The 57,671-nt window shown below is 61.2% G+C and carries 42 protein-coding genes and 2 pseudogenes (1 of these 44 running past the window's edge); 20 read left to right on the forward strand and 24 right to left on the reverse strand.

All coding sequences use genetic code 11. The annotated features are described in order from the left end of the window. Nucleotides 1-120: 120 nt before the first annotated feature. Together PSUB009319_RS22965 and PSUB009319_RS19745 are read right to left on the reverse strand one after the other, a co-directional pair. Entirely contained in the window at nucleotides 121-273 is a 153-nt protein-coding gene (locus tag PSUB009319_RS22965) for a hypothetical protein (protein WP_185453510.1), read from the reverse strand. A gap of 39 nt (nucleotides 274-312) precedes the next feature. Next, nucleotides 313-1,488 carry a DUF4382 domain-containing protein gene (locus PSUB009319_RS19745; protein WP_124383896.1) on the reverse strand — a complete coding sequence of 392 codons (1,176 nt, stop codon included), beginning with the start codon at nucleotides 1,486-1,488 and terminating at the stop codon, nucleotides 313-315. Between the two features lie 270 nt (nucleotides 1,489-1,758). Here PSUB009319_RS19745 and PSUB009319_RS19750 point away from each other — a divergent pair, with 270 nt between their 5' ends. The 3 genes from PSUB009319_RS19750 (at nucleotide 1,759) to PSUB009319_RS19760 (ending at nucleotide 3,519) form a co-directional block, all read left to right on the forward strand. Then, on the forward strand, nucleotides 1,759-2,922 hold the full coding sequence (locus tag PSUB009319_RS19750; protein WP_124383897.1) for a metallophosphoesterase: 1,164 nt from the start codon (nucleotides 1,759-1,761) through the stop codon (nucleotides 2,920-2,922). Between the two features lie 62 nt (nucleotides 2,923-2,984). Beyond that, nucleotides 2,985-3,155 carry a diguanylate cyclase domain-containing protein gene (locus PSUB009319_RS19755; protein ID WP_260393058.1) on the forward strand — a complete coding sequence of 57 codons (171 nt, stop codon included), beginning with the start codon at nucleotides 2,985-2,987 and terminating at the stop codon, nucleotides 3,153-3,155. A gap of 148 nt (nucleotides 3,156-3,303) precedes the next feature. After that, the gene (locus PSUB009319_RS19760) at nucleotides 3,304-3,519 is read left to right on the forward strand and encodes a GDCCVxC domain-containing (seleno)protein (RefSeq protein WP_124383898.1); all 216 of its coding nucleotides are present in this window, start codon (nucleotides 3,304-3,306) and stop codon (nucleotides 3,517-3,519) included. A gap of 4 nt (nucleotides 3,520-3,523) precedes the next feature. Here the strand turns inward: PSUB009319_RS19760 and recG are convergent, their stop codons facing one another. Further along, complete coding sequence (gene recG, locus PSUB009319_RS19765; RefSeq protein WP_124383899.1) at nucleotides 3,524-5,668, reverse strand: ATP-dependent DNA helicase RecG; 2,145 nt, start codon at nucleotides 5,666-5,668, stop codon at nucleotides 3,524-3,526. 131 nt (nucleotides 5,669-5,799) lie between these two features. Here recG and queA point away from each other — a divergent pair, with 131 nt between their 5' ends. The 5 genes from queA (at nucleotide 5,800) to secF (ending at nucleotide 11,531) form a co-directional block, all read left to right on the forward strand. After that, nucleotides 5,800-6,873 carry a tRNA preQ1(34) S-adenosylmethionine ribosyltransferase-isomerase QueA gene (gene queA / locus PSUB009319_RS19770; protein ID WP_124383900.1) on the forward strand — a complete coding sequence of 358 codons (1,074 nt, stop codon included), beginning with the start codon at nucleotides 5,800-5,802 and terminating at the stop codon, nucleotides 6,871-6,873. Nucleotides 6,874-6,875: 2 nt separating this feature from the next. Continuing rightward, nucleotides 6,876-8,027, forward strand: coding sequence for a tRNA guanosine(34) transglycosylase Tgt (tgt, locus tag PSUB009319_RS19775; protein WP_124383901.1), 1,152 nt, complete (start codon nucleotides 6,876-6,878; stop codon nucleotides 8,025-8,027). A 105-nt stretch (nucleotides 8,028-8,132) separates the two neighbouring features. Continuing rightward, on the forward strand, nucleotides 8,133-8,465 hold the full coding sequence (yajC, locus tag PSUB009319_RS19780; RefSeq protein ID WP_124383902.1) for a preprotein translocase subunit YajC: 333 nt from the start codon (nucleotides 8,133-8,135) through the stop codon (nucleotides 8,463-8,465). A gap of 125 nt (nucleotides 8,466-8,590) precedes the next feature. Beyond that, on the forward strand, nucleotides 8,591-10,480 hold the full coding sequence (gene secD / locus PSUB009319_RS19785) for a protein translocase subunit SecD (protein ID WP_124383903.1): 1,890 nt from the start codon (nucleotides 8,591-8,593) through the stop codon (nucleotides 10,478-10,480). Between the two features lie 79 nt (nucleotides 10,481-10,559). After that, nucleotides 10,560-11,531 (forward strand): protein translocase subunit SecF, encoded by a 972-nt coding sequence (gene secF / locus PSUB009319_RS19790; protein ID WP_124383904.1) that lies wholly within the window; start codon nucleotides 10,560-10,562, stop codon nucleotides 11,529-11,531. Nucleotides 11,532-11,628: 97 nt separating this feature from the next. Here secF and PSUB009319_RS19795 read toward each other — a convergent pair whose 3' ends face one another. From PSUB009319_RS19795 to purB, 4 genes are all read right to left on the reverse strand, one after another. Then, nucleotides 11,629-12,225 (reverse strand): YceI family protein, encoded by a 597-nt coding sequence (locus PSUB009319_RS19795; RefSeq protein WP_124383905.1) that lies wholly within the window; start codon nucleotides 12,223-12,225, stop codon nucleotides 11,629-11,631. A 66-nt stretch (nucleotides 12,226-12,291) separates the two neighbouring features. Next, nucleotides 12,292-12,864, reverse strand: a complete 573-nt coding sequence (locus PSUB009319_RS19800; protein WP_124383959.1) for a YceI family protein — start codon at nucleotides 12,862-12,864, stop codon at nucleotides 12,292-12,294. 109 nt (nucleotides 12,865-12,973) lie between these two features. After that, the gene (locus tag PSUB009319_RS19805; RefSeq protein ID WP_124383906.1) at nucleotides 12,974-13,555 is read right to left on the reverse strand and encodes a cytochrome b; all 582 of its coding nucleotides are present in this window, start codon (nucleotides 13,553-13,555) and stop codon (nucleotides 12,974-12,976) included. Between the two features lie 264 nt (nucleotides 13,556-13,819). Beyond that, a complete protein-coding gene (gene purB / locus PSUB009319_RS19810; RefSeq protein WP_124383907.1) occupies nucleotides 13,820-15,193 on the reverse strand; it encodes an adenylosuccinate lyase in 1,374 nt (457 codons plus the stop codon). A gap of 240 nt (nucleotides 15,194-15,433) precedes the next feature. On the opposite strand from purB, the gene PSUB009319_RS19815 reads away from it, so the two are divergent. Both PSUB009319_RS19815 and PSUB009319_RS19820 read left to right on the forward strand, forming a co-directional pair. Further along, nucleotides 15,434-16,042, forward strand: a complete 609-nt coding sequence (locus PSUB009319_RS19815; RefSeq protein WP_124383908.1) for a glutathione S-transferase N-terminal domain-containing protein — start codon at nucleotides 15,434-15,436, stop codon at nucleotides 16,040-16,042. 275 nt (nucleotides 16,043-16,317) lie between these two features. After that, nucleotides 16,318-19,857 carry an inverse autotransporter beta domain-containing protein gene (locus tag PSUB009319_RS19820; protein ID WP_124383909.1) on the forward strand — a complete coding sequence of 1,180 codons (3,540 nt, stop codon included), beginning with the start codon at nucleotides 16,318-16,320 and terminating at the stop codon, nucleotides 19,855-19,857. A gap of 550 nt (nucleotides 19,858-20,407) precedes the next feature. On the opposite strand, the pseudogene PSUB009319_RS19825 reads toward PSUB009319_RS19820, so the two are convergent. Beyond that, nucleotides 20,408-20,773: pseudogene (locus tag PSUB009319_RS19825) on the reverse strand (glutamate synthase-related protein); the annotation flags it as partial. A gap of 69 nt (nucleotides 20,774-20,842) precedes the next feature. Continuing rightward, the gene (locus PSUB009319_RS19830; RefSeq protein WP_124383910.1) at nucleotides 20,843-21,085 is read right to left on the reverse strand and encodes a helix-turn-helix domain-containing protein; all 243 of its coding nucleotides are present in this window, start codon (nucleotides 21,083-21,085) and stop codon (nucleotides 20,843-20,845) included. A 124-nt stretch (nucleotides 21,086-21,209) separates the two neighbouring features. On the opposite strand from PSUB009319_RS19830, the gene PSUB009319_RS19835 reads away from it, so the two are divergent. Continuing rightward, nucleotides 21,210-22,175 (forward strand): HAD domain-containing protein, encoded by a 966-nt coding sequence (locus tag PSUB009319_RS19835; protein ID WP_124383911.1) that lies wholly within the window; start codon nucleotides 21,210-21,212, stop codon nucleotides 22,173-22,175. A 391-nt stretch (nucleotides 22,176-22,566) separates the two neighbouring features. On the opposite strand, the gene PSUB009319_RS19840 is transcribed toward PSUB009319_RS19835, so the two are convergent. The 14 genes and pseudogenes from PSUB009319_RS19840 to PSUB009319_RS19905 form a co-directional block, all read right to left on the reverse strand. After that, a complete protein-coding gene (locus PSUB009319_RS19840) occupies nucleotides 22,567-28,539 on the reverse strand; it encodes a DUF3320 domain-containing protein (RefSeq protein WP_124383912.1) in 5,973 nt (1,990 codons plus the stop codon). Between the two features lie 202 nt (nucleotides 28,540-28,741). Next, on the reverse strand, nucleotides 28,742-31,876 hold the full coding sequence (locus tag PSUB009319_RS19845) for a DEAD/DEAH box helicase (RefSeq protein ID WP_124383913.1): 3,135 nt from the start codon (nucleotides 31,874-31,876) through the stop codon (nucleotides 28,742-28,744). Further along, nucleotides 31,866-32,714: a hypothetical protein gene (locus PSUB009319_RS19850; RefSeq protein WP_124383914.1), complete on the reverse strand. Its 849-nt coding sequence runs from the start codon at nucleotides 32,712-32,714 to the stop codon at nucleotides 31,866-31,868. Before PSUB009319_RS19850 ends, PSUB009319_RS19845 begins: the two co-directional genes overlap by 11 nt. A 7-nt stretch (nucleotides 32,715-32,721) precedes the next feature. After that, the gene (locus PSUB009319_RS19855) at nucleotides 32,722-33,033 is read right to left on the reverse strand and encodes a hypothetical protein (RefSeq protein WP_124383915.1); all 312 of its coding nucleotides are present in this window, start codon (nucleotides 33,031-33,033) and stop codon (nucleotides 32,722-32,724) included. A gap of 126 nt (nucleotides 33,034-33,159) precedes the next feature. After that, complete coding sequence (locus tag PSUB009319_RS19860; RefSeq protein ID WP_124383916.1) at nucleotides 33,160-33,831, reverse strand: hypothetical protein; 672 nt, start codon at nucleotides 33,829-33,831, stop codon at nucleotides 33,160-33,162. Next, nucleotides 33,828-37,166 carry a VPA1269 family protein gene (locus PSUB009319_RS19865; RefSeq protein WP_124383917.1) on the reverse strand — a complete coding sequence of 1,113 codons (3,339 nt, stop codon included), beginning with the start codon at nucleotides 37,164-37,166 and terminating at the stop codon, nucleotides 33,828-33,830. The genes PSUB009319_RS19860 and PSUB009319_RS19865 overlap by 4 nt, the downstream gene beginning before the upstream one ends. Before the next feature lie 7 nt (nucleotides 37,167-37,173). Beyond that, nucleotides 37,174-38,541, reverse strand: coding sequence for a site-specific integrase (locus PSUB009319_RS19870; protein ID WP_124383918.1), 1,368 nt, complete (start codon nucleotides 38,539-38,541; stop codon nucleotides 37,174-37,176). Nucleotides 38,542-38,750: 209 nt separating this feature from the next. Beyond that, nucleotides 38,751-39,989, reverse strand: a pseudogene (locus tag PSUB009319_RS19875) (FMN-binding glutamate synthase family protein); the annotation flags it as partial. 236 nt (nucleotides 39,990-40,225) lie between these two features. Further along, nucleotides 40,226-40,948 (reverse strand): alanyl-tRNA editing protein, encoded by a 723-nt coding sequence (locus PSUB009319_RS19880; protein WP_124383919.1) that lies wholly within the window; start codon nucleotides 40,946-40,948, stop codon nucleotides 40,226-40,228. 33 nt (nucleotides 40,949-40,981) lie between these two features. Then, entirely contained in the window at nucleotides 40,982-41,938 is a 957-nt protein-coding gene (locus tag PSUB009319_RS19885; RefSeq protein ID WP_124383920.1) for a DMT family transporter, read from the reverse strand. Next, on the reverse strand, nucleotides 41,935-42,609 hold the full coding sequence (locus PSUB009319_RS19890) for a 2OG-Fe dioxygenase family protein (RefSeq protein WP_185453511.1): 675 nt from the start codon (nucleotides 42,607-42,609) through the stop codon (nucleotides 41,935-41,937). The genes PSUB009319_RS19885 and PSUB009319_RS19890 overlap by 4 nt, the downstream gene beginning before the upstream one ends. A 79-nt stretch (nucleotides 42,610-42,688) precedes the next feature. Further along, nucleotides 42,689-43,840: a fatty acid desaturase gene (locus PSUB009319_RS19895; RefSeq protein ID WP_124383922.1), complete on the reverse strand. Its 1,152-nt coding sequence runs from the start codon at nucleotides 43,838-43,840 to the stop codon at nucleotides 42,689-42,691. A gap of 279 nt (nucleotides 43,841-44,119) precedes the next feature. Continuing rightward, nucleotides 44,120-45,232: a tRNA 2-thiouridine(34) synthase MnmA gene (mnmA, locus tag PSUB009319_RS19900; RefSeq protein ID WP_124383923.1), complete on the reverse strand. Its 1,113-nt coding sequence runs from the start codon at nucleotides 45,230-45,232 to the stop codon at nucleotides 44,120-44,122. Continuing rightward, a complete protein-coding gene (locus PSUB009319_RS19905; RefSeq protein WP_124383924.1) occupies nucleotides 45,229-45,723 on the reverse strand; it encodes an NUDIX hydrolase in 495 nt (164 codons plus the stop codon). Before PSUB009319_RS19905 ends, mnmA begins: the two co-directional genes overlap by 4 nt. Nucleotides 45,724-46,010: 287 nt before the next feature. Here PSUB009319_RS19905 and PSUB009319_RS19910 point away from each other — a divergent pair, with 287 nt between their 5' ends. The 9 genes from PSUB009319_RS19910 (at nucleotide 46,011) to PSUB009319_RS19950 (ending at nucleotide 56,284) form a co-directional block, all read left to right on the forward strand. Next, entirely contained in the window at nucleotides 46,011-47,150 is a 1,140-nt protein-coding gene (locus tag PSUB009319_RS19910; protein WP_124383925.1) for a Re/Si-specific NAD(P)(+) transhydrogenase subunit alpha, read from the forward strand. A gap of 93 nt (nucleotides 47,151-47,243) precedes the next feature. Then, complete coding sequence (gene panD / locus PSUB009319_RS19915) at nucleotides 47,244-47,606, forward strand: aspartate 1-decarboxylase (RefSeq protein ID WP_124383926.1); 363 nt, start codon at nucleotides 47,244-47,246, stop codon at nucleotides 47,604-47,606. A 78-nt stretch (nucleotides 47,607-47,684) separates the two neighbouring features. Next, the gene (locus tag PSUB009319_RS19920) at nucleotides 47,685-48,005 is read left to right on the forward strand and encodes an NAD(P) transhydrogenase subunit alpha (RefSeq protein ID WP_124383927.1); all 321 of its coding nucleotides are present in this window, start codon (nucleotides 47,685-47,687) and stop codon (nucleotides 48,003-48,005) included. Continuing rightward, the gene (locus PSUB009319_RS19925; RefSeq protein WP_124383928.1) at nucleotides 48,002-49,462 is read left to right on the forward strand and encodes an NAD(P)(+) transhydrogenase (Re/Si-specific) subunit beta; all 1,461 of its coding nucleotides are present in this window, start codon (nucleotides 48,002-48,004) and stop codon (nucleotides 49,460-49,462) included. The genes PSUB009319_RS19920 and PSUB009319_RS19925 overlap by 4 nt, the downstream gene beginning before the upstream one ends. 164 nt (nucleotides 49,463-49,626) lie before the next feature. Next, on the forward strand, nucleotides 49,627-50,664 hold the full coding sequence (locus PSUB009319_RS19930; protein WP_124383929.1) for a response regulator: 1,038 nt from the start codon (nucleotides 49,627-49,629) through the stop codon (nucleotides 50,662-50,664). Nucleotides 50,665-51,318: 654 nt separating this feature from the next. Beyond that, a complete protein-coding gene (gene phcB / locus PSUB009319_RS19935) occupies nucleotides 51,319-52,731 on the forward strand; it encodes a class I SAM-dependent methyltransferase PhcB (protein ID WP_124383930.1) in 1,413 nt (470 codons plus the stop codon). Nucleotides 52,732-52,751: 20 nt separating this feature from the next. Next, a complete protein-coding gene (locus PSUB009319_RS19940; RefSeq protein WP_124383931.1) occupies nucleotides 52,752-54,080 on the forward strand; it encodes a sensor histidine kinase in 1,329 nt (442 codons plus the stop codon). Between the two features lie 7 nt (nucleotides 54,081-54,087). Beyond that, a complete protein-coding gene (gene phcR / locus PSUB009319_RS19945; RefSeq protein ID WP_124383932.1) occupies nucleotides 54,088-55,194 on the forward strand; it encodes a two-component system hybrid sensor histidine kinase/response regulator PhcR in 1,107 nt (368 codons plus the stop codon). 82 nt (nucleotides 55,195-55,276) lie between these two features. Further along, a complete protein-coding gene (locus PSUB009319_RS19950; RefSeq protein ID WP_124383933.1) occupies nucleotides 55,277-56,284 on the forward strand; it encodes a response regulator in 1,008 nt (335 codons plus the stop codon). Between the two features lie 34 nt (nucleotides 56,285-56,318). Here the strand turns inward: PSUB009319_RS19950 and PSUB009319_RS19955 are convergent, their stop codons facing one another. Beyond that, on the reverse strand, nucleotides 56,319-57,671 hold the 3' portion of the coding sequence (locus PSUB009319_RS19955) for a class I SAM-dependent RNA methyltransferase (protein ID WP_124383934.1). 57 nt of this gene lie beyond the right edge of the window; 1,353 of the gene's 1,410 nt are visible here — the last part of the coding sequence; its start codon lies off the right edge, out of view — the gene reads right to left on this strand; its stop codon occupies nucleotides 56,319-56,321.

Below are 57,671 nucleotides of genomic sequence, written 5' to 3' on the forward strand. Positions count from 1 at the left end.
GTCCTAGTCGGCGTCAGCATACGGAATGTGGCAATTCAGGCCCACGGAATTGTTCGAAGAACCCAAAAAAAGCCGGTCACGCAGACCGGCTTTTTCATGGGGCGTCGGTTGAGCCGCCCCTCAGCAATTGCCCTTCTTCGCCTGCCCCGGCGGGCAGAAGCCGTTGCCCGGGCCGCCTTGCGGCCGTGCAACGGGGCCATCATCGGGCAGATACACGGCGCAACCGCCCAGCAGCGATGCGCCCAAAAACAGGATGAGGATGATGTTCTTCATTGTGTTGTGAGGGGCGGGCTTCGCCCCTTTTTTCCATCGTTAGAAACTGAAGTTGACGCCGGTCTGGCTTCCGGCCGAGACGTTGACCAAGCTATTCATTGTAGTGCCCGAGGCACTGGTGGCCTGCACCGAATATTGGCCTGCCGATGCCGGCACCGCTGACAGCGCGATCGGCAGCATCGTGCTGTAGGTGCCCACCAGGGGCGCCGCTGCGGGCAACGCCAGTGAGTATGCACCGGTGTCGAGGTTGGCATTGGTCGAGGTGATCTCGTACGACACCGAGTTGACTGTTTGCAGCGCGCGCAACGTGGCTTGCGCCGATGCGGTGGCCGTGCCCGAGGCGGTATTGGTGGTAGAGGCCGGCAGCGTGATCGGCGTGCCCGTGGTGGAGACCGTGGTCGCGCTGCTGGCGGTGACGGGCACCGTACGGATGATGCCTGTGGCGTGGCCGCTCGGTAGGGTGTTGTCCACGATCACCACGTCATAAGCGCCATTGGTGCTGCTCTGCACCAGCGGCGACAGTACGAACTTGCCCGAGGCGTCCGCCACCGTGCCGCGGATGACCTGGCCATTCTGCTCGGCATAGACCGTGGCACCGGCCTGGGAGGCGGGCACGTAGCCGGTAATCGAACCGCTTACCACCGTGGGCGTTGCCGTGATGACAGGCTTGAGGCTGTAGCCGCCATTGCCCTGTTGCACGATCGATTTGCAGGCATTGAAATCCAGCACCAGATCGACCAGCGTGTTGGCCTGCACCGTAAAAGGCTGGATGATCTTGTAACCGCTCTGCGCGGCGCTGGGTGTGGCCAGCGCCTGCTCGGTCGACGAGCCAGTGACCACCACGGAATTGGCCAGCGTGTTGCCCTGGTTGGCGGATAGAACGAGACGCAGTTGCTGATACTGCCCTGCGGCCAGCGGGGCCGTGCCCAGATCGGTCAGCACGCCGTTGGTGAGCGAGAGCAGGTCGACCTTCTGAGGCGTGGTCAACACAATATCGGTCCAGCCAGCGTCGGTGTCGGCCGCCGACGCGCTGGCGTGCACGCGCACCTTGTTGACGGTGACATAAACGTGATCAAAACCGCAGGACGGTGCATCCGTCATCGAGACATGGAGGGTGCCCGTGCCTGCACCCGTGCCGCCGTCTCCGCCACCGCATGCTGCGATGAGGAACGGCAGTGGCAGCGCAATCAGGGCATTCCGACAGGTTATTTTCATCGTTCTCTCCTCGGTTAGGGGGTGCCGGAAGCATAGGCCCGGGCATCCTGCACAATTTGCGCAAATTGCAACTACTCGTAACCGGATGAACCCGTGAGAAAGCGCCCGCACTGACAAGCCGCTGCAACCACCTTCGCTATTTCTGGAGGCTGAGCGGCGTCTTTTCTCACTTTCTTTGCCATGTCGGCATGAGCCGCCATTGACAACGCTCCCAGCCGCCCCACCTTCCGTGGATACGCCCTCACCAAAACCAAAGGAGCCCGCCCCAGCATGAGTGACGAACCTAACGGCCGCGCAACCCTGTCCCGCGGCAGGCGCCGCTTCCTTGCGACGACGGTGTTGCTTATGGCGGCGCTGCATCTCTACATCGGATGGCGGTTGCTGCCGGATCTTGGCTTGAACGGCGCGGGCTGGGCGGCGGGCAGCCTATTCCTGTGCGTATCGGCCGTCATGATTCCCGCCGGAATGGCTGCGCGCTTCGTGATCCGCCCCATCGCGTTGGCAGATCGCGTTACGTGGTTTGGCACGTTGCTGATGGGCTTGTTTTCGTCGCTGCTGATGCTGACGCTGCTGCGGGACATCGCGCTGATCGTGCTGCCGCGGGCCTATCGCCATGATTCGGCCCTGCTCGTTGTTGCCCTCACCTTGCTGGTGACGTTGATCGGCTATATCAACGCGCGGCGCATTCCCCGCGTTGCGCGTGTGACGGTGCCCATTGCGGGCCTGCCCGAGGCGCTGCACGGCTTCACCATCGCGCAGATCACCGATCTGCATGTCGGGCCCACCATCAAGCGGGCGTATGTGGCCGGCGTGGTCAATCGGCTCAATGCGTTGAATCCCGATCTCATTGCCATGACGGGCGATCTGGTGGACGGCGATGTGCATGCCTTGGGCCCGCATATTGCGCCGCTGGCCGGCATGTCGGCCAGGCATGGCGTCTTTGCGGTGACGGGCAATCACGAGTACTACTCGGGCGTGGAACAGTGGATATCGGAATACGAGCGATTGGGCATGCGCGTGTTGATGAACGAGCATGCGGTGGTCGAGCACAACGGCGCACCGCTGGTCGTTGCCGGCGTGACGGACTTCAGCGCCGGCAAATTCGACGCCGCGCAGGCGAGCGATCCGGCTCGGGCGCTGACAGGGGCGCCAGCCGGCGTGACGCCCACCATCCTCCTCGCACATCAACCACGCAGCGCTCCTGCCGCCGCCGATGCTGGCTTCGACCTGCAGTTGTCAGGGCACACCCATGGTGGTCAGTTCTGGCCGTGGGGCCTTTTTGTTCCGCTGCAGCAGCCTTTTACGGCCGGACTGCACAGCCTGGGGCGCCTGTGGATTTACACCAGCCGCGGCACGGGATATTGGGGCCCGCCAAAGCGGTTCGGTGCGCCGTCTGAAATTACGCTGTTACGCCTGGAGCCGGCCGTCGGCTGATGCCGGTTGGTCAAGCTAGGATCGCCCACTGACTGCCACGTCTGCACCCACCATGTCGTTCAATCGCCCTCGCTGGCGGAGGCCAACCGCCGGACTTGCGCGTGAGCATTGACGTGGCCGTGATGCCAGAAGACGGCACCGAAATCACCACCCTGCTCGACCAGGCCGATCGCGAGATGTACGCCGCCAAGCGCTTGCGCAAGCAAGCGCAAATGGCTGCCGCCTCGCAATGACGCTTCGCACTGACGCAACGCGCTGCGCTTCACATCAGCACCTCCCGATACGTCCAGCATCGATATGCACGGCGGAGGCAATCATCATTGATGACGGTAGCCAAACGCTCGGATACTGACCACCATGCGTACATATAAGGGAGCCACGATGAATGCCACCGTCATTCTTGAATCCGTCCTGACATGTCCGCACTGCGGCTTTGCGCAGCGGCAGACCATGCCGACCGATGCCTGCGTCTTCTTTCATGAATGCCCGGCTTGCCGCGCGCTGCTGCGCCCAAAGCCGGGCGATTGCTGCGTGTTCTGCTCCTACGGTTCGGTGAAGTGCCCGCCGGTGCAGCAGCAACGCGGCTGCTGCGGCTAGCGCGCTAGACGCGCAGGTAGTGCTCCCGCTCGCCCAGCCAGCGCTTGAGGTGCGTATCCACGGCTTCGGGAAAGCGCGCCAGCATGGCGTCCGCCGCGCTCTGGGCGAATTCGACGAGCCACGCATCGTGATTCAGATCGGCAAAGCGCAGCATGGCCTCGCCCGATTGGCGCGCACCGAGAAACTCACCGGGGCCGCGAATCTCCAGATCGCGCCGGGCGATCTCGAAACCGTCGGTGGTCTCGCGCATGGTCTGCAGGCGCTGCTTGGCGGTGGGCGATAGCGGCGCCTGGTACAGCAGCACACACACCGATTCCGCCGTGCCGCGCCCCACGCGCCCGCGCAACTGATGCAACTGCGCGAGGCCGAAGCGCTCGGCATGCTCGATCACCATCAATGAGGCGTTGGGCACATCGACGCCCACTTCAATGACAGTCGTGGCCACCAGCACGTGCAACTCACCACCGGCAAAGGCGCTCATCACGGCGGCCTTCTCGGTGGAGGGCAAGCGGCCGTGCACGAGGCCCACCTTCAAGCCCTCCAGGCTCTGCGAAAGCGTCTCGAAGGTTTCGACGGCCGTCTGCAGTTGCAGCGCCTCGCTCTCTTCAATCAACGGACAGACCCAGTAGACCTGGCGCCCTTCTCGCGCGGCGGCGTAGATGCGCTCGATCACCTCGTCGCGGCGCGCGTCGTTCACCAGACGCGTGACGATGGGTGTGCGGCCGGGCGGCAACTCATCGATGGCGGAGACATCGAGATCGGCGTAGTACGTCATCGCCAGCGTGCGCGGGATGGGCGTGGCGGACATCATGAGTTGGTGCGGCACTTGGGCGTTGGCAACCGGCGCATCGCCGTTGCTCGCTTTGCCGCGCAGGGCCAACCGCTGCGCCACGCCAAAGCGGTGCTGTTCATCCACCACAGCCAGGCCGAGGCGCGCGAACGTCACCGCATCCTGAATCAACGCGTGCGTACCGATCACGAGTTGCGCCTTGCCGGCCGCCACGCGCGCGGCAGCCTCGTCCTTTTGCTTGCGCTTGAGGCTGCCGGCCAGCCAGACGATGTCCACGCCCAGTGGTTCGAGCCACGCAGACAGCTTGCGATAGTGTTGCTCGGCCAGCAGTTCGGTCGGCGCCATCAGCGCGGCCTGCCAGCCGGCATCGATGGCCTGGCACGCGGCCAGCGCGGCAATGACGGTTTTGCCGCTGCCAACGTCGCCCTGCAGCAGCCGCTGCATCGGGTACGGGTGCGCGAGGTCGGCGCGGATCTCTTCCCACACGCGGGCCTGGGCACCGGTCAGCTTGAACGGCAACGCAGCCATGAAACGCGCGAGTAGTCCGTCCTTGCCACTGTCGCGCAGGACGGGCGCGTTGCGCATGCGGCGCGCGGCCTGCGCACGCTTGAGCGAAAGCTGCTGCGACAACAGCTCATCAAACTTGATGCGCAGCCACGCCGGATGCGTGCGCTCGACGAGGCTGTGTTCGTCAACATCAGGCGCCGGTTGGTGCAGCAGGCGCACAGCATCGGCCGGTGCCATCAGCTTGAGCGGCGCGAGCGGCCCGCTGAGGAGGCTGTTCGGCAGCGTCTCCGGCAGCAGTGTGCGCGTGAGCGCATTCAGAATCGCCTTGCGCAAATACGCCTGTGCCACACCCGCCGTGCTCGGATAAACCGGTGTCAGGCGATCGGGCAATGCCTCATCGGGGGCGACGGCGCGCACGGTTGGGTGAACCATTTCCTCGCCGAAGAAGCCGCCGCGCACCTCGCCGCGCACGCGCAGGCGCACGCCTTCGGCCATCTGCTTGACCTGGCTGCCGTAAAAATTCAGGAAGCGCAAAACAAGTTCGCCGGAATCATCAGCGATATGCACGACGAGCTGCCGGCGCGGCCGGAACGCCACCTCATTGCGCGTAACCGTGCCCTCCACCTGCGCGGCCCACCCGGTGTTGGCGCGAGCGCAGGCCTCGGCGATGGTCAGGAGCGTGGTTTCGTCCTCGTAGCGCATCGGCAGATGCAGGACGAGATCGACGTCGCGGTGCAGGCCGAGCTTGGCGAGTTTGTCCGCCGGGCGGGCCGTTTTGGTGGTTTTGGCAGGCTTGTCCGTGGCAGTCGCGCGTCTTGGCTTCGGCGCCGGCGCAGTATCAGCGTCGGGCATAGGAGCAGCATCAGTGGCGGAACGGGCGCGAGGCGGCACAGGGCGTTTACAATAGCGAACTTTGCGAGTCGCCCGATTGTACCGGCGCCCGCCACCTTCACTTGGCGCAATCCACGTCTGCGCCACTTTTCATGCTGACGCTGTCCGATTTCGATTTCGATCTGCCGCCCGAGCTGATCGCGCAAACCGCCCTGCCCGACCGCACCGCGAGCCGCCTGCTGGCCGTCCGCCGTGCAACTGAGGGTAGCCATTCGGGCGTGCACTTTGAAGACCGCCAGTTCGCCGATCTGGTCGACTACCTGCGCCCCGGCGACCTGCTGGTCTTCAATGACACGCGCGTCATCAAGGCCCGCTTCTTCGGCCACAAAGCCAGCGGCGGCAAGGTCGAAGTGCTGGTCGAGCGCCTGCTGGACGCGCACACCGTGCTCGCACAAATCCGCTCCAGCAAATCGCCGGTGGAGGGCACCACACTGCGCTTGGCCGACGCCTTTGATGTCGAGGTCGGCCCACGCGCCGAGCCGTTCTTCACGTTGCGCTTTCCGCAGCCGGCGCTGGACCTGATCGAGCAATACGGCCGCCTGCCGCTGCCGCCTTACATCGAGCACGACGCCGACAGCTTTGACGAGACGCGCTACCAGACCGTCTATGCGCGCAATCCGGGCGCCGTTGCGGCACCCACGGCGGGCCTGCATTTCGACGATGCGCTCTTCGCCAAGCTCGATGCCATGGGCATCAAACGCGGCTTTCTCACGCTGCACGTGGGTGCGGGCACATTCCAGCCGGTGCGCGTAGAGAACATCGCGGAACACCGTATGCACAGCGAGTGGTACGAAATTACACCCGCCCTGGCCGACGCGATCCGCGCCACGCGCGCAGCCGGTGGCCGCGTGATCGCCGTGGGCACGACGTCGATGCGCGCGCTTGAATCGGCGGCACAGCCGGACGGCACGCTCAATGCAGGCAGCGGCGAGACCGACATCTTCATCACCCCCGGCTACGCATTTCGCGCCGTCGACGCGCTGGTCACCAACTTCCACCTGCCCAAATCGACGTTGCTGATGCTGGTATCAGCGTTTGCCGGCATGAGTGCCATTCGCGGCGCCTACCAGCACGCCATTGCCCAGCGCTACCGCTTCTTCAGTTACGGCGACGCCATGTTCCTCACGCGCGCGCCATCCGAACCCGGCGAATCCCAATCGCTCTGATCATGCTCAAGTACGAACTGCTCACCACCGATGGCCTCGCCCGACGCGGCCGCATGACCCTGAACCACGGCGTGGTGGAAACGCCCATCTTCATGCCGGTGGGCACTTACGGCGCGGTCAAGGCAATGTCGCCAGCAGAGCTGAAGGACATTGGCGCGCAAATCATCCTCGGCAACACGTTCCACTTGTGGCTGCGCCCAGGGTTGGAAGTCATGGACGCGCACAAGGGCCTGCACGGCTTCAATGGCTGGAACAAACCCATCCTGACCGATTCCGGCGGTTTTCAGGTGTTTTCCCTGGGTGATCTGCGCAAGATCACTGAAGAAGGCGTAACGTTTGCCTCGCCCATCAACGGCGACAAGCTGTTCCTCTCGCCGGAAATCTCCATGCAGATCCAGCGCCGGCTGAATTCCGACATCGTCATGCAGTTCGACGAATGCACGCCGTACAAAATCGGAGATCGCCCCGCCACTGAAGCCGAAGCCGCCGCCTCGATGCGCATGAGCCTGCGCTGGGCGCAGCGCTCGCGCAACGAGTTCGAGCGCGAGAACAACCCGAACGCGCTGTTCAGCATCGTCCAGGGCGGCATGTTCGAGAACCTGCGCGATGAATCGCTGGCGGGCTTGCAGGCGATTGACGCCGATGCGGGCGGCGAGGGTTTCGGCGGCTATGCCATCGGCGGCCTGTCGGTGGGCGAACCCAAGGAAGACATGATGCGCGTGCTGCAGCACGTGGCGCCGCGACTGCCCGCCAACAAACCGCATTACCTGATGGGCGTGGGCACGCCAGAAGACCTGGTGGCCGGCGTTGCCACCGGCGTGGACATGTTCGACTGCGTAATGCCGACCCGCAACGCGCGCAACGGCTGGCTCTTCACCCGCTTTGGCGACGTCAAGATCAAGAACGCGGTGCACCGCAACGATCCGCGGCCGCTGGACGAGACTTGCGGCTGCTACACCTGCAGCAATTTCTCGCGCGCGTATCTGCACCACCTGCAGCGCGTGGGCGAGATTCTGGGCGCCCGGCTGAACACCATCCACAACCTCTATTACTACCTGGAACTGATGGCCGAAATGCGCACCGCCATTGAATCGCACAGCTTTGCCGCATTCCAGGCACGCTTTGCCGCAGACCGCGCGCGCGGCGCGCTGTAACACCCCTCCACAGGGCGCCAGGCTCGCCCATTTGCCGCAGCACCGCAATGGTAGAATGTCGGGTCCGATTTTTGACCGATTGACGAACCATTACGGAGTTCTGACGTGTTCCTGATTTCCGACGCTTACGCGCAAACTGCACCGGCTGCTGGTGGTGCCGCGGGTGGCCTGATGAGCTTCCTGCCCATCATCCTGATGTTCGTGGTGCTGTGGTTCATCATGATCCGCCCGCAAATGAAGCGCCAGAAAGAAACCAAGACGATGCTCGAAGCCCTGGCCAAGGGCGACGAAGTCGTCACCGCCGGCGGCATTCTGGGCAAGGTGACCAAGGTGGCTGAGCAATACGTCACCGTGGAGATCGCTGCCAACACTGAAATCACCGTCCAGAAGAGTGCCGTGACGACCGTGCTGCCCAAGGGCACGCTCAAGGCGCTGTAATCGGCCCATCCCGGCGCCGCGCACGATTGCGCAGGCGCCGGAACTCCAGGCAGCGCCTATTCTAAGAATCCGCGCCCGCGCCCCTCGCGGGGGGTCGCCTCACTGCCGCCTCTCTGCATTCCAAGATGAATCGCTATCCGCTCTGGAAATACCTTGTGATCCTGGTGGCGCTTGCCATCGGGTTCCTCTATACGCTGCCGAACTTCTTCGGTGAGGCGCCTGCCGTGCAGGTGTCCTCGGGCAAGGCCACCGTCAAGGTCGATCTGAACGTGCAAAAGCAGGTCGAGAGCCTGCTGGCTGCGGCCAGCATCCAGCCCAATGGCGTGTTCTTCGACAACAACGGCACCTCCGCCAGCGTGCGCGTGCGTTTTGCCGATACCGACACACAGCTCAAGGCCAAGGACATCCTGGCCCGTGGCCTGAACACCGACCAAGCCGACCCGACCTACATCGTCGCGCTGAACTTGCTGCCGGGTTCGCCGCGCTGGCTCAGTGGAGCGCCGTTCTTTGCCAAGCCGATGTTTCTGGGGCTGGATTTGCGCGGTGGCGTGCACTTCCTGTTGCAGGTCGACATGAACGGCGCTGTGACGAAGAAACTCGACTCGTTGGCCGGTGACATCCGCACGCAACTGCGCGACAAGGGCATCCGCCACAGCGGTATCGATCGCAACGGCAGCACGATCGTCATCAAGTTCAGCAACCCCGAAGACGCCGACCGTGCCCGAGGGCTGCTGGCCGACTCGACACGCGAACTGGCCTACAACGTAGACAAGAGCGCCGACGGCGCCACGCTCACGGGCACCTTCACCGCCGCCGCGATGAAGGAAGTGCAGGACAACGCGGTCAAGCAGAACATCGTCACGCTGCATAACCGGGTGAACGAACTCGGCGTAGCTGAACCGGTGATCCAGCAACAGGGCCCGGACCGCATCGTCGTGCAACTGCCTGGCGTGCAGGACACCGCCAAGGCCAAGGACATCATTGGCCGAACCGCAACACTGGAAGCGCGCCTGGCCGATCCGAATGCGCCGCTGGCGCCGCGCGCCGGCGACCCGGTGCCGCTGGGCGACGAGCTCTTCACGCAAGGCCGCAGCGCCCCGGTGCTGCTGCAGAAGCAGGTGATCTTCACGGGTGACCGCATCACCAGCGCCTCGGCCGGCTTTGACCAGAACCACAACTCGTCGGTCGACATCACGCTCGACGGCCAAGGCGGCCGCATGCTGCGCGATGTCTCGCGCGACAATATCGGCAAACGCATGGGCATCGTGCTCTTTGAAAAGGGCAAGGGCGAAGTGCTGACGGTAGCGACCATCCAGTCCGAACTGGGTTCGCGCTTCCAGATTACCGGCATGGGTTCGACCGAGGCGGCTTCCGACCTGGCGCTGCTGCTGCGGGCAGGTTCCCTGGCGGCCCCGATGGAGATCATCGAAGAGCGCACCATTGGCCCGTCCCTGGGTGCCGACAACATCAAGAAAGGCTTTGATTCGGCGCTGTACGGCTTCCTGGCCGTCTCGACGTTCATGGTGCTGTACTACTTGCTGTTCGGCGCGTTCTCGGTGATCTCGCTGGGCGTGAATGTGTTCCTGCTGATCGCGCTGTTGTCGATGCTGCAGGCCACGCTCACGCTGCCGGGTATCGCGGCGATCGCGCTGGCGCTGGGCATGGCCATTGACGCGAACGTGCTGATCAACGAACGCGTGCGTGAAGAACTGCGCAACGGCGCATCGGCGCAGATGGCCATTGCTGCCGGCTTCGACCGCGCCTGGGCCACCATCCTGGACTCGAACGTGACGACGCTGATCGCAGGTCTGGCGCTGATCGCCTTCGGCTCGGGCCCGGTGCGCGGCTTCGCCATCGTGCACTGCCTGGGGATCGGCACTTCCATGTTCTCAGCGGTGTTCTTCAACCGCGGTCTGGTGAACCTCTGGTACGGCCGCAAGAAGAAGCTGCAGAGCGTCGCCATCGGGCAGGTGTGGAAGCCGGGCAATACGAACACGGAATCGCCCGCCAAGTAATCCCGCCACCCACAACGAATCTCGCATAACCGGCACCGCCCCGACACGATGATGGAGCGGTTGCCACAAAGGGCAGACCATGGAGTTTTTCCGCATCCGCCGCGACATTCCGTTCATGAAGCACGCGTTGATCCTCAACGCGCTGTCGTTCCTGACGTTTATCGCCGCTGTCTTCTTCCTGTTCCACAAGGGGCTGCACCTGTCGGTGGAATTCACCGGCGGTACGGTGATGGAAGTCGCTTACACCCAGGCCGCTGATCTGCCGAAGATCCGGGGCGACGTTGAAAAGCTCGGCTATGCCGATGCCCAGGTGCAGAATTTCGGCACCTCGCGTGACGTGATGATCCGCCTGCCGCTCAAGAACGGCCCCGACGGCAAGCCGATCGCCTCAGCCGTGCAGAGCCAGCAGGTGATGACGGCCCTGAACGTCGCCAACCCCGACGCCAAGCTGCAGCGCGTCGAGTTCGTCGGCCCGCAGGTCGGCAAGGAACTCGCCACCGATGGCCTGCTGGCGCTGCTGTTCGTGGTGGTCGGTATCGTCATTTACCTGTCGATCCGCTTCGAGTGGAAGTTTGCAGTCGCTGGCGTAATCGCCAACCTGCACGACGTAGTGATCATCCTGGGCTTCTTCGCCTTCTTCCAGTGGGAGTTCTCGCTATCAGTGCTCGCGGGCATCCTGGCGGTGCTCGGCTACTCGGTGAACGAATCGGTCGTGATTTTCGACCGGATTCGCGAGGCGTTCCGCAAGTACCGCAAGATGAACACGCACGAGATCATCGACCACGCAATTACGAGCACCATCTCGCGCACGATCATCACCCACGGCTCGACCGAGCTGATGGTGGTATCGATGCTGGTGTTCGGCGGCCCGACGCTGCATTACTTCGCCCTGGCGCTGACGATCGGTATTCTGTTCGGTATCTACTCGTCGGTGTTCGTGGCGGCCGCGCTGTGCATGTGGCTGGGTGTCAAGCGCGAAGACCTGGTCAAGGCCGAGAAGAAGGCCGGTGGGCCGAAGGAAGACGATCCGAACTTTGGCGCGCAGGTCTGAGTACCCTGCCCCGTTCTGCCCAGAGGACGCATTCCTCGGGCAACAAAAAGCCCCGCTTGTTGCGGGGCTTTCTCTTTGGCTGAGACGCTCGTCAGGCTTACTTCTGGGCGACGCTGGCGTCTTGCTTGACACCTTCGACCTGGATCTTCAGCTTGGTTTCCATATTGAAACCGTAGGCTTTGCCGTAGTCGACACCGAACTCGTCGCGCTTGAACTTCATCTCGGCATCGGCGCCGCAGACTTCACGCTTGAGCATCGGGTGCGGCATGCACTTGAACGCGTCGATTTCCAGCGTTGCCGGCTTGGTCACACCGTGCAGCGTCAACTGGCCTTCGGCTTCGGTCGGCACATCGCCCTTGAACTTCGTGAAGTTGCCCTTGAACGTGGCGGTCGGGTACTTGGCCACGTCGAAAATCTCGGCGCTCTTGGCGTGCTCGTTCATCTTGGCGTGACCGAAGTCGATGCTGTCGGTCTGCACGGTCACGTCGATGCTGCCGGTCTTGGCCGCGCGATCCAGCGTCACGGTGCCGCTGGACTTCTCGAACTTGCCACGCCACTTCGACAGGCCGCCCATGTGGTCAGCTTCGAAGCTCGGGTAGGTGTGGTTCGGGTCCAACTGATACGTGGTCGGTGCAGCAAAGGCGGCGGTGGCAGCAACGGCCGACAGCGCGGCAACGAGGGTACGCAATTTCATGAGAACTCCTGCGGATAAAAGCGGCACACGAGGGCCGAAAAAAAAACGTTGGGTTGAGACTTCCGATTACTTCTTGGCGATGACAACGCGGAATTTGATCGTCACGTCGTCCGAAACGACCGACGTGTCCTTCCACTCACCGTCACCGACCTTGAATGCGTTGCGCTTGACTGGCAGCGCGCCTTCAAAAACCTGGCTGGCGCCTTCTTGCTTGAAGGTAAAGGGTGCCGTCACATCTTGCGTGATGCCCTTGATGGTCAGCTTACCGACCACGTCCACCTTGCCGCCCGCGCCCGGCTTGAATGCCGACGACACGAACGTCGCCTTCGGATACTTGGCGGTGTCGAACCAGTCCTTCTTCTTGAGTTCGTCGTTGTATTCCTTGCTGCCCACGTCGACGCTCGTGACATCAATGTCGAGCTTGGCCGTGGAGGCAGCCACGTTGGTCGGGTTGTAGTTCACGGCGGCGTCAAACTTGCCGAACTTGATGTCCATCGGCACGCCGAGCTGCTTGCCGGTGGCGGTAACGCTGCTCTTGGCGGCATTCACCTGGGCGATGGCCGATACCGATACAGCAGCGATCGACAGCGCACCGGCGGCAACCAGGGCGATGGCGCGGGGGCGCGCAAAACGTTTCATCATCAGACTCCTTCGGTCAGGCCGGATCGTGCCGGCGGTCTTGGTCAGGATTGAGCAGCAGAGCGCCGGCACATACCGTGCACGTACCGGCGCGTTTTTGGAAATCGGATCAGCGCAGGAAGGGCGCCATGCGGCGCAGCGTGCCATCGCGATCGACGAGGTGGTGCTTGAGCGCGGCCAGAATGTGCAACATGACGATGGCTGCCATGGTCCAGTTCAGCCATTCATGCGCGAAGCTGAAGATGTCCTTCAGCGCATCGCTCTTGTCGAACGGCATCGGCAGCTCCCACAGGCCCAGATAAACGACCTTGACGCCGGCCGCGACGCTCAGCAGATAGCCTGTCAGCGGCACCGCCAGGATCAGCAGATACAACCCGATGTGTGCGCCCTCTGCGGCCTTGTGCTGCCACTTCGGCATGCCCGGCACGGGCGCCGGCGCCGGATGCGTCAGGCGCCACAGCACGCGCAGCACCGCAAAGATCAGTACCGTGATGCCGATCCACTTGTGATACGAAAACAACTTCAGTTTGGTTGGCGTAAAGCCCGGGATGTCGGTCATGTACAGACCGAGCCCGAAGGCCGCGAAGATCAACAATGCAACGATCCAGTGCATCGCAATCGCGGGCTTGGCATAGGCGCTGTGGTCAGCAGCGCCGCGCATGGCGAGATTCGAGTGGGCGGCTTGTGACATCGGTGTTCCCTCGGTATTTGGGGCGCTCAGTAGGCGGCGCCTGTTAGTACGACCACGGCGCCAAACGATTGTGCATTATTTGCGCGATCCGACTGGCCAAGTCGGCCCGAAGTTCACCAACAAATTCAAATTTTTTGATTGTCAGGGCAGTTCGCTGCAGGCGGCGAGACAGAACGTTCTACGGAGCGCACCAAACAAAACAGCCCGCCCTCGAATTCGAGAGCGGGCTGTTCTTTAGACCGCACCAACAAATTTTTGCAACAATCAGCCGATCCGGCGTGCCAGCTCTTCTGCCTTGCCGATGTAGCTGCCGGGCGTCATGTCCAGCAGCAGCTTGCGGGCATCTGCTGGAATCGCCAGCGTGCCGATGAATTCACGCAGCGCCTCGCGCGAGATGCCCTTGCCGCGCGTGAGTTCCTTCAACTGCTCATAGGGGTTGGCGATGCCGTAGCGGCGCATCACGGTCTGCACCGGCTCGGCCAGCACTTCCCAGCAGGCGTCCAGGTCTTCTGCCAGGCGGGCCGGGTTGGTTTCGAGCTTACCCAGGCCACGCAGGCAAGCGTCGTAGGCGAGCAGGCTGTAGCCGAACGCCACGCCGATGTTGCGCAGCACGGTCGAATCCGTCAGGTCGCGCTGCCAGCGCGAGACGGGCAGTTTTTCCGACAGGTGGCGCAACACCGCGTTGGCCAGACCGACGTTGCCTTCAGAATTTTCGAAGTCGATCGGGTTGACCTTGTGCGGCATGGTCGACGAGCCGATCTCTCCGGCCTTGGTCTTCTGCTTGAAGTACCCCTGCGAGATGTAGCCCCAGACGTCGCGGTCCAGGTCGAGGATGATCGTGTTGGCGCGCGCCACGGCATCGAACAGCTCGGCCATGTAGTCGTGCGGCTCGATCTGGATGGTGTACGGGTTGAACGTCAGGCCAAGGCGACTTTCGATCACGTTTTTCGAGAAGGCTTCCCAATCCAGCGACGGATATGCCGACAGGTGCGCGTTGTAGTTGCCCACCGCGCCATTCATCTTGCCCAGCAGCTCCACGGCCTCGATACGGCGGATGGCGCGGTCCAGGCGCGCGGCCACGTTGGCCATTTCCTTGCCCAGCGTGGTGGGGCTGGCCGGCTGGCCGTGCGTGCGCGAGAGCATCGGCACGTCGGCGTTGGCGTGGGCCAGTTCCACCAGGCGCGCCTGCACACGGCGAAGCGTCGGCACGATCACAGTGTCGCGCGCACCCTTGAGCATCATGCCGTGCGAGGTGTTGTTGATATCTTCAGACGTGCAGGCGAAGTGGATGAACTCGCTGGCGGCTTCCAGCTCGGCGTTGCCCTTGACGCGCTCCTTCATCCAGTATTCAACGGCCTTCACGTCGTGGTTGGTGACGGCTTCGATCTCTTTGATACGGGCAGCATCTGCCTCGGCAAAGTTCTCAACCAGCGCCAGCAGCGCGCCTTCAGCGGCGGCCGAAAAGCGCGGAATCTCAGCCAGACCGGCCTGCGACAGGGCGATCAGCCAGTGCACCTCCACCTTCACGCGGTTGCGCATGAAAGCAGCTTCCGACAGCCACTCGCGCAGCGGATCGGCCTTGGCAGCGTAGCGGCCATCGATAGGAGACAGGGCGGTCAGGGCAGAAAGCGACGACATGGCAGGCGGGGAAAAAATGTGAAGGGAATCTCAATCCGGACAACCCGGACGCGGCGTTGCGCGTTGAACCAAAGTGCATACGTGCACCCCGGCGAGCCCGCGATTTTACCACCCGATACCTGCCTTTTATGGCCAATCCGGCCTAAAGCAAGCCTCCATTCGGTTGAGTTGGATTCGGGCGCTGCCCAGCGCACTCTGGAAAGTGCGCGGCTATACTTCCGCCTCCAACATGACATGCTTATGAAACTGATCGGATCGCACGCCAGCCCGTACACCCGCAAGGTGCGCGTGGTTCTGGCTGAAAAGAAAATCGACTACCAGTTCGTGCTCGAAGACGTTTGGGGCGCTGGCACGCAGATCCACCAGTTCAACCCACTGGGCAAGGTGCCCTGCCTGGTGATGGACGACGGCGGCGCGCTGTTCGATTCGCGCGTGATTGCGGAATATGCCGACACGCTGTCACCGGTGGCGCGCCTGATCCCGCCCTCGGGCCGCGAACGCGTGGAAGTGCGCTGCTGGGAAGCGCTGGCCGACGGCCTGCTCGACGCCGCCATCATGCTGCGTATCGAGCACACCCAACGTGCGCCGGAGCAGCGCAGCCAAACCTGGCTCGCGCGCCAGAACCACAAGATCGACGACGCGCTCAAGGCCATGTCGCAAGGCTTGGCCGACAAGACGTGGTGCAACGGCAACCACATGACGCTGGCCGACATCGCCGTCGGTTGCGCACTGAGTTACCTCGATTTCCGCCAGCCGCAAATCGACTGGCGCGAGCGGCACGCAAACCTCGCCGCGTTCTACGCGCGCATTGAGAAGCGGCCGAGCTTTGTGGAAACGCAGCCGCAGTAACCCCCGTCTCTTGCATGGCGGCGGCCTGCCGCCACGCTCCCTCCAGATCGCAAAGCGCTGACCCAACACCGGCCATCGCCAGACCACTCCACGGTGTTTCGCCCCACCTGGCCGGACGCCCGCGTACGCGGCGTGCGTGTGTCCCTTCCCACATTCCTACTAAGAATCGTCTGATTCGACGCTCCTTGCGGGGGCATTAGGACAATTCTCATTCGAGTAACAAGCCGCCATCCTTAACCTGCCTCGTGTCAATCCATACCCACCAAGGAATTGCCATGAGGACACCAAAACAAGCAGCCCAGCAGCGCAAGCGCGGCTGGCAAGGCTGGGGCAAGCGCATTGCGCTGACCCAGATTGCGGCCCAGGTCGGCCTGATCGTCGCGCCGCTCTACAGCGCATACGCGCACGCCCAAGACGCAGCCCCGCAAGATCCGCAAGCTGAACAAGCACAGCAAGCGCAATCCCCCACCCTGCAAAAGAAGCTGGCCGAACTCGTCAAGCAAGTGGGCGACGCCAGCAACACGCCACAGAGCAATGTCGATCTGAAGGGTATGGCCGCCCAGCAACTGGGCAGCGGCGCCGCCGCCGCGCAAGACGCGCTCGGCCGCTTTGGCACCGCCCGTGTCGATCTGAGCGGCATCGACGATCTGCGCCGTTTCAGCGGCGCGGTCGACACCCTGCTGCCGCTCTACGACACCGAATCGCACCTGCTGTTTACCCAGCTCGGCCTGCGCCGCAACGACGGCCAAGTGACCGGCAACCTCGGCTTCGGCCACCGCTACTTCGGTGCCGACTGGATGCTCGGTTACAACGCCTTCTACGACCAGAACATCAGCCGTGGCCACCAGCGCTTTGGCGCCGGTGTCGAAGCCTGGCGCGACTACCTCAAGCTCTCCGGCAACGCCTATCTGCGCCTGTCCAACTGGAAAGAATCGCCCGACCTGCAGGACTACGACGAGCGCCCCGCCAACGGCTTTGACGTGCGCGCCGAAGGCTACCTGCCGGCCATGCCCAGCCTGGGCGCCAAGCTCATGTACGAACAGTACTTCGGCAACGAAGTGGGCCTGCTGGGTGCCGGCAATCGCCAATCGAATCCGTCCGCCTTCACGGTGGGCCTGAACTACACGCCGATCCCGCTGGTCACGCTGGGTGTGGACCATCGCATGAGCAATGGCCGCAACAGCACCAGCGCCAACGTGCAATTCACCTACAAGCTGGGCGAGCCCTGGGCCAAGCAGATCGACCCGCGCCAGGTGGCCGCGCGCCGCAGCCTGGCCGGCAGCCGCATGGACCTGGTCGAGCGCAACAACAACATCGTGCTCGAATACCGCAAGCGCCAGCTCATCAAGCTGAATCTGCCTGCGCAGATCACCGGCAAGAGCACCAACACCGTCGAACTGCCGTACACCGTTGAAGCCAAGAATGGCCTGAGCCGTATTCAATGGCACGACGGTGCTCTGGTGGCCGCCGGCGGCGCCGTGGTCGCCCTGGGCGACAACAAGTTCCAGATCCGCCTGCCCGCCTATCAGACCGGCACCGCCAACACCTACCCGCTGACCGGCATTGCGTATGACGCGCAAGGCAACGCCTCGGCCGTGGCCGCCACCACCGTGGTGGTGGGCGTGGGCGACGTGGACGCCGGCAAGACGACCGTCAGCGCAGCACCGCTGCTGATTCCAGCCACCGGCAAGGGCGTCTCCACCCTCACCATCAACCTGCTGGACGCAGGCGGCAACGCCATCGACGGCATGTTGCCGCACCTGAGCGCCACGCTGGCCGAAACGCTGGACACTACCGCCACCATCAGCGCGGCCATGGCCAGCGTGCCCGCGCAGCCCGCCACCCTGGGCCAGTTCACCGAGGTCAGCCCCGGCGTCTACCAGGTGGCCGTCACCTCCGGCACGCGCCCGGGCACCATCGTCGTCACCCCCAAGGTGGGCGACACCGCACTGACCGACGTCACCATCATTGAAGCCGCCGACGCAGCCAGCGCACGCATCGACGCAGGCAACTTCCTCGTCGTCACCACCGGCATGGTTGCCAACGGCACCGCCAGCAACGAAGTCACCGCCCTCGTCACCGACGAAGCCGGCAACCCCGTGCCGGGCGTCACCGTCGCCTTCGGCCTGAGCGGCTCGGCCCAAGTGGCCGCCGGCAGCTCGCCCACGCCCACCACGGACGCCCATGGCTACGTCACGCTCAAGCTGACCGATATCAAGGCGGAGACCGTGACGATCACGGCCACGCTGGTCAACGGTGCGCAAGCGAGCGTGGACACGGCCTTCATTGCCGACGCCGCCACCGCCAGCCTCGCCAGCGGTGACCTCACCGTCGACAAGAACGTCGTGACCGCCAATGGCACCGACCACGCCCGCTTCACCGCCATCGTGAAGGACGCCAACGGCAACGTCGTGCCCGGCATCACCGTCACCTGGGACACGAACGCCGGCAACCTGAGCGGCACGACCAGCGTGACCGACAGCAACGGCGTGGCCACGATCAACCTGACCCACACCCTGGCTGCCAGTGCGCAAGTCAACGCCCGCGTGGGCTCGGCCACGGCCGTGAACGCGCCAGCGGTGACCTTCGTGGCCGACAGCGCCAGCGCGACCATCGACAGCGGCGACCTCACCGTCGACAAAGCGAGCATTGTTGCCAACGATACGGAAATTGCCACCTACACCGCCATCGTCAAGGACACGCACGGCAACGTCGTGCCGAACCTGGCCGTGGCCTGGGACACCAACCTCGCCACCCTGAGCGCAACCAGCAGCATGACCGATGCCAGCGGCGTGGCCACCATCACCCTGCATGGCACCGTAGCCGGCAGCGCGCAGGTGACGGCGCAAGTCAATGCCACTGGTGCCGTCAACGCACCGCTGGTGACGCTGGTGGCCGATAGCGCCTCCGCCACCATCGGCAGCGGCGGCGTGACCGTCGACAAGACGAGCATCGTGGCCGACGACGCCGAAGTGGCCACCTTCAGCGCGGTTGTGAAGGATGCGAACGGCAACCCGGTGGCGAATGTGGACGTGACGTGGGACACCACCTTCGCCACGCTGGGCGCTACGACCAGCAAGACCAACGACGCTGGTGTGGCCTCAGTGACGCTGCGTGGTGCGGCATTGGGTACCGCACAAGTGTCGGCTCGCCTGGGTTCGGCAACGGCAGTCAATGCGCCACCGGTGACGCTGACCGCAAACTCCGCCACCGCACGCATTGCGACCCTGACGTCGAGCATTGCCAAGATCACCAGTACGGGCGACGAATCGTCCACGCTCACAGCCACCGTGACCGATGCCAGCGGCCACGTCCTGCAGGGTGCGACTGTCGACTGGTCGACCACCCGCGGCGATTTGGCTGGCGCCACGTCGGTCACCGACGCGAATGGACAAGCGACGATGACGTTTACCGCGATCGAGACCTCGACCAGCGACCAGACGGCCACCATCACCGCTGGCACCAATAGCACCACGCGTACCGCGCCGATCACGCTGCGCACGGTGGTGTCGGTGGGTGGCAAGTACTACTGGACCCAGCGCAGCGATTTCCCGGTGGCCACTGCCGCAGCTGCGGATGCAGCATGTAGAGCACATGGCGGCGGTGCTTCGATTCGGGTGGCCGACGTGAGCGCCTTCGCAGCGGCAGGCGGAGATTTCAAGCTCATGTCCGTGGCTGGCGAATACGACGCCGTCTACTTTGAGGCGGCAGATACTTGGGGAACGGAGGGTTACAGCTTCAATTCCAACCGGGCCCCAGTGGGTAGCAAGTATGGATGGGGTGTTAGCGGCCAGTACTATGTCTGCGTAAAGTAAGCCGTTGTCTGACTGCCATGCCTGTGAGAGCAGGCATGGCGCAACAGCACAAAGCCCCTCGCAAAAAGCGAGGGGCTTTTTCATTGCGTCACGCCATCCAGACCGCGCGAGAATGACCTTGGCCCGATGATGCAACGATGCCCTGAGTGTTCCGCAGTCGCGGCGTCGCGTTGAGGGGCGCCCCACAAACATATCCCGCCCCCGCTACCGAAGACATGCCCTACGGCATCGACGGCCAAGCCGCGCGTGGCCGGCAGTACACCGTCAACCGTCGTCTACGGACCTTCAAGTCCGGCCACCGGACCACAGACCTCCGGCATCGAACCTCCGAGCCCCGCGCGCCGCGCGCCGCGACGTCCAACCCGACACCGCAGCGGTCCACGCATCAGCGTTTTCTGAAAATGTGCCCGAAACCGGCTTCCAGCCTTATGCTCCGGCACGTGGCCCGACACGCTGTCGGCGCCATGCCTGCCGGTATGGCGCGCCGTTCCAATGAGAAAGGGCCCGGGAGCCCTTTTTTTGATGCCTGCGCGATGAATCAGGTGGAGCGCTACACCACCACCGGATCAAACCTTTCAGCCTGCGCCATCGGCCAGTAGCGCTCGTAGAGTTGATAGCGATACCGCCCGGCCAGCAAATCGCCAGGCTCCAGATATTTGAGCAGCGCGGAGAGCAACTGCACCTCGTTGCCCGACACGCGCCGCACGATGTGGTGCGCGCGGAAATCCGCCGGATGCTGCAGACCGGCCGCCTGCGTCAGCTCCAGCAGCGCATGCAGCGTGTGCGCGTGATATTGATGCACACGCTCAGCCTTATCGGGCACCACCAGCGCCTTCTGGCGCGACGGGTCTTGCGTGGCCACGCCAGTCGGGCAGCGGTCGGTGTGGCACTTCTGGGCCTGGATGCAGCCCAGCGACCTTCCCCCCGCCGGCCATACTATTCACCGCATGCGGCTGAAATTAGCGGCTTCCTAATAGTTGCCCAACTATTCACGCATACTCGACTGACTAGTGAGCGACTCCGCCTGCCGCAATAATTCCGAGGCCTGGGTGCCCAAGGCGTCGGCAATTGCGAACAATGAGTCCAGAGCAACCTTGCTCTGCCCGCGCTCAATGAGAGATACGAAGTTCCGATGGAGGTCAGCCTGCTCGGCAAGTGCTTCCTGCGTGAGCCCTTTCTCGAGCCGCGCCTCCCGAACGACTTGCCCGAAGGCAGCGATGCGGTCCATCCATACCCCAACTTTGCATAGTGGGGAGGAAGTCTCTCGATAGGTCAGGCCAGAATCCACACAATATATTGTGCAAAACGATAAGCACTGCTTTACAATGCCCAATATATTGTGAGAAACGGATGTGAACCGGACCAACGGACCGGATGGCTCACATTTTCAGCGCCCCTTTTCAATCGACCTCCACGCGGACGCAGCATTCCCGATGCACTCAGTGCTTTTTCTAGCCTATGACGGCTGCCTGCATGCCGAAGGCGTGCGGCATACCTTGGAGGAAGCAGAACATCACGGCGAAAGGCACTCGCTTTTCGAATACGCCGATGTTCTCGCAAAGCTCTTGCAGCCTTACCCCGAGGTCAGAATCGTCCTCAGCACGCCTTGGTCACGCATACATGGTTTCGAACAGGCCAAGGCATTCTTGCCTGCCGGTCTCCGTAGCCGCGTCGTTGGAATGACCCATGAATTCTGCGGCGACTTCGTTGAGTGGGCGGGGCTGACGGAGTTCGACCAAATCATGCGATACGTGGATGGCCATGGCATCCGGCACTGGCTCGCACTCAGTTGCGATAGGTATTACTGGCCGGAAGCCTTTCAAAAGAACCGCATTTGGCTCACCAGCCGAGTCGGCCTGGGCGAAGACCGCGCTCGGGTAGAACTCACCAACAAACTGAAGCAACTGCGCCACGAATGGCGGGCTCTCCCAGCCAGTCATATCGGTAGTCGCCGAGACGCTGACGTTATTCGTTCACGGCTACAAGCGGCCGTAGCCAAGCTCGCTGATGCCAACATCCCCCAACTGTCGGCCTCGACCCGCTTCCAAGCCGCCTACGATGCGGTGTGCTGCTGCGCAGGCATCATGCGAATTGTCGAACCGCAGTTGGTCGGCCTGTCGGATGCGCAGTTATTCGAAGAACTGAACGCTGAGAATTTGGACGTCTCCAGCAAAGCCCGGGCCGTCGCGCTCGTCCGTGCATGGAATGAAGCTGATGACCTAGAGCCGAGGCGCGTAAAACCGGCTGATGTAGACAGCGTCCTAAGCTTTGCCGACGCAGTCGTGAATGCAACGAAGCGCGGATTGCCCGGCGCCTAGCCAAGCGCAATATCCGCAGACCCTGTTTTCACCACCAAAATCGCGCCTTCGCGTTTTTAGGTGGTGAATTCAATGGAATCAACGGCGTAGCTCTAGGTCATCGCGGGCGTTTAGCCAACATAGGCATAACGTCCGCTTCAATACGAAAGCCCTCTGCCGACTCGATGCGGAGGTCATCTAAGCACCAAGTTCGCTGCTTGGACTCATGAGCTTTTCTAGTGAGCTTTAACCGCCGCCTGCGTAACAACAGGCGTGTTCTTACCCCGCAGCTCATGGTCAGTCAATGACCAGAGCTATCGAAAAGGAGTGACTCGCTTAGGTGAGGTACGTGACGTCTGTCGACCAGACGCCACGCTGTTTCTTGTTCACGCAGGACGGCTCAGGTGCAGATTTAAGGCAACCGGATTGCCGCACCTAGGTCAATCAGCCTACCTTGTGCGCAAAGTTGGTCCATCGACTTGCCGACCCTAGCCTCGCTATCTGCCGTCGTCCGTGCCATACCAATCAGGCGGCAGACTGCCTTCGCCACATCCGAGCGTGGGGCAGCTCCCCCAACTTCCAGCACGTGAAACACGAGGTTTCCGACTTCCTCGATGGCGACCTCGGCGATGTGGCGCCTTGATGCTTCTTCTTGGTTAGAGAGCCTGAAACCATTCCAGTCAGTCACATTAACGGACGAGGGCCAGTAGTAAGTAACTTCATCTTCTACGGTTCGACCGGCGGTGCGAGGAACAAGGTTCTTTAGACGTTCAACAATTCTCGAACCTGTACGCTCCAGTCCCCATGCGCGGGCTACGCGACGGAACAGTACCTGCTCTGGCAGGGGGCCCTCGGCATCAATGACTTGTAGCAGTTGGAGGGCGAGCGAACGCGATGAACTGGGCTCGTAGAACTTGATGGGGTCACCAGCCGCAAGGGGTATCGGCGAATACACGGGATATGCGAGTGTTTCGGGCGATTCTGGCTCAACTGAGGCACCTGCGGCAGATGGTGGCGCTTCGCTCTGTTCATCCGAATCAGCGGCTTCTGACGCTTGGGCTGGGGAACTTACCGCGCCTGAAACAGGTGGTTCTTCGTTAACGGTGTCGTCGCTCTCCAAAATGTCGTGCAGGTGAGCAAGTACTTTGTCAACTTCTGCCTCAGGGTTAAGCCACCAGTCGGTAGACCAAATTCGGTGGATGCGCCAGCCTAACCCTTCCAGTACGTACTGTCGCAGACGGTCTCGGTCGCGGGCCGTTGCGCCCGAGTGGTATGACCGACCGTCGCACTCAATGCCGACTAGATACCTGCCAGGAGCCCGAGGGTCGACAACACCGATGTCAATTCTGTAGCCCGAACATCCGACTTGAGAATGGACTATCCAATTGCGGTCTCGCAGAGCTTTTATAACGGCCGTCTCAAATGGACTATCTGGCTCCAACCCGGTAGGTGCAGATTGCTCGATAAGCGCCCTGGGGCCCTTTAGGGCAAATTCCAGGTAATTCTTGAGGTCGCGCACGCCCCGCGCCCGCAGCTTGGCAAGGTCTATCTGTTGAGGCATCAACGTGCTGTAGATGACCACACCTTCACGAGCTCGAGATATGGCGACGTTCAGCCGGCGATGGCCGCCTTCGCCATTGAGCGGGCCAAAATTCATCGTGGTCTTACCCGCTGCGTCTGGCCCATAGGTGATGGAGAAGAAGATGACATCACGCTCGTCGCCTTGAACGTTTTCCAGATTCTTGATGAATAGTGGCTCGTGCGAGCTCGCCGCTATTGCGCGGTCCAAGGCTTGACTTGCTCTACGACGAGCATCCAGAAGCGTCTCGATTAGGGATTGCTGTGCTTGGTTGAAGGTCACGACACCAAGCGTCTGGTCCTTCTTCGAGTTCGACAAGTAGTGTGCTTCGATACCTTTGACGATGGCCTCGGCCTCGGCGCGGTTTGTACGCGTGCCGCCACGGTCGTAGACGCCATTAACTCGTTCGAATCTGACAGCCACGTCGTCCGTGACCGGTGAGGGGAATGTAATGAGCTTCGAGTCGTAGTAAGCGACGTTGCTGAAAGTGATAAGGCTTTCGTGCCGGCTGCGGTAATGCCATTGCAAGCTCAGACGGTTCATGCCTGCACCGAGACACTCATCCAGAATGCTTTCCAGGTCCTCGACTTGTTCATCGCCGGTCGGGCCGTCATCTGAGTCATTGGACTTGTTGAAAAAGTTGGTGGGAGGCAACTGCTTTGGGTCGCCAACCACGGCCAGTTGTTTGCCTCGCGCGATGGCTCCCACGGCCTCCCATACAGGAATCTGGGAAGCCTCGTCAAAAACAACCAAGTCAAACTGTGCGTAGCCTGCGTCCAAATACTGTGCCACGGAGAGCGGCGACATCAGCAAGCACGGCTTTAGCTTGGGAAGCAACGTGGGGAGTCCCTGCACAAGTTGTCGGACGGGCATCTGCTTGCGCTGCTTCTGCAGCTCTCTGCGAAGTCGACCAAGCTCGCTGTCTGGACTGACCGCTGCGCTGATGCCTGAGGGAACCCTGCCGGACAAGGTCGCGGCAATGTACCTTTCGGTGAGCTTCTGGAACTTGGTGTCCGCCTGCCGGAACTCGCGAATCTTTCGTTCGTGGTCGGCGCTCGAGAACCCGCGCAATACCGGGTCGTTGTCAATGGTCTTCTTGACCCACCAATGGCAGTAGCTGAATTCGAAGTGCGCCTCGATGTCCCGCAAGGGCACTGTGCCCGCTTCAAGCGAAGCGACTATACCCTGAAGCCCTTGCGAAACGGCATGGTCGCGAACATTGCGCCAGAGGCACCATGGCTGCAGCAAGCGCTTGGCGCTTTGCCATCCAGCAAGCACGGCCTGAATTCGCTCCAGGGCGCCGTCAGCATCCGGAGGTCCTTGCAAGGGAGACAAGGGCTTTGCTAGCGCGTCCACTGCATCCAATTTCTGCCGAAGGTCTCGCCACGCATCCCGAAACTCAAGTAGCGCACGCCCGCCATATGCGTCAGGCGCAAGCACCGAGCGGTCCTCAGCGACTAGCGGCTGGAGCCGCTGCCTTAGCGCGCTAGCGATGTCTGCATTCGGCCCGGCGACGAGTGTGACGGCACTGGAAAATTTATTTGCCCACTCCTCGTGTCTGCCTACACTCGCCCAATCAGTGTTGGTGCCGGCATATGTGTCCTGAAGCAGTGCCTGTGCATCCGCCTCCATCGACCGAAGCACCTGGTCCTCTTCGTTGACTCCGGCCAAGGGAGTAAGCATCGAACTGATGGTGGCGTCCGTCGGGCGCTTACCGTCTTCTCGGAAGGGAGCCAGGCGTGCCTTAACGGCTCGTTTGGCAAGGGCGGACTTTGGCCACCACGCTGATGTCGCTCGCGTCCATTGGCTCTGCAGCTCTGTGCCATTGAGCTTTGCGAGCTGCGTCGTCCAGCCTTGCCCAACGTGGCTCCAGTGTTCGTTTCGCGCTGTGCCATGATTTGCAAGGGCATGAATGCGTGCTCTTGCGGTGGGGTCATGCGCTTGTCTTGCTAGTCCAGACGGGACTCTGGGCGCAGCTAACAGGACATCTGCGAGAGTGTCTATCCGGCTATATCTATCCAAGCTTAGCCCAACGTGGGGGAGACCGAGCAAATTGCCTACTGGCTCTGCCTTCGCCTTGACCGAAAGAATTGCGGCATCCAATGCTTGAACGGCACTTAGGAGTTCATCCTGCCAACTGGGCGACCAATCCGCGCATCCGACTTGGCTAAGGGGGTGGCCGTCAATTCGGCCAAGCGCACCGGCAAGGGCCGACATTTTGCGTGCAGTTTCCCCTAGCCGGTCGACATCATCACGACTGTGTATAAGCGCATCCGCCCAAGGCATGGGGGACGGCTTTTCGCCAGCGTGCTGGATGCAGGTGCCAATGGCTTCGAAAACGGTTAATCCGTTTGGATGCTGGAGGTGCAGTGAATCGACCAGTCCGTTGAGCTCCTGACGGAGCTGGGCAAGACGGTCGGCTTCGCGCGACCAGTCGTCAGCGGTGCGCTGACCGGCCACTTCCAAGACTTTGCCCAGCTGCTGCAGAACTTCCGACTTCTTAGTCTTGGACGAGTGAAGCTCAAGGCAGAATGCCCCTAGGCCGATGTCGGTGAGTCTGCGATGAACAACCTCCAATGCCGCCATCTTTTCGGACACAAACAACACGGTCTTGCCCTTGGCGAGGGTGTGCGCGATGAGGTTGGTGATTGTCTGGCTCTTACCAGTGCCAGGTGGCCCTTCAAGCACCAGGTCCCGCCCAGCGTCAATCGCGCATATGGCCTTGAGCTGTGAGGAATCCGAGAGTAGCGGCGCGAGGATGTCCTGAGGGCGATGGGTATCGTCTAGGCGCTCGAATTCGTCATCACCGCCCTCGCGAGCAAATGCCTGCCCTGGATTTTCGATGAGGTGCCTGACAACCCGATTGCCCTTCAGTGCCTCGGTTCGGTCCTGCAGGTCCTTCCACATCAGGTACTTCGTGAAAGAAAAGATGCCGAGATGGGCCTCCTCCAGCACCTCCCACTTCGGAATTTCTCGTACTGCAAGCCGAAACGACTGCAGTACCTTCTCAACATCAATGCCGTGTTCGTCGGTAGGGATGACATCGAGGCCTGCAACGCGCAGCTCAAAGTTGTTCTTCAGGAGCTGAAGGAGCGTAGGGTTGACGATGGCCTCGTCATCATGGCGGCTCAACCTGAAGCCGCTCCGCACAGACTGTCGCTGCAGGGTAACCGGCACCAGCAATATTGGTGCGAGGTGCTTGGCGTCTGCCTTTTCTGTCTCTGTCCACTGGAGCAAGCCGATGGCCAAGTACAGCGTGTTTGCTCCGCCTTCTTCAAGGCCAGTGCGTGCAGCGCTGAAGATAGTCAGCAGGTTGCCCTCCAGGGCATCTTGCTGTACCCGGGCAAGCAGTTCCTTGTTAGCAAGCGCTTCTAGCGCCATGTCGTCGATTGGCGTACGACCCGCACGGTTCGTGTGCACCTGTGCCATGCGAGGGTCAGCACCTTCCATGATTCCGGGCATCTGCCGAATCCTGAACTCAGTTCCGTCAGCCAAAGCATCCTCGAGCTTTGACAGGTCCGGCGCTACAAACTGCAGGGTCGACTTGGTCGGCTTGAAGTTCAATAACCGGTTGCGTAGCGTCAGGTCCAGGAGCTTGGACTTCCACTTCGATAGCCGTCCCTCTGGTGTGTCTTCCGTGGGTAGGTCGAGCGGTATCAGGAATTCTGGGTCGAGCGGCGGCAGGTAAGGCGTTGGCTCAATGGCCTCGGGTATCTCAGCTTGCTCGGGCTCCATCCGCTTTAGCGGTGCGGTGCGCGACGGCAACGGCTTGATTTGTACTTCGCGGGCGCGGTGGATGTCCACTGCGTAGCGGAATGAACCCTCTTCTAGTAAGTGCGCGTGGCCTTGCTCCAGCGCGATGCGCAGGGAAGGCCTGCGACTATGGTGTTGGGCGACCCCGGTGGTCTCGAACACAAGGAACTCGCCGCTGTCGACACGTTTTCGCACTGCCTGAACGTCGTCCGTAAGCGGGTCTGGGAAGCAGGCTGAGTGGAGCCATACGCCCACCCATGCGTGCCCATCCTTTATGAGCACTACTGGGCGGAGGCCTGCCTGCTCCAGGCACGAGGCGAACAGCATAGCCAGGTCGAGGCAGGTTGCGACCTTAGTCTCCAGAATTCGCTCTGGAGTACGAATTTTCTGACCGTCAGAACCGAAGGACGCAGGCGGTTCAGAGTACTGCAGTGCCTCCGCTGAAATAGCGCTGTAGAGCGCCGACACCTGCTTCCAGACAACCTCGCGGCTCTTTGACTGGTACCCGTTCATTGATAGCTCGCTGTATTGCGAGCGGAGAAGCTTGGAGGCTTTCCCAATGAGTATGTCGACGGCCGGATTGTTCGGCATACAAAATGCCGCCAGCAGTTCGGGCAGCGCGCGCGTTCCTGCCCACTGGTCGTAGGCAAGAACCTCCATCGACTGAGCCTTATGTGCCAGCTCGTTGGCTCCTGCGAGTACGGAAACTTTCACAACCGCCTGGACTGCTTCCTGGAGCTCAGCTAAGTAGCTGTGGTCTGGATGAAGGTCCACGGGGGACACGCGGCGGGTTTCGCTGGGCGATAAGCGGTCGAATCGCAGTTTTATGCTCTCCGCAAATCGCGGGTTGCAAGTTACGAGCACCTCCAAATTCTCTAGCGTTTCTGTCCCGTGGTTGGTCAAACGCAGAGACCGGATAACCGGCACCGAATTCTGGATAGACGCATAGCCAAGCGTGGAGTCTGCCTCGATTTCTATTTCGACACCATCCGGCTCATTTGCCGTAGCGTTTAGAGCGAAGGGTTCGCTGGTGTTGCTATCTTGGCTATCCATTGTTGTGGCCTCCCGTGCTGCTCTTGTTCAGCGAATTTTGCCTAAGCCTCTCAGCAGGTTTGAACTACCTGGGTTACCTGCGATTAGGAAGCCGGCTGAGTGAAATGACACTTCGGAAACGCTGAGCACCTAGAATCGTTTGTCCGGCCCGCTCGCCTGATTTCACGTAGCGCTCTACCAGGCACCGGGCCAGCCCTGAGAATCAAAGACTACCGAGCACCGCGCCGAAGTACGACGGATAGGCAGCGAGTACGGCAGCGACAACCTCGCGGTACTCGGGCAGAGCGGCACGAAATTGAAACCCCTCGTATCCAGCCAGCCAAATCTCGAACGCGACGGTCTGCGCGATATGCCGGTCAGCCATACCAGACTCATAAGTCGAAACTGCAAGTTTGGTTGGCAAGCCGTAAGCCAGAGACTTCTGGAATTCGTTCAGCGCTCCGGCCTCCTCTCCATTGAGCCCTGTCGCCCCGAATAGGAACTGACCAACGGCGGCGGCAACCAGAGGACAGTCAAAACCGAGACAACCCTCCAAAAATTGAAGTACGTCAGCCTCGTTGAGTTTGCGTCGGTCTGCCTCTCCCCAAGGTTTTGAAGCTCCAACCTCTTTGGCCATATCAATCAGCTCTCGATATGACGTCCCGCGCATCCATTCCCGCGCGAGCTGCATCGATATGCCAGCGGGTTCCATACCTGTCAGTAACTTGTCGTCGACCACAGCGTTGAAAAGCGGCCACACTGCTTGCAGCCACGCATCGGGTGTCTCAAGAGCCCGCAGCGCATCTGCACGTTCCTGAACCCAGGCTTCGACTTTTCTCGAATCGAAAGCACCTAGCAGCGTCTTTGCGTACATCGCCTGTCGAGGAGGCTCGGGAACCAACTGCTCAATGTACGTAGCCGACAATTCAAAGAGTTGCACGAGTGATTCCCTCGCGGCCTCGTCCGCGAGGGAATATGCAAGCGTCGAAGCCGCTAGGTCGCGTACTTTGGGCAACATGTTTTCGAAACTCTCGACGCCACGATTGGCCATCAAGTAGCTTTCGAGAGCGGACAGTTGCCGCTGCCTACTCGAAATCTCCTTTGTCAATGACCGGTGGTCAAATCCAAGTTGCTTGTGGGCGTCGGCCATCTCAGTGGCCCAAGCCTGCAACTCGTTGCCTCGCTTAAAGTAGGCCCGCAGCACGTCTGCTGTGGGAACTGGCAGGGCGGTCTTGCCATCGGGTGACGAAATGGGCGCCAGCAAATCGAGCAGCGAGCTTGACGTCTCCTCAGAATTTTCTGGCTTCAACAGCCCAACCGCCGCTTTCAGGCGCCACCGCTCCCTTTTATTGTCGATGACCTTGGGGTCCGCAAAAAGGACAAGCCCTTCGGTATGCATGCCCGCGCGACCGGCGCGGCCAATCAAGTTCTGGAAGTCCCGTGTCTTGATGCGTTCAGCGCCTTGATTTACGCCTGAAACGATGAGATACCGAATCGGCAGATTGACGCCTTGCGCTAGGGTCGAAGTGCAAATCACAAGCTTGATGCGCTCGCCTTGCATCGCATGCTCAATCGACAACCGTAATCCTTGTGGCGTCGTTCCGTGGTGGACAAAAACGCCGAGCGCAGCCGCCTTCGTCACCATGGAGTCCGTGCCAAAGTGCTGCGTCGCTAGATGTGTCAAGCGTTGAATTTCATTGGTGTCAGACGCTGCGGCAGGGGGTGGAAGCTTGAAACCTCGCCCGTATACCTCAACCGCGCGTTCTGCCAAGCCACTTGCGGTGTCCTTCCTACCGCAAAACACTGCCACGGCGCCACTCGGGGCCAGGCGAATTCCGAGGTAAAGCGAAACGTCTTTCCAAGCATCGTCGCCCTTCTGCGGAAATAGTCGCGCCGCCCGCTCCCTCGCTCGCAATTCCAGTTCTTGAGGCTCGATACTCCTTGGCACGAAGTAGTCAGGGCGCGCATAGTTGTCTGACTCAAAGAACAGCAACTGCCCAAGTCGCTCGCTCCAGGTCGCAAACGCGACCGACCGAGCAGTCGACAACAGTCCCGTGCCATCGACGACGTTTGGCTCATTGCCAATGAGCCAAGTTCCGACCGCCACTGCGTTCTTAATGACGGCGGATATGAGAACCGTCTGCGCCGATGCCCGAAGCAGCCCCTTAATTTCTGTCAGCAGCAGTTCATAGGTGATGCCGCGTGGTCCGGTGTCGAACTGGTGCCCCTCGTCGTAGACCACCATGCCGATATGCGCAACCAAGGTTGGTTCCTGCCTGAGCACATACAGCAGCTTCTCCGGCGTCAACACCATCAGGTGGCGCGTTGTCGGAGCTGCCTGGCCGAGCAACTCGGCCAACTGCTCGACAAAGTCCAGTTGCAGCGCATCGGAAAGCTCGTTGACCTTGACGTCTTCGCCCTTGAACGCGTGGCGAAGTGAAGTAGCAATCTCATGACACAAGGCGCGAAACGGCGCGACGAGCACAGCGACTCGCGTCCGGTCAGCCAAAAAAGCGCTTCGAAGAATGATTTCGACGGAGCGCGTTTTGCCTGCGCTCGTGGGCATTTGGACTACCCCCGACTTCCCGGCAAACAGCTCGGCTTTACCGAGCAGCTTCTGGGACGGCCAGAGTTCCTTTGGGAAGCCGGGTCGACGGATTGCCTCGGCCCAAGCGGCACTGTCCAATCCGCTGAAACCGGGCAACAGAGTCCAAGCCGAGCCCGCCATGCGCAGCTTAACCACTGCGGACGCAACCTCGGCGAGAACAACTTCCCGTGAGGTGCCGTTGGCATAGGTCAAACGACGAAGTTCGTTCAACAACCCGACTACAGGCTCGGGCGACGCGCCGTCGTTGAAGTGGCCCATCAAGCGAAAGGAGAGCTCGTAGAGGAACCCGTTGAGCCAGTGCGCTGCTAGATTGGGAGAGTAACGCCAGTCAGCTTGCAATGCCCAGACCGTAAATTGCTCAATGGCATTGACTCCTTCTGCCTGAAGTCGCCGGGCAAGCACTAGGCTACTTCCCGGGCGCTGTCCCAAGAAATAGCTGGCAGATGCAAGCAGTGTGACTTCCCGCGACACGTTGGTATCGAACCGAGAGCCCAGATAGGCATCGAAGAAGCTCGCTGCAAAGCCGATGTCGTCCTGCAAGTCCTTGGCCAGTCCACTCTGGACGTCGGCAGCGTCATTCAGCACTGCCGACGCATCCATCAGCGTCCCGATGGACAACGGGAACAAGGCGGCAGGTTCGACTCCCTCCGGCACGGCGATGTGGGACTCTTCAGACAGTCCCAACTCATACATCTTTCCTTTCGAGCGGGTAATGCCAAAGTACCGACGGCTGTTCAGTTCAGGCTTCATCTGCTGCTCGCTGGTACAAAGTGTGGGCAAGCGTCATCAGGTCCTTACCCTTGACGACAATCAGCTTGAGGTTGCCGGCATTGTTGTGTCCGGCGATGGAGGTTCCCTTGATGCCGTCTGTATCGAACGCCTCGTCGGAGAGAATGGCGGCTGCGCCTGAGAGCAGCCGGTAGGGTCGGTCTGCAGCGTCCTGAAATCGCTGGACGACCAACATGGAAGTATGTTCGCCAGCTACGTGCATACGACGTTTCATCGCAGCCAGCGTCTCAGCGGCTCGCAGATAGTCTTTGCCTGAGTCATCGACGGCGACCTGCAGACGGCCTTTGTACTTGCCACCGCCGAGTTGAGCTTTTGCCTCAAAGGCCAACATCTCGTCGGTCGGCTTCGGCTGCTCCGGGTCATGGCACCGAAAGCCAATAATATCCACGCCTTTAACGGATTCGTCTCGGCTGCCCTTCTCCGCGTACTTGCTGCGTGGAACCCAGTAGCCGAGAACGAACTCGACGTAATCCGAAACCAGCAACTCCGCAAAATCGCCTGAGCGAACGGAGGGGCCAGGCGGCTCGCTCTTGTCCGGGAAGACCAGTTCCAACAGGTATTCGGCTCGTGACTTGCCTGTACCCTCGCGCAGGATGTCGAGGTCACTGTCGGGACAGTATGTCTGACGAAACCTATAAGCCCATTCACTTAGGCAAGCTGCATCAGCAAAGACGTCGAGCTCCCAAACCTCGCATTTGGTGCCGGCCCCCAGCGTCAACACCTCCGCCTGCTTGAGGTGTTGAAGGTAGGCCGGCTTGGCATCTTTGTTTGACGCGACGGCCTCAGTTACGGCCGTCACGACCTCGTCAGAAGCAGACTGTGCAGTTGTAGGCATCATTCAAAACCAGAAGCAGGGACTGTAGCTCCTGCAGTAAGAGTCGCGTCTCTTCGACGCCATGTTCCAGCGCAAGCGCCGCAACTCGCTCTCCTAGAAGCGCTGGATGAGGCGCGGATGTCATTGTGACGATGAACTGGAAGGGGACTTCGCCGCCTTTCCAGGACACATCGCGTGAGCAGCCCTGGCGTCCATGGTGGGTATGTAGTTCGTCAAATACGAGGATACGTAAGCCCTTGCCGTTGCGTATCACTGCCTTGTCGATGTCGTTCTGCTTGGTCATCAGGGGCTCGAGCATCGTGAAATCGGTCAGAAGGAAGTGGGAGAACCCCGTAGGTTTCTCAGCTTACGAGGCTCAGATTCTTAGCTTATGGGGTCATTTGCACCGATGGTGGCGTAGGGTCTGACCTCACGCAGGGTCGCCGAGCGATGATGCCGCCAACAGACCGCGCAGAGCCAGAACGTCGTCTCTCTCCAGCAACACGTTGCGCGTGGAAACCTGCCGCAAACGCTCCTTGTAGAGTTCCAATCCGCAGTCTGCGAGATGGGCGGGCTCGAAAAGACGTCGGAGCGCATTCAGTACTCTATGGTCAACAGATGGTGCGTCAGTACCTTGCGCCGCCGATGGCTGGACCGCTACGCCGCCAAGACCCGACCGAATCAGGTCGTCTACAGGGATGCCTGGCAGTAGGCGCAGACCTGCTTCGATTCTTCGCCTCGTGGCAACCGCTTGGTCCCGCTCCTCCTTGAGAAGCTGCACATAGGCTCTCAGGGTCTCGTCGGCGATTGCCGGTTCTGCGTCCGCCTTAGGATGACTGGCGTCGACGCTCTGGCCAGCTTGCCGGAGCTTCACATAGCGCAGGAGCACGTCCTTCGAGTTTCGAATAGACTGCGCCTTCGGACCGTCCCACCCACGGTCAATGCAATAGCGTTCAATCGAAGATGGCGAGACCTTTAGTCCGTTGCTTTCGAGGTAGTCGCTCGCCTGTTTGACCCTCTCAAGAGAGGTCTTTTGACGAGGATTGGAGGCCTCGGTAATCAGGCTTTCATACAGCGCATCTACTGCAGCTTTTCCGTTCATGCAGTTCTCGCTTTCCCCAAATCGTCCAAGCTGGCGATGCCGCCTTCTTTGAATAGTGCATCTGCCGCTTCGATAGCCGTCTTGTTCCCCGCCGATTCAGCCGATGCGTTTTCCTCGAGGACTTGGAGAGCTGACATCAGCCGTGGATACGAGCCAAGCGGCTTCCTCCCAGCCAGCACCTCGTCGAGGTCCTGCGTCCGGACCTGCTGCAGGAGAAGAGAAGACAACAGATTGCCGGCTTCATGGGCTTGCTCCTCCGACAAGCTGAGCAGGAACGGCTTCATTCCGTTTGCCATCATCATCCTGGACAGAACGGTATTCTTCTCGAGCTCGGCTTCACGGTTCTTAAACCCCGTCGTGAACTCGCTCATCTGGGTTATCTGGTCCAGCAGTGCAAATTCGTGAGCCTCCTCCAGCGTGACCTTCAGCTCCATCGCCGAGCCGGCCGTCAGAATTGGCACCGGCGCGTTCTCCCCCGAACCCAGCACCTTCTTCTTTGCGGCAAGATAGGAGTCCATCAGGGCAAGGGACTGCTCTGCGTACTTGTATCGCGCCACCCACTCATTCACATCAATTTCGAGCTCTCGATTGAGCAAATCGACCCGGTCGCGCAGTCCACGTGCCTTACGCTGATTGCCCTGGTCTTCCGCATCGAGACGCTGGTCATTCAGGCTCGCCACCTCGATTCCTTTCTTCCGAATCGTGTACGCCAAGTTGTTAACAGCAACAACCTGTCCCAACAGGTGTGCTGGGCCCGTCAGCCAATACCGGCAAAGACCACAGCGCTGTCCGCCTGGCACCGGACCAAACTTCTGACTACCCGGATAGTCCGGCGCTCCGCCCGTACTACAAGAGGTGCCTGGACAAATTCCGTCTGGGTTGATGGTAAGAATGCCGGTCTTGTCCTTGAGCGCATGAAGACCGGCTCCCGTCCCCGCACCTTCCTGGCCGAGCAAAAATGGGGAAAACTCATCAACTGATTCGATGAACAGTTCTGAACCGACGAAGTCCTGGTCGGCCTCCATCCGCGCTCGAGCATCCTCGAGATACTTCTTCAGCTTTGCCGTTGAGTATTTCAGGTAGTGCACGGTCATGACCAAAGTCGCATGCCCGGCGAAATACTGAGAGACGACCTCCAACGGCACACCTGCCTCAATGAGATTCGTGATGCCACTCACTCTCAGCGTATGGAGGTCTACCACCCATTTCAGCTTGCCACGGCCATCGGTCGTAACCAGGCATAGCTTCTGGCCATACTTCCGCAGAATGCGGTCTTCTGTCTCTTTCAGGACCAGCGTGTAAAAGCTCTTCAGCCTCGGGTACTTGATAGGCCTGGCTTGGTCCGGGGTCGAGGAGTCACGAAACAGCGGCGCTATCGGTTGCTGCGCGATGTCTGCCGGCCGGGGAAGCTCCTTCACATCGTCACGGTATTCCTGATATCGAACGAGCTTCTTCAGTTCTGGCAGATATCGCTGTTGCCAGACGATGACGTCCCGCAGCAAGCGAGCATGCGTATCGGAGACATATGGAATCAAATATCCAACAACGTCGGCGCCGTACTTGGCCGTTTTGTTCGTGTTAACCCAGAGGCCGAGCCAATCCGCCGAACTCTGCCCGTTTCTTTGAGCACGGAGCACGCCCTCCCGGCGACCACGTACAGCAAGCGGAGACGGATTAGGCACCTCACGCTTGAGAGAGAAATCGTAGCGGTACTCATCGAACGCACCGCTATCGAGCCAGCGGGCTTGGTGACTCCGAATCGGCGTGTCAAACAAGGTGTACATGCACGCCGTCAGGCTCGGGTCGAACTGCCACACGGACTGGCCCGTCTCTTTATCGAGAACCCGGACATGGGACGACTTGTAGGCCCGCGAGAAGGCGAAGTCGTTCTCGACCAACAGCTCCTTCATCTCCCGCATCACGTATGGCGGAAGCGCGTCACGGTGCGTCTGGCTGGGTATGCTGCTCTTGCCTGTCGAGTCGCTCGTCAAAATGGGGGTCTTGAAGCTGCTCGCGTGCGGAGCTCCCTCGGCGATAAGCCGGTCATGTAGCCAATCGAAAAATCGGCGAATGGTGCCCAGGGTGTCGTTCTGGTGCCTCGGCGTGCGCAGATTTTTTCGGAGGTAGGCAGTAAGCGTGTTCTGATTCTGGCGCGACGCGTCATAGATGTGCTTGCTCCGGACCACATCCCACGGGTTTCTCGGGGGAGTGTCCAAGCTGCACAGATAGTCGCCCAGCGTGTTCAAGCGACCGATGAAATTCAGGAGCCGGACAGTCGTCAGGGACTCGATGTACGCCTTGAAGTATTGAGCCCATACCTCGAGCTCCGGACGCGCCGCCACCAGCCAGCGGAAGTTTCCGTCGACGCGTCGGTCTTCATCGCGAACATCATTGCGCTTAGGCCGGGTCAGTTCTACGGCATGGGCCGGATTGGCAAAGTTGAAGCTCTGGAGCAAGAGCAGTGCAGCAGTTCGAGCCTTTCCCCGCATCGAGGAAAAAACCTTGGTGCCTCGCTTCTCCTGCGGATACTTCCGCTCGACAGCCGCCACCCAAATTTCCTCATGCGCTCTAATGAGAGCTGGGGACAAGTCGGCCAGCGTCGCGACGTCTGAGGTCCCAAAGAATGTGCAAACGCACCCATAAGCTGGGTCGACAGCGCGTTTTTTAGGTCTAGCGCAGACAGCTGAGACTAGCTTGCTGCGCTCCCCTCCGTAATGCGCATCCGTGAGAGTGACCCATTTCACGGGCGTCGCCCAATCGGCCAGGTTCTGAGGAAACAACATCAGGCCCTTACCCCACAGCAGAGTAAGGAGCTCAACATATCGATTCGGATGGTACAAAGGCGCGTCGCCGGACGCAGGCACTGCGAGCAATGACTGTACGAATGCTTCGGCAGAATTGAACTCGTCCAGTGCCGCGTGAAAATCAACAGCGATGACCGCCGGAACATGCAGCACGACATCGCGTAGGCCAGCGAGAGACGTGGGCTTGTGTTGTTCGACCAGCGCCAACTGTTCGCTCAATGGAAGACCCTGGAAGTGCTCGGTTAGCGCCTGGCCCCTCAGGGAGACTCCGCCCATTCTCTGCAAATAGCCTGCTTTGTAATAAACGGGGCCGTCCTGTCCATACGCGAAGGCTTGAAGGTACGAACCACGCTTGGACTGGGCAACCATCGTCTCCCGCCAATAGGCTTCAATCCGCTTCTGCTCGAACTCGGCAATCAGCTCATGCATCTCAGCTCTTGAGACATCCTCGAGCAGGGCCGCTTCTGCTGCACTGGTGTTGAACGCAACAATGCGACCAGACCCTGGCGCCTTATGTTTCGCGATTGTCATGGGAGCGCTAGACCGTCGATAAGTCGTTCACACGAAGCATGGCCGGGAGGTCCTGTGCCTGGCTGACCTGCGCCTTATGCAACTCGCTACGAGCAACCTCCGCGCTGAGAGCGTAGTAGTCCATCGTGGAAAGCATGCTTTCGTGGTGCATGAGCTTTTGCGTGGTTTCTACAGACAGCCGAAGACACGAGGCGCAATAGAACCCATAAAAATGCCGCCCGCCGTGCGGATTGACTCCGTCCGAGTTAGCTGACAGTCCAATCCGCCGGGCCGAACGCTCAAACGCCTTGGACATGTTGGACAGTTTCACAGGCAGTCCGAAATACAGACCGGGAGCCTCATTGACGAAGTAGTACGGATGGTCATCCCGAACCTTGCTTCTAGTCTCGTGCATGTACTGGGCATGCAATCGTGCGAACAGTCGGCCGGCGTCTTCAAAGAGCCAGTTCACGACCGACTCATGCCGCTGCCCGTTATCCAGTGCCATTCCTTTCCAGCCAGCGTACAGCGGGTGCCTGAAAGCGAGACGGTTACGTGGACCGAGGAAGTACCGCTCGGCCAGGAACGAGGCCCGATTGCCGCGCTGCTTGCCTTTTACGCTGTCCACCCATTCATAGAAGCCGGTCTCTGGATGTCCGAGAACGACCTCAGCTACACCATCAGGCTTGATACGAACATCAGTCACGAAGAGATGGAGGGGCTCCGACGCGCGGAGGCCTCCAAAGATGAGAAGGAGGAGGTAGAGCTTGTCGCGAACAGAGGGAGTCGCCCGAATCAGCGACATGACCTTGCCTGGCGGGAAGTGCTTTTTTCCTGCTGACGCTCGGGGTCTCCGCCCGATGGGCCGAAACCGATGTTCCTCAACGACACCTCGCCCTTCATCCGTGGAGGGGTGCAGGTGAAACAGTTTGTCCCAACCCTTGCGACGCTGGAACCTGTCGAAAGCTCGCCGCTGGTCGCCGAGGTTCAACGAGCTCAGTGACTCACGCTCGACCGGGTTAACTGGGAGAAGTCCAAGATTCTTGGAGCACCATTCTGTGAAGCTGCTGACGAATCGAACATCATCGCTGGCCGTCTTAAATCGAACTGGCCGCCAACCTAGCGACGACAATCCAAAACGGCGAGCCTCATAGAACTCCTTTACGAGTTGGAAGAGTTCGTCCGGATGGAGCGGCCGCTGCTGCTTCTCAATGACGTAGAAGTCATAGAAGAGACCTACGGCAGTGACTGCCTTGTGCAGTGCTCCAGGACTCCAGGCTCTCTCAACAGATTGGGCGCGGGCCCAAGCCAGCGAGAAGATGCTGAGCTCTCCGTCCTTAAGGAAAAGGAACGGCAGTGTGCTTCCAATTGCCCCTTCGACAATCGGCAGGTCCACAACGGAATGCACTGTGCGGCGAAGGATAGCGTCTCCTCATAGGTATAACAGTTAGAGGAAGACAACTTTAGGCGCCGACCTATCGGACTGACAGATGGCATGACGGATGATGACTGAAAGGTGTAGAGCAGTCAGGCAGCCAGTGACAACTGTGCTGCGGGACGGGAATGCCACACTGTCACTAGTTTATTGAGGAGAGGGGTAATAACCAGCGCAAACATGAAGCCGCGTGCGGCGTTACACCAGTCGGCGCCCATCGCCAGCGTGCGGGCCACATCGAACGCGGTGACGATCTTGCCCGACGCGCCGATCTTGATCTTGTCACGCAGGTTGGTGCCCACCAGCGTGTTATGCACCAACAGCAGCCCTTCCTGCAGCGGCGTGCCGACGTGGTCGGTAAATTCCAGCGGCGCCGCGCCCGTGCCGCCCTCAGCCCCATCGACGACGATGAAGTCCGGCAGGATGCCCGACTCCAGCATCGCGCGGGCGATGCCGAAGAACTCCCACGGATGTCCGATGCACAGCTTGAAGCCAGTCGGTTTGCCACCCGACAGCGTGCGCAGCCGGTCAACAAACTGCAGCAGCCCCAGCGGCGTGCTGAACTCCGAATGCGACGCGGGCGAGATGCAGTCCTGCCCGATCGGAATCCCGCGCGTGGCGGCAATCTCCGGCGTCACCTTGGCAGCCGGCAAGACGCCGCCGTGACCCGGTTTCGCGCCCTGCGACAGCTTCACCTCGATCATCTTCACCTGCGGGCTGCGCGCCTGTTCGGCAAATTTGTCCGGATCGAAACGCCCGTTGCCATCACGGCAACCGAAGTAGCCTGAAGCGACTTCCCAGATCAGATCGCCGCCCTCTTCGCGGTGGTACGGCGAGATCGAACCCTCGCCCGTGTCGTGGATGAAGTTGCCGAGCTTCGCGCCACGGTTGAGCGCGCGAATGGCGTTGCCCGACAGTGCGCCAAAGCTCATCGCCGAGATATTGAACACCGACATCGAATACGGCTTGGCGCGCCCCTCACCCACCATCACGCGAAAATCTGACGATGCAATACGCGTCGGCGCCAGTGAATGGCCGATCCACTCGTGCCCGGCGATCTTCACATCGACTTCGGTGCCGAACGGGCGGCTGTCGACTTCGCCTTTGGCACGCTGGTAGACGATGCTGCGCTGAGCGCGCGAGAACGGGCGCTCGTCGGTGTCGTCTTCAACAAAGTACTGGCGGATTTCCGGCCGAATGAACTCGAACAGAAAGCGGAAGTGGCCCCACAGCGGATAGTTGCGCAGCACCGAATGGCGCGTCTGCATGATGTCGTGCACGCCCAGGATCACGAACATGCCCGGAATGACCGCACACACCCAGTGCAGGCGCCCCGTCGCAGCAAACCCCGCGGTGACAGCAAACAACAGCACAACGCCCGCAAAGGCCCAGTAGCGACGTGGCAACATGACAAACCTTGTGTGGAGACGAACAGGGCGCCAGCTTAAACGAGCCCGGCTACGGCCGCAGCCGTCACAACGCGGTGTTGCGGAAACCGGTCACGCAACGGCTTTTTCCACTACACGTATCGGATGAGATCACGCCCGGCGGTGCTGCCGACGAAAAATCTGGTGTTTAGGAGAACCTAACAAAGATGTCACGTCACCATGCGCGACACTATTAGCGTCCGCGCAGAACAGGTACTTCAGGTCACAAAACCGATGACTATCCGCCTGTTCTGCCGGCCCTTCTTCTCGATCTTTTCGCAGACCACCTCGCCGATCTCAGCCGTATTGCGCAGATGAGTGCCGCCACAGGGCTGAATATCGATATCACCGACCTGGATGATCTTGACGGCATTGTCTGACCTCGGCGGCAACGCATACTTGTTGCGGACCAGACTCAGCACCCTGTCATGCTCCGTCGATGGCACCAGATGTGTAGTCACGTCGACACCACGACGGATCAATATGTTCAGCCCATCGGTAATCGCCTCGCGCGACAAGGATATCTCGGGCAGATCGAAATCAAGCCGCCCCCGTTCGCGACCGATGCCGCAGCCTGTGACCGGTGCCGCGATCATCGAACAAAGCAAATGGAGGCATGTATGCATCTTCATGTACTTGTAGCGCGTAGACCAGTCGATCTGACCTCTGACGGGCATGCCGGCCTGCAGCGCGCCAACGCGATCCAGCCGGTGCCAAATGATGGAGCGGTTCACCTCGCCTCGCGCCGCACCGACTACCTGGATCCGCTCGCCTGTGGGCGACACCAGTTCGCCGGTGTCGGCCGGCTGGCCGCCACCCACGGGGTAGAACAGCGTGCGATCGAGCGCGACTAAATCGCCGTGGACTGCGACGACGGTCGCCGAGAAATCGATCTCGTACGGTTGCGCGTCGAATAGCACCTCGGTTTTTTCTTCAAGCATTGCAGCTGTTTGGATGATGATCGTGGAAAACAGTCAGATGCGGGGAATACCCCGGCGATCCAGCAATGGCAGCTTCAAGCCTTGTGCATAAGCGCCTGCCGACACCAAGATCAGCACGCCACCCACCAGTTGCGCCGAATTCATGACCTTGCCGTATGCCAGGTAGTCCACCACCACCGCGACAACCGGGTAGATAAACCCAAAAATCGCCAGACTGGCCGTTGACGCTTTCTGGAACGCGCCATATAGCAGCACATACATGAACGTCGTGTGGAACAGGCCAAGCGCCAGCACGGCGAACACTTGATGCGGCAGTTGCGGCAGATGGCGGAAGTCCGCCAGAAGCCCAAAAACGCCAGCGCCAATGACCATGTGGCAGACCGCGATGACCTCGGGGCGTACCGTCGTCGACAGCTTTTTCGTCAGTAACGTGGTGGCGGCGTAGAGCGCCGCTGCCGCCAGTGCACTACCAACGCCCAGCAGATAAACGTTATCGGCATGTTGCACGCTGGGCTCGGCCAGTACGACCAAGCCCGCGAACGCCATGAGCAGCCAGACGATCGCGCTGACGCCGGGGCGCTCCCGGCGAAATACGAAGCTGGCGAGTAGCAGTAAAAACGGCTGGAAGTTGTAAACCACCGTCGTGATGCCGATCGACGTGAACTTGTAAGCAGTGAAAAGGAAGTACCAGTTGAAGACCAGTGTTAGTGCCCCGGCCACCAGATTCAGGCATTCCTCGCGGCTTATGCGAACCGAGCGAAACAAACCTCGCCACCAACCATAAAGCCCCAGGCCGACGGCGCCAATGGCGCACCGAAAGAACACCACGTTGAACGGACTCTGCTCGGACAGCAGCACAAAAAAGCCGATCGTTCCCGCGATAACCATGGCGCCGACCATATAGAGCCGTCCAATCCGCTCCTCATGAAGCGGCATCACCGGCAGGCGAGCAGACTTAGTGTGTGTTTGCGTCATCTTTGCTTGCGTCATTTTTGCTGCACTTCCGCTTCGACGTTGATCAGCATGACATCGCGGTAAGCCATCCCGCCGTGTGACCCCAGCGGTGTCACGGCATGCTTCTTAGTCTTGTCGACGATCAGCGTGTCAAACGGCTTCGATAGCCGCAGGACGTTGGTGGGCTTACTGTCCATCTCGGAGATCACGCTGTCCGCGCCGATAGCGTTGTCGGTCAACTGGATCAGGTGGATGAACACCAACGGTTCATCATCAACGTGCAGCCAGACCGGCGAACTGTATGACGCACGTCCCATGTCAGTCTTGTAGCGGATGAAATGGACGCTGATGTTCAGCTCAGCCTTGCTCGCACGGTCGCAATATTCGTCGATGTACGGCGCGTTCCGCTTGAGTAGGTGCAGGAATGTCCGGTCGTTAATGAGCGCATCGCTAATCGGCGGAAACACGCGGACCCTACCTCCATCCGAATCGTTGGCGGCATACGACTGGAAATAGCTCTGATTGGCATTCTTGCGAATGGTGCGACTGCCCCGGTCATAGATGACTTTGATCATGCCGCGATCACGGACATCGGCGTAAGGGTCCGCCTGAATCTGGCTCTCATAGAAGCGAAAGAACTGCGCACAATCGGTATCACTCAGGCCATCCATGTAGTGCCCACCGGGCACGAATTTGAAGCCGTTCACGATATTTATGGCTGGTGCTCGCATAGTTTCTCTCGGTTGGCTGTTGTTGGATTGCGATGATGCGGTTGTCAATGTGCACTCAGTTCAATCGGTATCTAAGCTCGTCCGTCACCTCGATCACCTGTGCTTCGCTGATGCGCCGCAGAACTTCCTCGATGACATGGTGGATTCCCCAGATATCGCGGTACGTATACAGACCGCGCGCCATCTCGATCTGAATCATCTGCTCCCGGCTCTGAATCGCATTGGGCCAACCGCGATCCGCGCCAGCCCGGTGGTGCCAGTCGTGGACGATCAGTGATCCCTGCACGACCAGCAACCGCGCTGGTAGATGAACCAGCAGATGCACCAAGCCCCAGTACACCCATGCTCGCATCCAACGCACGCCATGCAGCGTGTTGGCCGGAGTCGGCGAGCCACAAAACCGGCCATGGCTGTTGTTTACATGCGATGACCGGACCGTTTCACCGGTCTCGCGCAACACCCAGGCGTGCTCGGTCACCAAGTGCAAGAGCGAACAGATTTGATACAGGACAGTCAGCGGCAGCAGAACGGCGATTGCAAGGACACCCCATCCGATCAAACTCGCTAGCCAACACAGGCATGCCGCCCACACACAGGACATAACCAGCCGGTACGCTGGCACGCCAATGAAATTGGCTTTCAGACGCCCCCAGAGGTAGCGCAGATGGAAAACGGGACTGATGCATTGCCACGCCAGGATCAGTCGCATCCGCGCGACCGCCACGCCAGGCCGCAGACCCAAGGTGTAAATGGCGGCCAAATCTTGGTCGCCCATCGTTGAGAAATCGCGACCATGGTGTTCATGCACATGAAACTGGCGGTACGAATCGAACGCCTGCACGATCGTAAGCGTCGATAAAACTTCGCACAAAATTCGATTCGCCCGCTCACCTCTGAATACCGCAAGGTGAACGCCATGGTGAATGATTGTGGCAACGACATAGCGTGCACCGGCCACTGTAAAAACCATGCTTAACAGCAACCATAAAACGCTCGCCTTGCTCAATAACACAAAGATCGACGCCAACACACCGCCAAGAAACCAGATCAGTGACCAGATCACTGGCTCAACCGGATGAACTAACCGCGCCGGCGACTCACCTGGCAAGGCTTTACCAGTCAACCACGTCCAGAAACGCTGGAATGGCAAACGTTGATAAGAAGCACGAATCTCCGTTGAGATTTCTAGCTGGCGACGCTGCTGCATAAAGGAGCACTCCTACTTACCAGTCACGACAACCGGCTTGTCACTTGGAGGTAACCGGATGCCATCGTTTGGCGGAGTACTACAAATAGTCGCAGAGTTGCCCGCGCGCCTCTCATTGATAAAAAATGACAGTCAAAAGGGCCGGCATTGAAGCGCGATCTTCGTGCGCTCGACCTCTTGCACGGGCGATCAGACAAATAAAAATGCCATGTATTCACATACATGGCATTCACAGCCATTGCGAACCAATGGCGTTGCGGGTATCCAGCGACTCTACGCTCAGGCCGGCGCAACCATGACCGACTCCGCCTCAGCAGCGGAAATAATCCCGCCGCCCAAGCACACATCGCCGTCGTACAGCACCGCCGACTGGCCCGGCGTAACCGCCCACTGCGCCTCGGGAAAGGCCAGCGTGAGCGCGCCGTCAGTCGCACGCGCGACCGTGCATGGCGCATCGGCCTGGCGGTAGCGCGTCTTGGCGCCAACGTGGGTGCCTTCGGCCGGCGCGTGGCCTGCAACCCAACTCAAGTCATCGGCATGCACGGTATGGGCCAGCAGCCAAGGGTGATCATGGCCTTGCACAGCATAGAGCGTGTTGGCCGCCATGTCCTTGCGCGCCACGTACCACGCATCGCCGTTGCCGTCGCGGCTGCCGCCAATGCCGATGCCCTTGCGCTGCCCCAACGTATAGAACGCCAGGCCGATGTGCTCGCCGATGGTCTTACCGTCAGGCGTCTTGATCGGGCCCGGCTTGGTCGGCAGGTAGCGGTTCAGGAAATCGCGGAACGGCCGCTCGCCGATAAAGCAGATGCCGGTGGAATCCTTCTTCTTGGCGTTCGGCAGCCCGATCTCGGCGGCAATCTCGCGCACTTTCGTCTTCGGCATCTCGCCCAGCGGAAACAGCGTGCGCGAGAGCTGCGCCTGGTTCAGCCGATGCAGGAAGTAGCTCTGGTCCTTGGTATGGTCGAACGCCTTGAGCAGTTCGAAACGGCCATCGGCCTCACGAACGCGAGCGTAGTGGCCGGTGGCAATCGTATCGGCACCCAGCGCCATCGCGTGGTCGAGGAAGGCCTTGAATTTGATCTCGGCGTTGCACAGCACGTCTGGATTAGGCGTGCGGCCGGCGGAGTATTCGCGCAGAAAATCGGCAAACACGCGATCTTTGTACTCGGCCGCAAAGTTGACCGCCTCAACATCCACGCCGATCAGGTCGGCCACCGATACGACGTCGATCCAGTCCTGCCGGGTCGAGCAGTATTCACTGTCGTCATCGTCTTCCCAATTCTTCATGAACAGGCCGACGACGTCGTAGCCCTGCTGTTTGAGCAGCCACGCCGTGACGGAGGAATCCACGCCGCCGGACATGCCGACGACGATGCGCTTCTTGCTCATAGCAGCGCCCCCAACCCGTACACGCTGGCGTGTGTGTGGATAACGTCGAGCGGATAGCGCTTGCCGGCCAGGTAGTCCTCCACGCAGACAAGCAACAGCGGGCTGCGATGGCGATCGCGGCTGGCGCGGATCTCATCCGCAGTCATCCACACGGTGCGAACGATGCCGGCGTCAAGCGTGCGGCGCGGGTCTTGCGGCCCCAACTCGCCCGTAAACGCCATCCGCACATAAGTGACTGGGTCACCCTGCGGCGGCTGGAACTGGGCCATGTAGCAACCCAGAAACGCGGTCGGCACAAAGCTGTGAGTGGTTTCTTCCAGCGCCTCGCGCGCGACGGCGTCGGCCAGGCTTTCGTCCGGATCGAGATGACCAGCGGGCTGGTTCAGGCGCAAACCGGCGTCGGTGTGCTCTTCAACCAGCAAGAACCGCCCATCCTGTTCAATGACGGCGGCAACGGTAACGCTGGGTTTCCAGCGGACGGCTTGGTTCATGGCAAAAAGGCAACAAAAACAAGGCGTTATTGTAGCTGGAGGCCGCCCTCCCCGCTTGCAGGAGGCACCGGGGACGCGCAGCTTGCCCGCCCCCGCAGTTGTGAACAATTGAGCACACGTTTGCGCAGGATCGGCCCGCATTCAATGTCGGTTCGGATATTCGACATGGCCTTCGACGAGCGTCCGCGCGCCAAAAAGTTCGGGTAAGCTGCACGTCGATCCTGATCCAGCGCGCCTTCGTTCACTTTCGCGCGCACCCTACACAACAATCAGCGAGGAGAGACACGATGCACATCGGCATCCCGCAGGAGACGCGGGCGGACGAGACGCGCGTTGCCGCGACCCCAGAGACGGTCAAAAAATACGTCGCGCTTGGCCATCAGGTGACCGTGCAATCGGGCGCCGGCGTTGCTGCCGCCCAGCCCGACGAGGCCTACGTGGCCGCCGGCGCCAAGATTGGCACTGCTGCCGAAGCGCTGGGCGCGCAGATCGTGCTCAAGGTCCGCTCGCCGGAAGCGGCGGAGTTGGCACAGATGCAAGCGGGCGCCGTGCTGATCGGCATGCTCAACCCGTTTGATGATGAAAACACGGCCCGCCTGGCCGCGGCCAATGTCACCGCCTTCGCGCTGGAAGCCGCGCCGCGCACCACGCGCGCGCAGAGCATGGATGTGCTTTCCTCCCAGGCCAACATCGCCGGCTACAAGGCCGTGATGGTGGCGGCCAACCACTACCAGCGCTTCATGCCGATGCTGATGACGGCCGCCGGCACCGTGAAAGCCGCGCGCGTGCTGATCCTCGGCGCGGGCGTGGCGGGCTTGCAGGCAATTGCCACGGCCAAGCGCCTGGGCGCCGTGATCGAAGCCTCCGACGTGCGCCCCGCCGTGAAAGAGCAGATCGAATCGCTGGGCGCCAAGTTCCTCGACGTGCCGTTCCTGACGGACGAAGAGCGCGAGATTGCGCAAGGCGTGGGCGGCTATGCCCGCCCGATGCCCCCCGACTGGATGCGCCGTCAGGCTGAACTGGTGCATACGCGCGCCAGCCAGGCGGATATTGTCATCACCACCGCGCTGATCCCCGGCCGCCGCGCGCCGACGCTGCTGTCCGAAGCCACCGTGCAAGCGATGAAGCCGGGCTCGGTGGTGGTCGATTTGGCCGCCGCGCAAGGCGGTAATTGCCCGCTGACCGAAGCCGACCGCGTGGTCGTCAAGCACGGCGTCACGCTGGTGGGCTACACCAACCTCGCGTCGATGGTGGCGGCCGATGCCTCTGCCCTCTACGCTCGCAACGTACTCGATTTCCTCAAGCTGATTGTCGACAAGGACGGCGGCTTGGTCATCAACCGCGAAGACGACATCGTGGCCGCCTGCCTGCTCAGTCAGGCCGGCCAGGTGGTGCGCGCTCCTGCTGCCACGAGCGCCGCCAAATAACAACGGAGACAGCGGCCCGGCGGGGTGCGTGCAACTGCACCATTTGGCCAGGGCCGCATGTGGCGATTTCATTTTTGTTTCAAGGAAAGTTTTATGCAACGCAACATGCTTCGCGCCAAGCTGCACCGCGCGACGGTTACCCAGGCCGATCTGGACTATGAAGGCTCATGCGGCATCGACGAGGATCTGCTCGACGCCGCCGACATGCGCGAATACGAAAAGATCGAGCTGTACAACGTCAACAACGGCGAACGCTTCTCGACCTACATCATCAAGGGCAAACGCGGCTCGGGCGAGATCTCGCTCAACGGCGCCGCCGCACGCCGTGCCCACGTGGGCGACCTGCTCATCATCTGCACCTACGCGCCGATGAACGAAGAGGAAGTCGCCAGCTACAGCCCCAAGGTCGTGCTGCTGGGCGAGGGCAACAAGATCAAGGCCATCAAGGCAATCTGACGCGCCGGCAGGCCCCGCAATAAAAAAGCAGGTGCGGGGCCGCACCACGCATCGACCAAGAAGCGAGGAGGAGAACTCATGGAGCTGGTCAATCACACGGTGATCAACCTGATCATCTTCGTGCTGGCGATCTACGTCGGCTACCACGTGGTCTGGACCGTCACGCCGGCGCTGCATACGCCGCTGATGGCCGTGACCAACGCCATTTCGGCCATCATCATCGTCGGCGCCATGCTGGCAGCGGGCCTCACGCAAACGGGGCTGGGCCGCACGATGGGCGTGGTGGCAGTGGCGCTGGCGGCGGTCAACGTGTTTGGCGGCTTCCTGGTCACGCAGCGCATGCTTGAGATGTTCAAGAAGAAAGAGCCCAAGGCCAAGGCTGGGGAGAACAAGCAATGAGCATGAACCTCGTCACCCTGCTGTATCTGCTGGCGTCGGTCTGCTTCATTCAGGCGCTCAAGGGCCTTTCGCACCCGACCACGGCGCGGCGCGGCAACGCGTTCGGCATGACGGGCATGGCGATCGCCGCCGTCACAACCCTCGCGCTCATCTACAAGCTCAAGGCGGAGATGTTTGCCGGCACCGAGAGCGGCGCCTCCACGGGCTTCATCCTCATCTTCGCGGGCCTGGTGGTCGGCGGCGGCATCGGCGCCTTTGTGGCGCGCACGGTCGAGATGACCAAGATGCCCGAGCTGGTGGCCGCCATGCACTCGCTGATCGGCTTGGCGGCAGTGTGCATTGCCGTGGCGGCCGTGGCTGAACCCTCCGCCTTCGGCATCACCATGGCCGGTGACAGCGTGCTCCCGCTGGGCAACCGCGTGGAACTGTTCATCGGCACGTTCGTGGGTGCCATCACGTTCTCGGGTTCGGTGATCGCCTTCGGCAAGTTGTCGGGCAAGTACAAGTTCCGCCTGTTCCAGGGCGCGCCGGTGCAGTTTGCGGGCCAGCACATGCTGAACCTGCTGCTGGCGGTAGCCATGCTGGGCTTCGGTATCTTGTTTTTCCTGACGCAGAGCTGGCTGCCGTTCGTCATCATGACGGCCATCGCCTTTGTGCTGGGCGTGCTGATCATCATCCCGATCGGCGGTGCCGATATGCCGGTGGTGGTGTCGATGCTGAACTCGTACTCGGGCTGGGCGGCGGCCGGCATCGGCTTCTCTCTGAACAACCCGATGCTGATCATCGCGGGCTCGCTGGTGGGGTCGTCCGGTGCCATCCTCTCGTACATCATGTGCCGCGCGATGAACCGGTCGTTCTTCAACGTGATCCTGGGCGGCTTTGGTTCGGAGGCGTCCGCTGGTGCCGCGGCAGGCGGTGGCGGGCAGCAGCGCCCAGTCAAGTCAGGCTCGCCGGATGACGCCGCCTTCCTCATGGGCAACGCCGAGACGGTCATCATCGTCCCCGGCTACGGCCTGGCCGTGGCACGCGCGCAGCACGCCCTGAAGGAGCTGACCGAGAAGCTGTCGGACAAGGGCGTGACGGTCAAGTACGCCATTCACCCGGTCGCCGGACGCATGCCGGGCCACATGAATGTGCTGCTGGCCGAAGCCGAAGTGCCGTACGACCAAGTGTTTGAAATGGAAGACATCAACGGCGAATTCGGCCAAGCCGACGTGGTGCTCGTGCTCGGCGCGAACGACGTGGTCAACCCTGCCGCCAAGAACGATCCGAAGTCGCCCATTGCCGGCATGCCGATCCTGGAAGCGTACAAGGCCAAGACCATCATCGTGAACAAGCGCTCCATGAACGCCGGCTATGCGGGGCTCGACAACGAGTTGTTCTATATGGACAAGACGATGATGGTGTTCGGCGACGCCAAGAAGGTCGTCGAAGACATGGTGAAGTCTGTGGAATAAAGCGGCGGGAATAAGGCGGCGCGCTGACGGCTATCAATGCGCCCTCAGATCAGACTGGTTCCGCTTGCTCCCGGCGGCGGCAGGCAGTAACGTAGTGCAAACGGTCAGCGCTGGCCATATCGGCCTTGCGCTGCACCCTGCCCTCTCCCGACTTCTCCCGACGTATGCAACAGGACAGCGCCCTGCCGGTCTATTTCCACCCCACCCTGACGGTGGTGGTTGACGACAGCCAATCGTTCGTGGAAAGCCTCGGGTTCCAGATGGACCCGTCGCGCGCGCTGCTGGCCTTCAACGACCCGGAAGAGGCGCTGACGTGGCTGCGCCAGTGGCATTCGCTGCGCATGCCGGGCTTCCTGCCGGTGCGCGTCACGCACGACGACCTGACGTTTTCGACCGAGCGCCGCACCATCCAGCTCGACGTCGACCGCGTCTACCGCCAGATCCACGAAGTCAACCGTTTCCTGCAGCCGTCCGTCATCGTGGTGGACTACTCCATGCCGCGCATGAACGGGCTGGAGTTCTGCGCCAAGCTCAAAGAGCTGCCGTGCATGACAATCCTGCTCACCGGCATGGCCGACGAGAACATCGCCGTGCAGGGTTTCAACGACGGCCTGATCGACCGCTACATCAAAAAAGACAATCCGGCGATGGCCGAGCGCCTCAGCGCGGAGATCGAAGCGCTGCAGGTGCGCTACTTCAGCAATCTGTCGAGCACACTGCGTGATCTGCTGTCGCGCCACTCGTTCAGCTTTCTGTCGGATCCGGCGGTCACACGGCTGGTGCGCGAGCTGTCCACGCGCTACCGTTTCATCGAGTACTACCTCTATCCACACCCTGCCGGCGTGCTGCTGCTCACCGCCGACGGGCGCGCCACGCTCATGGTCATCGAGACCAACGCGAGCATGCTCACGCACCTGGAGAATGCCGAGGCGTACAACGCGCCCGATGCGTTGCTCAAGGGCCTGCACGACAAGAAGATCGTCCCGTTCTTCTGGCCCGGCGATGGCATGTACACCCCGGCCTGCGTGGAGTGGGAACAATATTGCCTGCCTGCAGAGGTTTGTCAGGGGCGCGAGCCGTACTATTACGCGCTGTTCGACATGCCCAGCCATCTGCTGCCGGCACAGATCTACAGCTACACCCAGTTTCTCGCCAACTACAAGCAGGATCCGGACGCACTCACCGGCCGCAAGTCGCGCTGAGGTGATGTTTCCGCTTTGCTCTGCACTGCGGGTTTCCGCATTGTGTGGGTCACACTGGGCAAGTACAATCGATTGCGTCATCCGGTAGCCATGACATCAGAACATGGCCCGGCTGAATCGCCCTGATGCAGGCGTGGCATAGCTGCGGCATCATGGCGAGCGAGGGCGTCGGCACGCAAGATTCGATACGGCGCCCCGAGTTCATTTTTGTGCGGGATTCTCCTTGAGAGACGATTTGGGATGCAGCAGCGGGCCGCGCGTTCAAGCAGCGCGCGTTGCGGATGTCAGGGGAGTGCATCGTTCCAATCTGGTCACGGTTCACGGTTGCACGATTCCCGTTGCCACGCTGTTGATCGGCAAGCAGTAAAGTGCCACGGTCGTAGGACTGAAGGCACTGCTGCAGTCGATCATCTTCCCCAATCTTCTCGGAGCGGGTTTGGGCGAGAGACGCCGGGGCTGGCGCGTATTGCGCACAGCCAGCGGACGGCTTCAAGCACGCTTTCACGACTGATGCGACGGCATGCCCGGCAGTGCTGGCGGGGCGCGCCGTGTTCGCGGTGCCCGGATTCGCGATGCGATTCCGGATGCGCGGTTGTTGGAGTGAGCGTCCCGCTTGGCAGACGTTTTCCCTGAAGTCTCCGGCAAATTCGCACAGTGTACTCACCCAATCAAATCGATCCTGCGGTCAGCTTTCGCAACTCACAGGGGCAGCAGGTCCGCGGCACCATCATCACGCTGCAGCGGCGTGCCCTGGTGATGGAGATCTACAACCCCTACTCGATCGTGCAGGTGAGTGAGGTCCTGTCCGAGCTTGCGATCAAGATGGGGACGCGGCAAGCCTATCTCGGCAAGGCGGTGGTCATCAGCCTGGTGAACACGGGCCTGACCGCCGTTGTCTCGCTCACCCTGATCGACGAATGGCGCGAGTTGTCGGAAGTGGCCGACACGCCGGCTTCGGTTGGCGAAGAAGCGCGAACGTTCGTGCAGGAATGGCAAGAACGTTTCCGCATCCACCGCGATTACCAGATCGTCGTCAACGAGATGCGCGCGTTCCTGGCCGAGGTGTCGCGCTGGGTGGAACAGGTGGATTTGTCCAAGACATTGCCACGCGAAGACAACAAGCTGCGCATGGACGTCTTCCAAGAGCTGGCCGAACCGATCATGCTCAAGCTCAAGGGCTACATGGATGGGCTGGAGTCTGAAGCGGGCAAGGTTGAAGCCGAACTCGCACCTGCACACCGCATCTTCGCGCAAGCTGCGCTGCATCCGCTGCTACTACGCGCACCCTTCATCTACCGCACGTACACCAAGCCGCTTGGCTACGCGGGCGATTACGAGATGGTCAACCAGATCCTCTCCGACCCGCGCGAAGGCCCGAACACCTACTTCCAGATCATCAACGCTGCCTTCCTGCGCACCGATGTGGCAGAAGCGCACCGCAACCGCATCGACATCCTCGTGCAGTATCTGAGCGACCTGGCCGCGCAAGCGAAGGCATCCGGCCGCGCGTTCAAGGTGCTGAACGTGGGCTGCGGGCCGGCGGTGGAGATCCAGCGCTTCATTCAGCAGCATCCAGAACCGTCGCTGCTGTCGTTCGAGCTGGTGGACTTCAGTGAAGAAACACTCAGCTACACGCGCGAGCAAATGCGCCGCGCGATGGACCGGGCGCGCAAGACCGTCAACGTCGATTTCGTGCACGAATCGGTGCACCAGCTGCTCAAGCGCCGCATTACGTCCGACAGTCCGCAGGCCGGCGATTGCGATGCGGTGTATTGTGCCGGCCTGTTCGACTATCTCTCGAACAAGGTCTGTCAGCGCTTGCTCGCCTACTTCGCTTCACGCACGCGCAAGGGCGGCGCCATTCTTGCGACGAACGTGCACGGCAACAACCCGATGCGTTTTGTGATGGAACACGTGCTGGAGTGGTACCTGGTCTATCGCGATGAACCGCTGATGACCGAACTGCTGCCCGACGGCTCGCACGACGTGCGTGTCTATACCGACGTCACAGGCGTCAACGTATTCGCCCAAGCCAGCGTGCAGGGGCTTGCTGCATCCGCCGCTTAATCCGCTGCTCAGGAACACGCATGGAGCCCATTACTCATCGCGGATACCAGGCCGAGCTGAAACAGTTCCGGCTCGTCTTCAGCCGCATGGCTGCCATCACCGGCATCGTGCTGGTGCTGGCAGGCGTCGGGCTGGACTACGGCATGTATCCAGACAAGCTCTGGCTGTTCGGCTCGCTGCGCGTCATCACCTCGCTGATCATGTTCGGCGCGCTGCTTGTGCTTTACACGCGCTGGGGCGAAGAGCATGTGCAAAGCCTGACGTTCTTCTGGCTGATCTGCCCCCAGATCATGATCTCGTGGATGATCTATGACACCGAGGGCGCCAGTTCTCCGTATTACTCGGGGCTGAATCTGGCGATCTACGCGGTGGGCATGGTGATGCCGATCGGCTTTCTGCAGGCCGTGCTGTTCGGCACCTGCACGTACATTTTCTGGGTGATCGCGTGCACGCTGCATCCGGGCGGTATCCAGTCGCGCGAGATCTTCATCGTGCACTCGATGTTCATCCTGTTCTCGATTGCGACCAGCACGCTGTATACGTACTTCAACGAGCGCGGGCGCTTCCAGCTCTTCCGGCTCAAAGAGGAAGTGGCCCAGAAGAACGAGCAACTGGCGCTGACCAATCAGAACCTCATCGACATCAAGGGGCAGCTCCTGCAGCAGGAAAAAATGGCCGCCATCGGCACGCTGTCGGCGGGGCTGCTGCATGAGATCAACAACCCGGTCAACTTCTGCCTGATGGCGATTGCCGTGGCGCAGGAAGACCCGGTCGCCAAGGGCAGCCCCATGCTGCTCGAATGCCTGACCGACGCCAAGGAAGGCATGCAGCGCGTGCAGCACATCGTGTCGGATCTGAAGACCTTCGCCTACCGCAGCCCCGAGAAAGGCGAGGCCGATGCGCCGTTCCTGGCGGAAAAGGCCATCGACTCGGCCGTGCGCCTGACGAGCCATGAGCTGCGCGGCGTGGCGGTCGAGCGCAAGTTGCCGCCCGACACGCTCGTCCGCGGTGACGAGGCCGCCATCATCGGCGTGCTGATCAATCTGCTGTCAAACGCTGCGCTCGCCATGCAAAAGGTGCAGCGCGAGAACCCGCGCATCGAGATCGCCGGCGAGTGGATCGACAACCGGCTGCACGTGGTGGTGACCGACAACGGCCCTGGTATCGCCGAGAAAAACCTGTCGCGCGTGTTCGAGCCGTTCTTCACCACGCGCGATGTCGGCAAGGGCCTGGGGCTTGGCCTGTCGATCAGCTATAGCGTGATCCAGCGTCATGGCGGCACGTTGGCTGCAACGAGCCAGGAAGGCGAATGGGCGCGCTTCACGTTCGATCTGCCGCGCTCGGAGTAGACGCATCATGGACACCAGGCCGGACACCGTCACCATTCTCTACGTCGACGACGAAGCGCAAGCCTGCAAATGGTTCGCGCGCACGATCGGTGCCGGCTACGCGGTGCTGACGGCCAATAGCGTTGAAGAAGCCAAGGCTGTGCTGCGCGATTGGCACGAGCGCATCAGCGTGGTGCTGACGGACTTCCGCATGCCCGGTGGCGACGGCACCGAGCTGCTGCGCTTCATCGACGCAAAGTACGGCGACATTGCCACCATCCTCGTCACCGCGTATGCCGACAAGGATCTGCTGATCCAGGCCGTGAACACCGGGCGCGTGTTCAAGATTCTGGAGAAGCCCTATCAGCCCGAAGACGTGCGGCGCTCGCTGCAGGAAGCGCTGGCGCTGCGTCAGGACCGCCTTTTGCGCACCCAGCGCCTCATGGCGATCGACGAAACGCTGGCCTTTCTGGCACACGAGCTGAACACGCCGCTGGCCGCCATCTCCAACTTTGCGCGCGGCATCCGCATGCGCGTGGATCAGACCGAGCCCACACCCGGCGCCCTGCCCGAGATTGGCCGGGCCGCCGATCGCGTGCAGGACAACGCGCGCTACTGCCTGTCGGTGATCGCCACATTCCTGAACTCGGTGCGCAACACGTACGGCAAGCCTGGCACGGCGGCCACGCCCAACAGTGCGGGCGGACTGATCCGCGCGTTGTTCGATACGTATCCGTTCACGAACGTGCAGCGCGAATGGGTGTCGTATCGCGTGGAAGACGATTTTCCGATTCTGACACTGCCCAACTGCGTGATGCTGGTGCTCTCATCACTCACCAGCAACGCGTTGCAGGCACTTGTGCACACCAATGCGCCGCAACTTGAGATCGTGGCCAGCCGTGCACCGGAGGCCGGCAACAACCAGCACATGATCCGCATCGAGGACAACGGCCCCGGCATCGCGCCCGACGTCCTCGCGCGGCTGACCATCGACCCCGTGACGACGCGCGCCGAAGAAGGCGGCAACGGCATGGGCATGATTTTTTGTACGCGGATCATGCAATCGTTCGGAGGAGCGATTGCGATTGACTCCGCACCCAGCGCAGGCACGCGCGTGACTCTGACGTTCCCATGACAAGACCATCAACACTACGAACCACGCCGCACGTGATCCGCGCGTTTGCCGTATTGGCTGCATTTGCTATGAGGAGTGACGGATGACCAATCCTGGGGGCAACGAGCCCAAGATCCTGTACGTGGACGACGAGACATTGGCGCTGACTTACTTCGGCCGTGCCATCGGTTCACTGGCACCGGTCGTCACCGCCACCTCGGTCGAAGAAGGCAAACGCATGCTGGACCAGCATGCTGCGACGCTGGGCGTGCTCGTGTCGGATCAACGCATGCCCGGCGAACTCGGCAACGAACTGCTGCGCTATGCACGCGAGCGCTATCCGCATCTGGTGCGTATTCTGACCACCGCGTACTCGGAAATTGAAGACACGGTGGAGGCCGTCAACCAGGGCCAGATCCACCGCTACATCAAGAAGCCGTGGGACATCACCGCGCTGCGCGTGGAACTCAAGCAGGCACTCGAATTTTCTGACCTGCGCCGCGAGCGCGACGCGCTGCTGCGCGAGAAGATGATCGTGCGCCAGAGCCAGACACTCACGCATCGCATCGGCGCGCTCCAGTCGCTGTACCTGGCGGTATCGGGGTTGTCATCATTCAGCGCCATCAACGATTACCTGCGCGCGGCGGCGGCCGTTGGCCTGCAGTCGCTGGCACAGCCGGACTGGGCGATGAAGGACTACACCGAGCTGGTCGGCGAGGAAAGCCTGCGCACCGGCGAATTCAGCCGCGCGGTGCAGCTGGCCTACCAAGACTTGTCGTCGCGCTTTGACAGCAGGCCCGCCGCACAAGCGCTGGAAGTGCTGGCCGAGGTGCTGAATGGCAAAGTGTCACCGGCAAGCGCAGATGCTGCGGCGGTGATCGACCTCACCACGCTGACGGAATTCCTGGAAGCGGCGTCAACGCACAAGGTATCGGAAGCACACGCCAAGTGGCTGGCATTCCTGCTGTGGCTTGATGGCAAGGGTTGGTCGCTCACGGCCGAGCGCGATGGCGCGGCCGTCAAGCTGCGCCTGCTCGACAACCAGACGCAGCTCACGCCCGATCAGCTCGCAGCGTGGATGGAACACTTCCAGGATCAGCAGGCCGCCTGAACCGGGCCTGCAGTTGCCGACACAACGCCGATGCTTATGCGTCGGCGTTGTCGTTTGAGGCGTCGCCCTTTGCGGGCCGCTCGGGGCGATCCCGCATGCCGCCCTTCACCATGTCGAAACGGAACAAACGGCATTCGATGTTGCCGTTGTAGAGCGGCGTGCGCTGCGATTCTTTCAACCGCATGCGCCGCGGCATCGACAGATCGCCGGTGAAGACGAAAGCCTTCCAGCCAGCGAACTCGCGCTTGAGCGTACCCGCAAAAGCCTGGGCGAATTCGTTGGCGGCCGCCTCTTCCTGCGGGTCAACCGGGGGCGGTGGCTCAGGTTGGCGCAGCTCACGCACGGGCCGGCGACCATCGTCACGCGGGGCGCCCATGGCGCGGCTGGCGCGCTCAAATACGGTGCCATCCTCCTCGCTCTCGCCTTCCGGCCGGCGACGGCGCGAACCTTGCGCACCACGCACGGCGATACGCTCGCCGTACGGCGGGTTCATCAGCAGCACACCGGCGGCCTCGAACGGCGGCTTGCCGAAGCGGGCATCAACCTGCTTGAGCATCGGCTCGCCGGGCAGACCGGCGCGCTGCCAGTTAGCGGCGGCATAGGCCAGCATGTCGGTGGAGATGTCGGAGCCGGCCACCAGCGGTGGCGTGCGACGCATGGATGCGGCGGCCGCGTCTGCGGCAGCTTCGCGCAGGCGCTTGAAGCATTTGGCGTCGTGGTCCTGCAACCACTCGCAGGCGAACGCGCGCTGGCCGCCCGGTGCAATGCCAAGCGCGCGCTGCGCGGCTTCAACGAGGAACGTGCCACTACCGCACATCGGATCGTAGAACGGCATACCGTGCGCGCCGGTCCAACCGGTCAAGCGCAGGATGCCTGCCGCAAGGTTTTCCTTCAGCGGCGCCTCGCCCTTTTCCTGGCGCCAACCGCGCTTGAAGAGCGGCTCACCGGTGGTGTCGAGGTAGATCGTGCAATCGGTTTCGGTCAGGTACGCGTAGATGCGTACGTCGGGCGAAACAGTGTCGACGCTGGGGCGTGCGCCCACGCGCTGGCGGAAGCGGTCACACACACCGTCCTTCACACGCAGGCCAACAAACTTCAGGCTCTGCAGTGGCGATTTGTGCGCGGTCACATCCACGCGGATCATCTCGTCGGGCGTGAAGTAATCTTCCCAGCGCTGCGCGGCGGCCAGCGCATAGATGTCGTCTTCCGAGCGATATCCGCGCGAGCCCAGGCGCATCAGCACGCGACTGGCGATGCGGCTGTGCAGGTTGACTGCATACGCCGCGCCCTGCGTGCCGAAGAAGTGCACGCCGCCCGGCACGGTGCGGCCCACCTCGAACGCGGCCAGCTCATCCACTTCGGGGCGGATGGCGATTTCGGCCAGTTC

Source organism: Ralstonia sp. SET104 (assembly GCF_003851545.1).
Lineage (GTDB): Bacteria > Pseudomonadota > Gammaproteobacteria > Burkholderiales > Burkholderiaceae > Ralstonia.

Excerpts from the sequence above, each read along its gene's own strand:
- PSUB009319_RS19920 (WP_124383927.1), top strand. The coding sequence starts at position 47,685 with ATGGAGCTGGTCAATCACACGGTGATCAACCTGATCATCTTCGTGCTG.
- purB (WP_124383907.1), bottom strand. The coding sequence starts at position 15,193 with ATGTCGTCGCTTTCTGCCCTGACCGCCCTGTCTCCTATCGATGGCCGC.
- PSUB009319_RS19745 (WP_124383896.1), bottom strand. The coding sequence starts at position 1,488 with ATGAAAATAACCTGTCGGAATGCCCTGATTGCGCTGCCACTGCCGTTC.
- PSUB009319_RS19840 (WP_124383912.1), bottom strand. The coding sequence starts at position 28,539 with ATGGATAGCCAAGATAGCAACACCAGCGAACCCTTCGCTCTAAACGCT.
- PSUB009319_RS19885 (WP_124383920.1), bottom strand. The coding sequence starts at position 41,938 with ATGACGCAAGCAAAGATGACGCAAACACACACTAAGTCTGCTCGCCTG.
- mnmA (WP_124383923.1), bottom strand. The coding sequence starts at position 45,232 with ATGAGCAAGAAGCGCATCGTCGTCGGCATGTCCGGCGGCGTGGATTCC.
- PSUB009319_RS19905 (WP_124383924.1), bottom strand. The coding sequence starts at position 45,723 with ATGAACCAAGCCGTCCGCTGGAAACCCAGCGTTACCGTTGCCGCCGTC.
- secD (WP_124383903.1), top strand. The coding sequence starts at position 8,591 with ATGAATCGCTATCCGCTCTGGAAATACCTTGTGATCCTGGTGGCGCTT.
- PSUB009319_RS22965 (WP_185453510.1), bottom strand. The coding sequence starts at position 273 with ATGAAGAACATCATCCTCATCCTGTTTTTGGGCGCATCGCTGCTGGGC.
- PSUB009319_RS19830 (WP_124383910.1), bottom strand. The coding sequence starts at position 21,085 with ATGGACCGCATCGCTGCCTTCGGGCAAGTCGTTCGGGAGGCGCGGCTC.
- PSUB009319_RS19865 (WP_124383917.1), bottom strand. The coding sequence starts at position 37,166 with ATGACAATCGCGAAACATAAGGCGCCAGGGTCTGGTCGCATTGTTGCG.
- tgt (WP_124383901.1), top strand. The coding sequence starts at position 6,876 with ATGCTCAAGTACGAACTGCTCACCACCGATGGCCTCGCCCGACGCGGC.
- PSUB009319_RS19800 (WP_124383959.1), bottom strand. The coding sequence starts at position 12,864 with ATGAAACGTTTTGCGCGCCCCCGCGCCATCGCCCTGGTTGCCGCCGGT.
- PSUB009319_RS19925 (WP_124383928.1), top strand. The coding sequence starts at position 48,002 with ATGAGCATGAACCTCGTCACCCTGCTGTATCTGCTGGCGTCGGTCTGC.
- panD (WP_124383926.1), top strand. The coding sequence starts at position 47,244 with ATGCAACGCAACATGCTTCGCGCCAAGCTGCACCGCGCGACGGTTACC.
- PSUB009319_RS19880 (WP_124383919.1), bottom strand. The coding sequence starts at position 40,948 with ATGCTTGAAGAAAAAACCGAGGTGCTATTCGACGCGCAACCGTACGAG.
- PSUB009319_RS19930 (WP_124383929.1), top strand. The coding sequence starts at position 49,627 with ATGCAACAGGACAGCGCCCTGCCGGTCTATTTCCACCCCACCCTGACG.
- PSUB009319_RS19815 (WP_124383908.1), top strand. The coding sequence starts at position 15,434 with ATGAAACTGATCGGATCGCACGCCAGCCCGTACACCCGCAAGGTGCGC.
- PSUB009319_RS19795 (WP_124383905.1), bottom strand. The coding sequence starts at position 12,225 with ATGAAATTGCGTACCCTCGTTGCCGCGCTGTCGGCCGTTGCTGCCACC.
- PSUB009319_RS19950 (WP_124383933.1), top strand. The coding sequence starts at position 55,277 with ATGACCAATCCTGGGGGCAACGAGCCCAAGATCCTGTACGTGGACGAC.
- PSUB009319_RS19805 (WP_124383906.1), bottom strand. The coding sequence starts at position 13,555 with ATGTCACAAGCCGCCCACTCGAATCTCGCCATGCGCGGCGCTGCTGAC.
- PSUB009319_RS19910 (WP_124383925.1), top strand. The coding sequence starts at position 46,011 with ATGCACATCGGCATCCCGCAGGAGACGCGGGCGGACGAGACGCGCGTT.
- PSUB009319_RS19760 (WP_124383898.1), top strand. The coding sequence starts at position 3,304 with ATGAATGCCACCGTCATTCTTGAATCCGTCCTGACATGTCCGCACTGC.
- PSUB009319_RS19860 (WP_124383916.1), bottom strand. The coding sequence starts at position 33,831 with ATGAACGGAAAAGCTGCAGTAGATGCGCTGTATGAAAGCCTGATTACC.
- PSUB009319_RS19855 (WP_124383915.1), bottom strand. The coding sequence starts at position 33,033 with ATGACCAAGCAGAACGACATCGACAAGGCAGTGATACGCAACGGCAAG.
- PSUB009319_RS19845 (WP_124383913.1), bottom strand. The coding sequence starts at position 31,876 with ATGAAGCCTGAACTGAACAGCCGTCGGTACTTTGGCATTACCCGCTCG.
- PSUB009319_RS19750 (WP_124383897.1), top strand. The coding sequence starts at position 1,759 with ATGAGTGACGAACCTAACGGCCGCGCAACCCTGTCCCGCGGCAGGCGC.
- phcR (WP_124383932.1), top strand. The coding sequence starts at position 54,088 with ATGGACACCAGGCCGGACACCGTCACCATTCTCTACGTCGACGACGAA.
- PSUB009319_RS19940 (WP_124383931.1), top strand. The coding sequence starts at position 52,752 with ATGGAGCCCATTACTCATCGCGGATACCAGGCCGAGCTGAAACAGTTC.
- queA (WP_124383900.1), top strand. The coding sequence starts at position 5,800 with ATGCTGACGCTGTCCGATTTCGATTTCGATCTGCCGCCCGAGCTGATC.
- PSUB009319_RS19820 (WP_124383909.1), top strand. The coding sequence starts at position 16,318 with ATGAGGACACCAAAACAAGCAGCCCAGCAGCGCAAGCGCGGCTGGCAA.
- recG (WP_124383899.1), bottom strand. The coding sequence starts at position 5,668 with ATGCCCGACGCTGATACTGCGCCGGCGCCGAAGCCAAGACGCGCGACT.
- secF (WP_124383904.1), top strand. The coding sequence starts at position 10,560 with ATGGAGTTTTTCCGCATCCGCCGCGACATTCCGTTCATGAAGCACGCG.
- PSUB009319_RS19895 (WP_124383922.1), bottom strand. The coding sequence starts at position 43,840 with ATGCAGCAGCGTCGCCAGCTAGAAATCTCAACGGAGATTCGTGCTTCT.